The 57,671-nt window shown below is 62.7% G+C and carries 48 protein-coding genes and 1 tRNA gene (1 of these 49 running past the window's edge); 11 read left to right on the top strand and 38 right to left on the bottom strand.

Annotation, left to right across the window (positions count from 1 at the left end; translation table 11 throughout):
* Both F7O44_RS28340 and F7O44_RS28335 read right to left on the bottom strand, forming a co-directional pair.
* Positions 1-176, bottom strand: partial view of a GatB/YqeY domain-containing protein gene (locus F7O44_RS28340; RefSeq protein ID WP_162453699.1) — the 5' portion only. 280 nt of this gene lie to the left of the window's left edge; the window shows 176 of its 456 coding nt (coding positions 1-176); it begins with the start codon at positions 174-176; its stop codon lies beyond the left edge, outside the window.
* Positions 177-268: 92 nt separating this feature from the next.
* Complete coding sequence (locus F7O44_RS28335; RefSeq protein WP_162453698.1) at positions 269-1,756, bottom strand: MFS transporter; 1,488 nt, start codon at positions 1,754-1,756, stop codon at positions 269-271.
* A gap of 70 nt (positions 1,757-1,826) precedes the next feature.
* On the opposite strand from F7O44_RS28335, the gene F7O44_RS28330 reads away from it, so the two are divergent.
* Together F7O44_RS28330 and F7O44_RS28325 are read left to right on the top strand one after the other, a co-directional pair.
* The gene (locus tag F7O44_RS28330; RefSeq protein WP_174256007.1) at positions 1,827-2,717 is read left to right on the top strand and encodes a metallophosphoesterase; all 891 of its coding nucleotides are present in this window, start codon (positions 1,827-1,829) and stop codon (positions 2,715-2,717) included.
* A 327-nt stretch (positions 2,718-3,044) separates the two neighbouring features.
* Positions 3,045-3,118 (top strand) — tRNA-Pro (locus F7O44_RS28325).
* A 76-nt stretch (positions 3,119-3,194) separates the two neighbouring features.
* On the opposite strand, the gene F7O44_RS28320 is transcribed toward F7O44_RS28325, so the two are convergent.
* The 7 genes from F7O44_RS28320 to F7O44_RS28290 all read right to left on the bottom strand — a co-directional run bounded on the left by F7O44_RS28320 (position 3,195) and on the right by F7O44_RS28290 (position 8,827).
* Positions 3,195-4,427: a site-specific integrase gene (locus F7O44_RS28320; protein ID WP_162453696.1), complete on the bottom strand. Its 1,233-nt coding sequence runs from the start codon at positions 4,425-4,427 to the stop codon at positions 3,195-3,197.
* The gene (locus tag F7O44_RS28315) at positions 4,424-4,621 is read right to left on the bottom strand and encodes an excisionase family DNA-binding protein (protein WP_162453695.1); all 198 of its coding nucleotides are present in this window, start codon (positions 4,619-4,621) and stop codon (positions 4,424-4,426) included. The genes F7O44_RS28320 and F7O44_RS28315 overlap by 4 nt, the downstream gene beginning before the upstream one ends.
* 15 nt (positions 4,622-4,636) lie before the next feature.
* Positions 4,637-6,184 (bottom strand): replication initiator, encoded by a 1,548-nt coding sequence (locus F7O44_RS28310; RefSeq protein WP_162453694.1) that lies wholly within the window; start codon positions 6,182-6,184, stop codon positions 4,637-4,639.
* 4 nt (positions 6,185-6,188) lie between these two features.
* Positions 6,189-6,473: a hypothetical protein gene (locus tag F7O44_RS28305; protein WP_162453693.1), complete on the bottom strand. Its 285-nt coding sequence runs from the start codon at positions 6,471-6,473 to the stop codon at positions 6,189-6,191.
* On the bottom strand, positions 6,470-7,903 hold the full coding sequence (locus F7O44_RS32180; RefSeq protein ID WP_222851789.1) for an FtsK/SpoIIIE domain-containing protein: 1,434 nt from the start codon (positions 7,901-7,903) through the stop codon (positions 6,470-6,472). The genes F7O44_RS28305 and F7O44_RS32180 overlap by 4 nt, the downstream gene beginning before the upstream one ends.
* A gap of 139 nt (positions 7,904-8,042) precedes the next feature.
* The gene (locus F7O44_RS28295; RefSeq protein WP_162453692.1) at positions 8,043-8,387 is read right to left on the bottom strand and encodes a hypothetical protein; all 345 of its coding nucleotides are present in this window, start codon (positions 8,385-8,387) and stop codon (positions 8,043-8,045) included.
* Positions 8,387-8,827 (bottom strand): plasmid replication, integration and excision activator, encoded by a 441-nt coding sequence (locus F7O44_RS28290; RefSeq protein WP_162453691.1) that lies wholly within the window; start codon positions 8,825-8,827, stop codon positions 8,387-8,389. The genes F7O44_RS28295 and F7O44_RS28290 overlap by 1 nt, the downstream gene beginning before the upstream one ends.
* Before the next feature lie 352 nt (positions 8,828-9,179).
* Here F7O44_RS28290 and F7O44_RS28285 point away from each other — a divergent pair, with 352 nt between their 5' ends.
* Positions 9,180-10,211, top strand: coding sequence for an NsdA family TPR-like regulatory protein (locus F7O44_RS28285; RefSeq protein WP_162453690.1), 1,032 nt, complete (start codon positions 9,180-9,182; stop codon positions 10,209-10,211).
* On the opposite strand, the gene F7O44_RS28280 is transcribed toward F7O44_RS28285, so the two are convergent.
* From F7O44_RS28280 to F7O44_RS28215, 14 genes are all read right to left on the bottom strand, one after another.
* Complete coding sequence (locus F7O44_RS28280; RefSeq protein ID WP_162453689.1) at positions 10,183-10,758, bottom strand: NUDIX domain-containing protein; 576 nt, start codon at positions 10,756-10,758, stop codon at positions 10,183-10,185. The two genes, F7O44_RS28285 and F7O44_RS28280, sit on opposite strands and share 29 nt — an antisense overlap.
* A 323-nt stretch (positions 10,759-11,081) precedes the next feature.
* Positions 11,082-11,507 carry a PIN domain-containing protein gene (locus F7O44_RS32390; protein ID WP_162453688.1) on the bottom strand — a complete coding sequence of 142 codons (426 nt, stop codon included), beginning with the start codon at positions 11,505-11,507 and terminating at the stop codon, positions 11,082-11,084.
* Positions 11,507-11,686 (bottom strand): hypothetical protein, encoded by a 180-nt coding sequence (locus tag F7O44_RS28270; protein WP_162453687.1) that lies wholly within the window; start codon positions 11,684-11,686, stop codon positions 11,507-11,509. The genes F7O44_RS32390 and F7O44_RS28270 overlap by 1 nt, the downstream gene beginning before the upstream one ends.
* A 324-nt stretch (positions 11,687-12,010) precedes the next feature.
* Complete coding sequence (locus tag F7O44_RS28265; protein WP_162453686.1) at positions 12,011-13,150, bottom strand: class I SAM-dependent methyltransferase; 1,140 nt, start codon at positions 13,148-13,150, stop codon at positions 12,011-12,013.
* 31 nt (positions 13,151-13,181) lie between these two features.
* Entirely contained in the window at positions 13,182-15,698 is a 2,517-nt protein-coding gene (locus F7O44_RS28260; protein ID WP_162453685.1) for an ATP-binding protein, read from the bottom strand.
* Between the two features lie 772 nt (positions 15,699-16,470).
* Complete coding sequence (locus tag F7O44_RS31425; protein WP_162453684.1) at positions 16,471-18,006, bottom strand: M23 family metallopeptidase; 1,536 nt, start codon at positions 18,004-18,006, stop codon at positions 16,471-16,473.
* Between the two features lie 4 nt (positions 18,007-18,010).
* A complete protein-coding gene (locus tag F7O44_RS28250; RefSeq protein WP_162453683.1) occupies positions 18,011-18,622 on the bottom strand; it encodes a hypothetical protein in 612 nt (203 codons plus the stop codon).
* 42 nt (positions 18,623-18,664) lie between these two features.
* Complete coding sequence (locus tag F7O44_RS28245; protein ID WP_162453682.1) at positions 18,665-20,902, bottom strand: MFS transporter; 2,238 nt, start codon at positions 20,900-20,902, stop codon at positions 18,665-18,667.
* Between the two features lie 9 nt (positions 20,903-20,911).
* Positions 20,912-23,539 carry an ATP-binding protein gene (locus F7O44_RS28240; RefSeq protein ID WP_162453681.1) on the bottom strand — a complete coding sequence of 876 codons (2,628 nt, stop codon included), beginning with the start codon at positions 23,537-23,539 and terminating at the stop codon, positions 20,912-20,914.
* Between the two features lie 451 nt (positions 23,540-23,990).
* On the bottom strand, positions 23,991-24,317 hold the full coding sequence (locus F7O44_RS28235; RefSeq protein WP_162453680.1) for a hypothetical protein: 327 nt from the start codon (positions 24,315-24,317) through the stop codon (positions 23,991-23,993).
* A 105-nt stretch (positions 24,318-24,422) separates the two neighbouring features.
* Positions 24,423-24,752, bottom strand: a complete 330-nt coding sequence (locus F7O44_RS28230) for a winged helix-turn-helix domain-containing protein (RefSeq protein ID WP_162453679.1) — start codon at positions 24,750-24,752, stop codon at positions 24,423-24,425.
* Positions 24,749-24,892 carry a hypothetical protein gene (locus F7O44_RS28225; protein ID WP_162453678.1) on the bottom strand — a complete coding sequence of 48 codons (144 nt, stop codon included), beginning with the start codon at positions 24,890-24,892 and terminating at the stop codon, positions 24,749-24,751. The genes F7O44_RS28230 and F7O44_RS28225 overlap by 4 nt, the downstream gene beginning before the upstream one ends.
* 859 nt (positions 24,893-25,751) lie before the next feature.
* Positions 25,752-26,300, bottom strand: coding sequence for a carboxymuconolactone decarboxylase family protein (locus F7O44_RS28220; protein ID WP_162453677.1), 549 nt, complete (start codon positions 26,298-26,300; stop codon positions 25,752-25,754).
* 111 nt (positions 26,301-26,411) lie between these two features.
* The gene (locus tag F7O44_RS28215; RefSeq protein ID WP_222851788.1) at positions 26,412-26,954 is read right to left on the bottom strand and encodes a carboxymuconolactone decarboxylase family protein; all 543 of its coding nucleotides are present in this window, start codon (positions 26,952-26,954) and stop codon (positions 26,412-26,414) included.
* A gap of 256 nt (positions 26,955-27,210) precedes the next feature.
* On the opposite strand from F7O44_RS28215, the gene F7O44_RS28210 reads away from it, so the two are divergent.
* A complete protein-coding gene (locus F7O44_RS28210; protein ID WP_162453676.1) occupies positions 27,211-28,323 on the top strand; it encodes a helix-turn-helix domain-containing protein in 1,113 nt (370 codons plus the stop codon).
* A 161-nt stretch (positions 28,324-28,484) separates the two neighbouring features.
* Here the strand turns inward: F7O44_RS28210 and F7O44_RS28205 are convergent, their stop codons facing one another.
* Together F7O44_RS28205 and F7O44_RS28200 are read right to left on the bottom strand one after the other, a co-directional pair.
* On the bottom strand, positions 28,485-29,600 hold the full coding sequence (locus F7O44_RS28205) for a Gfo/Idh/MocA family protein (protein WP_222851787.1): 1,116 nt from the start codon (positions 29,598-29,600) through the stop codon (positions 28,485-28,487).
* Entirely contained in the window at positions 29,585-30,271 is a 687-nt protein-coding gene (locus F7O44_RS28200) for a ThuA domain-containing protein (protein ID WP_162453675.1), read from the bottom strand. Before F7O44_RS28200 ends, F7O44_RS28205 begins: the two co-directional genes overlap by 16 nt.
* A gap of 333 nt (positions 30,272-30,604) precedes the next feature.
* On the opposite strand from F7O44_RS28200, the gene F7O44_RS28195 reads away from it, so the two are divergent.
* The 4 genes from F7O44_RS28195 to F7O44_RS28180 are packed head-to-tail and all read left to right on the top strand — an operon-like array spanning position 30,605 to position 35,093.
* The gene (locus tag F7O44_RS28195; protein WP_162453674.1) at positions 30,605-32,125 is read left to right on the top strand and encodes an ABC transporter substrate-binding protein; all 1,521 of its coding nucleotides are present in this window, start codon (positions 30,605-30,607) and stop codon (positions 32,123-32,125) included.
* Positions 32,126-32,142: 17 nt separating this feature from the next.
* Positions 32,143-33,129 (top strand): ABC transporter permease, encoded by a 987-nt coding sequence (locus tag F7O44_RS28190; RefSeq protein WP_162453673.1) that lies wholly within the window; start codon positions 32,143-32,145, stop codon positions 33,127-33,129.
* Positions 33,123-34,055: a carbohydrate ABC transporter permease gene (locus F7O44_RS28185; RefSeq protein WP_162453672.1), complete on the top strand. Its 933-nt coding sequence runs from the start codon at positions 33,123-33,125 to the stop codon at positions 34,053-34,055. The genes F7O44_RS28190 and F7O44_RS28185 overlap by 7 nt, the downstream gene beginning before the upstream one ends.
* 21 nt (positions 34,056-34,076) lie before the next feature.
* Complete coding sequence (locus F7O44_RS28180) at positions 34,077-35,093, top strand: LacI family DNA-binding transcriptional regulator (protein ID WP_222851785.1); 1,017 nt, start codon at positions 34,077-34,079, stop codon at positions 35,091-35,093.
* Between the two features lie 17 nt (positions 35,094-35,110).
* Here F7O44_RS28180 and F7O44_RS28175 read toward each other — a convergent pair whose 3' ends face one another.
* Both F7O44_RS28175 and F7O44_RS28170 read right to left on the bottom strand, forming a co-directional pair.
* Entirely contained in the window at positions 35,111-35,785 is a 675-nt protein-coding gene (locus F7O44_RS28175) for a DUF624 domain-containing protein (RefSeq protein ID WP_162453670.1), read from the bottom strand.
* A gap of 25 nt (positions 35,786-35,810) precedes the next feature.
* A complete protein-coding gene (locus F7O44_RS28170; protein ID WP_162453669.1) occupies positions 35,811-36,851 on the bottom strand; it encodes a LacI family DNA-binding transcriptional regulator in 1,041 nt (346 codons plus the stop codon).
* A gap of 227 nt (positions 36,852-37,078) precedes the next feature.
* Between F7O44_RS28170 and F7O44_RS28165 the strand changes: the two genes are divergently transcribed.
* Entirely contained in the window at positions 37,079-38,710 is a 1,632-nt protein-coding gene (locus F7O44_RS28165) for a GH39 family glycosyl hydrolase (RefSeq protein ID WP_162453668.1), read from the top strand.
* Here the strand turns inward: F7O44_RS28165 and F7O44_RS28160 are convergent.
* The 11 genes from F7O44_RS28160 to F7O44_RS28110 form a co-directional block, all read right to left on the bottom strand.
* A complete protein-coding gene (locus F7O44_RS28160) occupies positions 38,685-41,075 on the bottom strand; it encodes a glycoside hydrolase family 3 N-terminal domain-containing protein (protein ID WP_162453667.1) in 2,391 nt (796 codons plus the stop codon). The genes F7O44_RS28165 and F7O44_RS28160 overlap by 26 nt on opposite strands.
* Before the next feature lie 37 nt (positions 41,076-41,112).
* A complete protein-coding gene (locus tag F7O44_RS32175; protein ID WP_162453666.1) occupies positions 41,113-42,045 on the bottom strand; it encodes an ABC transporter permease subunit in 933 nt (310 codons plus the stop codon).
* A gap of 7 nt (positions 42,046-42,052) precedes the next feature.
* Positions 42,053-42,976, bottom strand: coding sequence for a carbohydrate ABC transporter permease (locus tag F7O44_RS28150; protein WP_162453665.1), 924 nt, complete (start codon positions 42,974-42,976; stop codon positions 42,053-42,055).
* A 20-nt stretch (positions 42,977-42,996) separates the two neighbouring features.
* Entirely contained in the window at positions 42,997-44,397 is a 1,401-nt protein-coding gene (locus tag F7O44_RS28145) for an ABC transporter substrate-binding protein (protein ID WP_162453664.1), read from the bottom strand.
* Between the two features lie 273 nt (positions 44,398-44,670).
* The gene (locus F7O44_RS28140; RefSeq protein WP_222851784.1) at positions 44,671-45,681 is read right to left on the bottom strand and encodes a LacI family DNA-binding transcriptional regulator; all 1,011 of its coding nucleotides are present in this window, start codon (positions 45,679-45,681) and stop codon (positions 44,671-44,673) included.
* A gap of 161 nt (positions 45,682-45,842) precedes the next feature.
* Positions 45,843-48,230 carry a glycoside hydrolase family 95 protein gene (locus F7O44_RS28135; RefSeq protein ID WP_162453663.1) on the bottom strand — a complete coding sequence of 796 codons (2,388 nt, stop codon included), beginning with the start codon at positions 48,228-48,230 and terminating at the stop codon, positions 45,843-45,845.
* 96 nt (positions 48,231-48,326) lie between these two features.
* On the bottom strand, positions 48,327-49,967 hold the full coding sequence (locus tag F7O44_RS28130; protein ID WP_162453662.1) for a type 2 periplasmic-binding domain-containing protein: 1,641 nt from the start codon (positions 49,965-49,967) through the stop codon (positions 48,327-48,329).
* An 82-nt stretch (positions 49,968-50,049) separates the two neighbouring features.
* Positions 50,050-51,018, bottom strand: a complete 969-nt coding sequence (locus tag F7O44_RS28125) for a carbohydrate ABC transporter permease (RefSeq protein WP_162453661.1) — start codon at positions 51,016-51,018, stop codon at positions 50,050-50,052.
* 29 nt (positions 51,019-51,047) lie between these two features.
* A complete protein-coding gene (locus F7O44_RS28120) occupies positions 51,048-52,037 on the bottom strand; it encodes an ABC transporter permease (protein ID WP_162453660.1) in 990 nt (329 codons plus the stop codon).
* Positions 52,038-52,088: 51 nt separating this feature from the next.
* Positions 52,089-54,521: a glycoside hydrolase family 2 protein gene (locus F7O44_RS28115; RefSeq protein ID WP_162453659.1), complete on the bottom strand. Its 2,433-nt coding sequence runs from the start codon at positions 54,519-54,521 to the stop codon at positions 52,089-52,091.
* Positions 54,518-55,804: an enolase C-terminal domain-like protein gene (locus F7O44_RS28110; protein ID WP_222851783.1), complete on the bottom strand. Its 1,287-nt coding sequence runs from the start codon at positions 55,802-55,804 to the stop codon at positions 54,518-54,520. Before F7O44_RS28110 ends, F7O44_RS28115 begins: the two co-directional genes overlap by 4 nt.
* A gap of 337 nt (positions 55,805-56,141) precedes the next feature.
* Between F7O44_RS28110 and F7O44_RS28105 the strand changes: the two genes are divergently transcribed.
* A complete protein-coding gene (locus F7O44_RS28105) occupies positions 56,142-56,483 on the top strand; it encodes a DUF2200 domain-containing protein (protein WP_222851782.1) in 342 nt (113 codons plus the stop codon).
* Positions 56,484-56,826: 343 nt separating this feature from the next.
* A complete protein-coding gene (locus tag F7O44_RS28100; protein ID WP_162453657.1) occupies positions 56,827-57,501 on the top strand; it encodes a FadR/GntR family transcriptional regulator in 675 nt (224 codons plus the stop codon).
* The last annotated feature ends 170 nt before the right edge of the window (positions 57,502-57,671 follow it).

Raw genomic sequence — 57,671 nt, 5'->3', positions numbered from 1 at the left:
TCACGCGTGAGCACGGTGATGACCTCGTCGTCGCTGAGTTCCTTCGCGGCGCTACCAGCTACCTCAGCGGTGCCGATGGCGGACAGAGTCATCCGGAGTGTGCCCTTGCGCACGTCGTCACGCGCCCGCATCGCGTCGGTGAGATCGCTCTTGATCCGGTCTTTGAGAGAGGCCATGGGCATAGTGTGCCGGAAAGGCGCGGCTGGACATAACGAGTTGCTCCAGACCGATTCACCACGGCCGACGGAGGTTTCCAGACCGGAGCGGCTCAATGCCCGTGCGCCGGCGGCAGCCCCGGGGCCGGACACGGCGCCGAGGTCTCACCTGCTTCTTCGGTGGCTTCGTGGTCGAGCTTCGCACCGGGCATCGGCAGCAGGAACGCCGCGAGCGCTCCACCGGCGACCAGCAAACCCGCACAGATGAGCATTGCGCCCCGGAAGGCGGCGGTCATGAGGTCAGCATCGGCATAGCTGGTGCCGGCCAGCCCGACCATCGCCGGAATGGCGGCAACGGCCATCAGTCCGGCCGCTCGTGACACCCCGTTGTTGACGCCGCTGGCCACACCGGCCAGCTCGGCCGGGGCCGACGACATCACCGTGGCGGTCAAGGTGGGAACCAAGATGACCAAGCCGATACCGAGCAGGGTCATGCCCGGCAAGACGGCAGTGACGTAGCTGGAGCCGGGAGCGGCCGTGGTCAGCAGCGCCGTGCCTACTCCGCCGATCACCGAACCGGCTACCAGGGGCAGGCGCACGCCCACCTTGGTGGCGAGCTCGGCGCTGCGCCCGGAGAGGAGCAGCATCAACAGCGTGATCGGCAGACTGGACAGTCCGGCGGCTAGAGGACTCCACCCCAGTGACACCTGCAGATGGATGACCAGGAAGAACATCACGCCGGACAGGCCGGCATATACAGCGAACGTCATCGCGTTGATCACGCTGAACGTACGGTCGGCGAACAGCGACAACGGCACCATGGGCGCCGAGGCCGTCGCCTGCCGCCGGAGAAACGCTGCCGCGGCGGTGATCGTGAGGACCATGGCACCCACCAGCGGCCCTGGCTCAGGCGCGTCAGCGGCGGCGATCAGGGCGTATGTGCCGGCCCCCAGGGCGACGGCCCCGAACGCCGCACCCGCCCAGTCGAAGCTCTGTTCAGGGCGCAACTGGCGAGACTCGGGTGCGCAGCGCCTGGTCAACCACACCGTGACGGCGGCGATGGGCACATTGATCCAGAACACCCATCGCCAGTCGAACTCCAGCAGCCAGCCACCGAGCAGCGGGCCCACGACGCCGGACATGCCGGTGAGCCCGGCCCATGCGCCGATCGCCTTCGCCCGGTCATCCGGGTGGATCGAGGTTTGCAGGATGGACAAGGCTCCGGGCGTCAGCAATGCCCCACCGATGCCCTGCAGTGCCCGAGCCACGACGAGGACCTCCACGCTGGGCGCGACCGCACAGAGCACCGACGCCACGGTGAACCACGCGACGCCGATCAGGAAGATCCGCCGCCGGCCGAACCGGTCTCCAAGCGCGCCACCGAGCAAGATCAGCGACGCGAGCATCAGCGTGTAGGCGTTGACGGTCCATTGCAGTGCCGCCATACCGGCGTCGAAGTCGCGGCCGATGGTGGGCAGGGCGACATTGACCACGGTGCTGTCCAGAAAGGCCATGCCCGACCCGAGCGCCATCGCCGCGAGCAAAGCCCGGCCGCGGCCGCTGCGCAACCGGATGATGTCGTCGACAGCCTCGCCGCTCATGCCCATAACCTATGACGATGCGCCGACACCGGCGCTGGTGTGGGAACCTTGGCTGGTGGTTGCCAAACGGATGATGATCGGCCTGACCGGACTCGCACTCGGCGGTCTCGCATACGCTGCCGGGTACGAAGTGCGTTCATATCGCCTCCGAAGGTTCGAAGTACCGGTGCTTCCTCCTGGAAGCCGGCCGATCCGCGTCCTGCATGTCTCTGATCTGCATATGACACCCAACCAGCAGAGCAAGATCGAGTGGGTGCGCGGGTTGGCCGCGCTCGAGCCGGACCTGGTGGTCAACACCGGAGACAACCTCGCGCATTCCGAGGCCGTGTCGGCCGTGCTTTACGCCTTCGAGCCGTTGCTGTCCAGGCCAGGTGTCTTCGTCTTCGGCTCGAACGACTACTACAGTCCACGCCCCAAGAACCCGGCCGCCTACCTCCTGCCTACCCGAGGCGCTGCCCGTGTCCACCAACCCGATCTGCCCTGGCGAGATCTTCGAGACGGGCTGACCGACGCGGGATGGCTCGATCTCACGAATGCCCGCGGCGACTTGACCGTCGCCGATCACCGCCTGTCGTTCGCCGGCGTCGACGACCCCCATCTCGGACGAGACAGGTACAACGCCGTCGCAGGCCCCCCGGTGGCCGGTACCGACCTGGCCATCGGCGTGACCCATGCCCCGTATCTCCGGGTGCTCGACGCCATGGCTGCCGATGGATACCGATTGCTGCTCGCCGGACACACCCATGGCGGCCAGTTGTGTGTGCCCGGCTACGGCGCCCTGGTGACCAACTGTGACCTCGATACCGACCGGGTCAAAGGCGTCTCCAGGCATCCGGCCGACGGCGGCCCCGACACCGCCTGGATGCACGTCTCGGCCGGCCTTGGCACGTCGCCGTACACGCCGGTGCGGTTTGCCTGCCCACCTGAGGCGAGCCTACTCAAGCTCGTGGCCAGGCCCTAGCCACTTGGCTTGGGTGGTCGGCGTTCGCACTCCTCCGGGTGATCGTCAGTACGTTGTGGTTGCTAGCCCGCGACCACAACGTACTGACGATCACCCCACAACGACCACAGCGCCCTGACGATCACCTGAGGGGCGGGGTGGGAGGCGGACGAGGGTCCGATCTGGGTTCTTCGAGCCACGACAACAGTTCGAGCCACGACGACAACACAGCGCGCCGCTGGCGGCAGACTCAGGAGCAAGGATTTCCGGTGCGGGATACCAATCACGTCGATCACCAGCCGATTTCGGGTACGCGACTGATCTCGGATATGCTGGGCCGGCAGCTTTCGGGGTGTGGCGCAGCTTGGTAGCGCGCTTCGTTCGGGACGAAGAGGTCGCAGGTTCAAATCCTGTCACCCCGACGCAGCTCAGAGGCCGGTTTCCACAATGGGGACCGGCCCCTCGCGTTCAGTACAGCAGCAAAGTACAGCAACAGCTTCACCTTTCCAAGCTCTCTCCGAGCCGTTTGAGGCCCGCCTGTGTGGCTTCCGAGGACACCTCTGTGTAGATCTCCATGGTGACGGCGAATTGTGCGTGACGCAGGATGCGCATGGCGACGCGCGGGTGGACATCGAGGTCAGCGAGCAGTGAGCCACAGGTTCGGCGGCCGTCGTGCACCGAGATCTTCGGCACTTCCGCCTTACGGCACCGCGCATCCCAAGCACGGTTGAAGTTGCGCGGCTCGATTGGTGTGCCATAGCGAGTGCAGAACATCAGGCCGAACTCCTGCCAGGCCTCGCCTGCCTGCTCGCGGTCGCGGTCTCGCCGAGCCAAGCGCTGGCTGAGTGCCGTCGATGCGATGCCCGGGAGCGGGAGTGTGTCGTCTGATGCCTCCGTTTTCGTCTCGCGGTGTAGAAGCTGGCGGCGGACACGTTGTAACTGGTGCTCGATGCCAAGCTCGCCAGCGTCGAGATCGACCGCATCGACCAGGAGACCAAGGACTTCGCCCTTGCGCATCGCCATCACCAGCACCAAGACGTATGCCGCGTAGAAGGGGTCGCAGTCCGAGCGAGCCGACTCCAGGAACTGCCGTGCCTGTTCGCTAGTCCACCGCTTCCGTTTTGGCTTGCGTACGGTCGGGAGTTTGATCGACTTGGCTACGTTCTTGGTGATCAACTCGTCGTCGATCGCATTAGATAAGGCCGATCGAAAGCACGTGCGGATGTCGCTCAAGCTTCGGGGACTCAGGAGGTTTTCACAGCACTCAGGGCGTTCAAGAGCGCAACAGCGGCGACGCTCGGGATGGCGCGCCGCGTCCTTGCCCTGTGCGCAGCACTGGCACGTAGCGGCAACGGCGTTGAGCCATTTCTGAACCTTGCGCGGTTGAACCTGTAGGCGAGACAGCTTCTCGGCTCCGAGGCCGGGCACGATGTAGAGCCGTATGAACGTCTCATACGTCGCGTACGTCAGCGGTGCCTTGTTCGGTTTGATCACCTCCTCCAGCCAGTAAGTCATGTAGTCCGCGACCGTCATGTCCGTGGACGTCATCGGACCTTGTTTAGCGTCTTGCTGGAGTTTGATCCATTTCTCGTGGACGATCTCACGCGTCTTGCCGTAGACGTACTTGCGCATCCGGCGACCGTCCGGCCGGACGACCCACGCATACGCGGCGAAACCGTTGCGGTACGGAAAGATCGATCCTTCGCCGTTCGCCCTGGCTCGCCCGCTCATGCCGCGCACTCTTCAGTTACGCGGGCCACGTACTCATCCACCCATTCCGGCAGGATGCGCCGATGCGCGCCGACCTTGACCGAGCGAATCTCACCGGTGATGACCAGCATTTTCGTCTTAGACAAACCGAAGCCGAGCATCCCCGCTACTTCGGCTGTCGTGTGCCACCTGGGTTTGATCGTTGTCTCCGTCATGCCTCTTCCTTTCGATCATGCCGCTGTGGCGGCTCCGGGGATGGTTGCCGAAAGATTCGGGCCGGGTGGTCCGGCGCGTTGTTTGGCCTGCTCGTATTGCTCGCGCCATGCCTGTCTTCGGGTGATGGCGTGGGCGATGAGCCGCAAGTAGGAGGGCGCGTCGGTGTCGCCGGGTTTGACGGTTGACCACACGTAGCGAGGCTGTCCGTCCGAGCGGGTGGCGGTTGCCGAGAACTCGCCGTGGTCGTCCATCTCGACACCCGCCTCAGCGAGGACGGTGCGGACGACGGCGGCGCGGTCGGCCTTGTGTTCGGTGAGTGTCTTGCCGGTCCAGCGGCGCGACACGAGCACACGACGGCCACCGAGGCCGAGATGGTCCCGGTCATGTGCTTTGGATCGGCACAGCCCCGGTACCAATCCAGGACGGGTGTTCTTGGGCTGGACACCGAAGCGGAGCCAGTTCGCGCATGTCGGCGCGCAGGGCAGCCAGCGGACCTCGTGAGCGATGCGGTCGATGTGGGCTTGGCGGGCCGCCGAGGGCTCGTCGGTGTCGATGTCGTCGGAGATGTTCTTGGTGAGGTATTTGGTGAGGTAGCCGACGCGGCGGTCAGCGGCGGGGGTTCCGGCGAGGATGCCTTGCATGTCGATCTGGGTCCCGAACCGGACGACATGTGCGGGTTCCGCGTCGGGGTCGGCGTCGAGCGCATCGAGGGCCGCGTCCCAGGTCGGCAGCAACGCCCCGGTGTCCGGGTCGCAGTAGCCGCCCGCGTGCTCATCCCACACCGGCAACCGGTCACCGTCGTAGACGACCTCGTCATGGGGTGGCCACCAGAGCTGGTGGTAGGTGGCCGCGACCACTTGGCGGATCAGGGCACGTGGGAAGGTGCCCCGTACGGCGGCGTGCAGGTGCGGGGCGAGTCGGCGTTGTGGTTCGACGGTGGCGAAGTACTGCACTGGCATACCGGTGGCGCGGCGCAGGTTCTGCCAGAACCGGTCCACCACCTTCGGGAAATGCAACGCGTCCAACGCGGCGCGCCGGTAGTCATAGCTGTCCGGATCAACCGGGACGCCTTCACGGGTCACGCGCCCGTAGCTGGGCATGGTGAGGGTGACAAACATCGACGGCCGGTAGGTCTTCCCGTCCGGGGTGTCGAAGCTGCGTCCGAGGGTGGTGTGCTGTTTCGGCGGTCGGGGTAGGTCGTCGGCGTCGTCGCGGCGACGAGTGGAGCGGACCCGACGCGCCCCACCATCCCCGTCGTCCTGGCCGTTGCCGTCGCTGTCGTTCTCCTCGTTCTCGTCGTCGTTCTGGCCGTTGTCGTCGTGGTCGGTGGTGGGTTCTTCTGTGAGATGCCACCCTTCGCGGCATTGCTGCATCCGCAACCGACGCGCCCGGTCGGCGCACGACGGGCACACGGTCTCTCTCGTGGAGCCGCACGGGATCAGGACCGTCCTGGTGTCGCCGGTTTCGGTATCGGTCAGCCGGGACATGATCGGGCGCACACACACCCGCTCCGCGACGGCGAGCCCGCGTACCGTGTCGTTATCCAGTCGAGGCAATGTCATCCGGTCATGCTCCTAGGGACGCGACGGCTACGGCCCCGGTGAGCCCGAGTTCGCTGGCCCAGGCGTCGATGAACGCCCACACCGGATCGTCGTGGCAGAGCCCACCACCACCTGCGGTCGTGATGGCGACGGTTTCCGCGAGCACCATCGCCGTAACCGCGGCGTTGCGGTCCAGCCGCCTTGTGGGTAACCAGGACACCTCCCACAGACCACCGTCCGGGTCAGTTCGCCAGGCATGGTGCTTAGTCGTGTCGCTGCTCATGCGCTCGTTAGTGATCTCGATGCTCATCCCACGACCTCCCCAGCGACGACAGGAACAGACAGCGCATGGTCGGTCCGTGCGGCTTGATAGGTGGCCGTCATGGCGGAGATGTCGTAGTCGGACACGTAGGCGGCGCGCACGCGTGTGGGTTCGCGTTGCCCCTCCAGAAGTACGTAGCCGATGCCGGGCGTGGATTCGGGGATCTGGTCACACCGCGCGCCACGTTTACGTGCACCGTCGCCGAGGACCATGTCCACCTGGTCTGATTCGGTCAGCCGCAACCCGATGCGAGTGGGGAACAGATCACGCATATTGATGATCTCCTTGCGTGGATCCTGCACGGCTGCCATCACTGAAACCCCGACCGCACGGCCCTGCGACAGCACCACGGACAGCGCGGCATTTAGCCGCTTGCTCAGAGCACGGTCGGGCATGTACGCCGTCAGGAACGCCAACTCGTCGACCACGAGCAGCACGAACGGTTCACTCGTGGTGGGGGTATGGAGCCGAGTGTGACCACGCATCGTGGCCGCCCGGTTCCGAATGAGCGCAGCGGCGTCCTCGACGAGTGCCACCATGTCTTCGGGCTCGTAGGCGAACCGAGCGAACATCGGTGCGCCAGACGCGAGTTCGACCCCGCCCTTCGGATCGACGGCCCACACGTCCACCAAACCGGCGCGCACCCCTGGAGCCAGGGCGCGAAGCGTGGACCAGATCACTGATCCCTTCCCTGAATTGGTGGCCCCAGCGACTAGGACGTGAGTGCCGAGCAGTTGCAGCCGCCACGGCTGCCCATCCTCACATCGCCCGACCGACAGCGCTCCGAGGTTCACCACGCTGCCCACCTTTGGTGCAGGCAGCGGAACCATCAGCGCGTCGCGGTGTTTGAAGTGCAGCCAGATCACGCCGGGTTTGCCCGTCTCCACCCGGCAGCCGGTGGCACCGAAAGTAGAGGCGAGCGCTTCGGTCTTGGCCTCGAAGTCATCGGCCGACTGGCCCATCAGAAGCTTGATCCGAACCCGGTCGCCGAACTCATCCGAGCGAACCCGCACAACATGCGGAACATAGCGTTTCGCTCCGAAGCCCTTGCTCAAGCCACACATGTGCATAGCCGACGTCCAGCGCCGCCGATACACCCACGCCCCACGCCACTTCGACCGCACCGGGCGAGATACGAAACGGACAAATGAGGGCTTGTGCACTAGCCGCCAGATGACGAGAACTGAGGCCACGGCGACATATGCGACAGCCAGCCCGAACGGCCCGTGAAGCAGGGCGATCCACGCCGACCCGCCCACAAGCACCGAGATGATCGGATGCCGAATCGCGTACCACGGCACTACCAACAGCAGCAAGATCAATCCGACGAACAGCGAATTGGCTAGCGGCTCTTCCGGGTCAGTGCGCTCCGGTAGCTCGTATGCATCACCATTCGACTGATCAGATGCGAAGTTCACGCCCACCACGACCACCGCCGATGACGTGGTGTGAGTGCGCTCGTACGCTTGGACATGCCAAGTCCCTTCCCTTAGCTGGTGGGGTTTGGAAGGCGCGGGAACAGAAGGTTTGCAGGCCGGTCCTGTTCCCGCGCCGGTCTTATAGGGAGGCAGCGTCCGTGACGCTCATGACAGGCTCGGACTCGGAAACGACGGCGGCCAAGGAGGCCGCGATGTCCGCCGCCACGAGACGTTCAGCCAGCGTCACCGGGTCAACGCGGACGGGGCCGATCAGAGCAACCAGCGTCGCCACGGCCGATGCCCAGCAGGCTACCGCCGGAACATAGCCACGCTCCCGCCACCGCGCGAACGATGCCCAATCTCCGTGGCGCACCTTCCTGAGCTCAGCGCGCACACGTGCGAGTTCGTCGTGCGTGGCCAACACACTCCACGCAGCCGTGACCACGTCCGGGCGGGGTTCACCGGCTCGCTCTGGTGTCGCCATCAGGCGGCATCCTTCGCAGCCTGATCCTTACCGGCAGGTCCCGTTGCCATCTTCCCGCCGGACGGCTTGCGCAGACCCGACGCCCGCAACGAGAACGCCTGACGAGGACGCGCGCCGTTTGTGTCTACGTAAGGTGTCACGGTCATGTCGGTGAACTCCACCGGCCTGAACGGCAAACTCGCAACTGTTTCCGGCGGAACCGGCTGCACGTCCGCGATCACCTTGACCGTGACCTCACGCTGCCCTTTACGAGCGTCTGGATCGGCGTCCATCACCGGCACCTGCCATACGGGAAGACCCGACGTCTTATCCCGCTTCTGCACCCGGTTCTCCTTGGTCGATGAGTCGAAATCCACTTCCGGCACCACCTCACCGATCACGTACGCCCCATGGGGAAACACTGCCCCGAAATCCACTGGGATCGGACCGTTGATCGCCATTGCTGACCTCCTGTTTCGATGGTGGAACTTGAATACAAAGTACTGACTCAGTCAGTACTTGTCAAGGGTCGTTTGCTCTCATTGACCAATGACTCTTCAATTCGTCGTCTGCTTCATGTGACGAGTGTCAAACAGGCAGAATGGTCGATGACAGAGGACTCGGGAGGACTCCAGGGGACTCAGGAACACGCGTTAGCTACATGGGACCGGTGAGCTGACTGTGATGGACGGAACGGCGATTAACCCGCTGGCTGCGCAACGTGGCTGGTCACGCGCCCGTCTGATTCACGAGCTTCGGAAGGCCGGACGGGACCGGAAGGCTTCGTTACCGAGCGACGAGAGTCTGACGCGCATGATCCGCGAATGGGCAAACGGCAGACGAGGGCTCTCCGAGATGTACGCGGAGTTGTTCACAGCAGTGTTCGGCGTACCGTTCACAGCCAGCTCGCCGGTCGGCTCTGATCAACTCGGCGACGACGATGCTCCCGCTACTCAGAACGGAGCCGCTGAACTGGCGGACCGCCTGAAGGCGTCGGTTGTCGTTGATGGACAGCTCATCGAGTTGTTCGAGAGCCAAACTCAATCTCTCCGATTGCTAGACCGCCAGCTCGGCGCCGCTCGCCTCCTTGCGCAGACGGAAGCTCATATCGTGCAGATGACCGAACTGCTGCGGTACTCCCTGCCGGGCGGACACCGCTCCGCTCTGGGGGCCGCGATCGCCGAGGCCGCAGCGCTTGCGGGTTGGCAGGCTCTCGATCTGGGAGACCCGGCCGGGGCATGGAGACATCATGAGACCGCCAAAGCTGCGGCATACGAGTCCGGCAATGTTGTCATCCTTGCCCACGTAACCGCCCAGCAGGCATACGCACTACTTGACGCCGAACAACACGAGCACGCCCTGCCGCTCGTTACCCAGGCGTTAACCGCCGCGCGAGGTAAGGTGCCCAACTTGCTGTGGTCGTGGCTTTCAGCCGTCCAGGCAGAGGCCGCTGCTGCTCGCGGCGAGGAACAGCAAACCCGGCAGGCGATCGACCGCGCGGCCGACGTGCTGCCATCTGATCCGGTCGATCCGGAACTGCCGTTCGTCGTGCTTGACGAGGTTCATTTGATGCGCTGGCGCGGTCATTGCCTCGCTCGGCTCGGCTCCGCCGAAGCCGTCCATGATCTGAGGAGCGCGCTGGCTGATCTCGATCCCTCGTTCACACGCGCTGCTGCAGCCTTGCATTGCGACCTCGCCCTGACTCACTCGGTACGTGGAGACCACCAGGAGGCCAGGGCTGAAGCTCAGACGGCCGAACAGTTGGCGGCACGCACCGGTTCAGCAAGGCAGCACCGCCGGATCACAACCTTGATAGCTAGCGGGAACACCCATCGGTGCCCTTGATCGCCAGCACGTGAAGCAACGCGACCAGGGTCCCGGAGTTCTTCACTTCGCCCACACGGATGAGTTCCGGGATCTGCTGCAGCCGAACCCATTCCATCCTTTGCATCTCTGTGGTCTCCGTGGGCGCACCAGTAGGCTCGCCGTGACGGGCAAGGAAGACATGGTGAGGGCACGTCACTGTGCCGATCATTGGTTCGAACGTCACAAGATGTTCTAATGTGCGCGCCTGGTATCCCGTCTCTTCCTCAAGCTCTCGCGCAGCAGTCTGCGAGGGAGACTCGCCTTCGTCCACCAGGCCGCCAGGCAGCTCCCAGTTCCAAACGTCGGAGATGAACCGGTGCCGCCACAGCATAAGAGCATGTTCTTGGGCGTCGTCCAGGAGCACGACCATGGCCGCAGATGGCAGCCACACCTTGTGATGCTCGAAGCGCTCACCATCCGGCAGCTCAACATCTACCAGACCGAGGCGCACCCACTTGCTCTCGTACAGGGTCCGCTCACCATGCGTGATCCACCGGGTACTTGTCTCACCTTGCTGTGCGTCCACGCCCCGACAGTACCCAACACCACCGACTATTCAGACTCGCCGGCCGAACTCCGATCATGCACCGGCCGACCCCCGACACCTGGACGCGGCCTCGATCCGTGCCATTCCACGATCCGCGAAGGACGCCACATGTGTGTCCGCCCGACAGTCAGATCTGGTTCGGGCATCTGGCCCCGTTGCCGGTACGAACTCACCGTGCCAACTCGGACGCCGAGATAGGCTGCCACGTCAGAAGTGGTCCACCACTCCGCGTCAAGATCCGGCGTCGTCACCCCGCCATTCTCCACCATCAGACCCGAGACGACCGCCGGTGAGGCATCGCGCTAGCCGTCACGCTCCAACTCCGTGCGAAGCTCAATGCTCGGACAGCCAAGAAACACGGCATCGTGAGCGACTAGCGGGATCTGCCAACGCATCGCGGTAGCAGCGATCCATAGATCACCCAAGTGCTCTTTCTGATGCAGAGGGTGGCCAAGACGGCGGCATTCTGCCCGCAACCTGGCATACGACCACACCGTCTCGTCATCAACAGGCAGCGGCCGACTACGGCGGATTAGGCGTTCAAGCTGTTCAAGGCGCTTGTCACCCCATCCAGCGACTACCGCTCCATACCGAGCTTCGGCGACAGTCTGCTGAGCAACTGCAAGCCGATTCCCATAGACATGCCTGCCATACAGCTTGACGAGGGGCGACCGTGGTCTTAGCCAGGCAGTGAAGACATTCGTATCGAGGAGTACGGTTGCGGCCATCACTCGTGGATCGCTCGAATAAACACATCCCACTCGTCATCAGTGAGGTCAGCGATCTCGAACGATTCATCTTCCCGGAGAGGCTCAGCACCAGCCATCACCTCGTCCAGATCAGGCTTACCCCAGAACGAGGCGCTAGCCTCGTCAAGCGCATCAGGCGCGACTGCTGGTTCAGACATCGCGATCACCTCCTCACCGTGCCTCAAGACTAACCGACATTCGCTCTTAGTTGCAGGTACCGCGAGCGCATCGGTCAGGCGGCAACCCTCTGTCCCCCACGACGACGCCCACGGCTCAACAACGCCGGAGCATCAACGGGCGTGGTTGCCGAGTTGACCTCTACTAGATCAAGATCAGCTAGCTGCCCTGGTCTGCGCGTGTGGGGACGCTGCCCTTCGGGCATGCGGCCTGGCGGCCGGTCCCTCCGGGGCAGCGTCCCCACACGCGCAGACCAGAACACATACCACGCCAGCAACCGCCCGCACACAGGCCCGTCGTCCCTCTCACGCGGCAGACTTGCTAAGTCTCAGTATCACTTCGGTCCTCATCCGCCGCGATAGCTGATCACTCGCGTTGATCCGAGGTGGCGGCAGATACCGGCGGTTGGCAGGCAGCTCGCGCTCCGACCGATCGACAAGCCGTAAGCCGTGCCGCTCAGCCGCGCGCGCGGTAAGCGTTGCGTTGTCAACGAACTGAGACCTAATGGTGGAATTTCCAACCACGAAGACAGCATCTGAGCCATGCTTCAGCACTCGACTTGCCTCAGCCATCATGCGATCCAAGTCGAAGAAATACCGTACTAGCATCCGACCAAGTTGGCGGTCATACTCATCAATCGACAACTCTCTTATTATATCGCGCAACTCAGCTTCAATCGACTCCTCACTTAAACCACGCTCGGCCCCAATGCTCGAAGACCGCACTGCGCGCAAATCGCCAACCCGATAGCCCAACCAAACCAATGCTAGCCGATGCCCTCGCAGGTAATCTATTGCATTCAGATAAGGCGGTGAAGTAACAATCATGCCGGCGGAATTGTCCGGCAGCCCTTTTAGATCTCTTGCATCACCAAGACTTACACTCGCAGCACCCGATGTCGACGAAACGGCGAGTATACGCCCTACATTTCGGGCAGCAAGCTTGAAGCCCGATATCACATCGTAGTCGTTGGTAGTTCGCGTACGATGAGGCCTGCTATGGGAGACGTCACTCGCGAGCGAGGCGCCCCGATCTTTAGTGATGATCGTACGACTCAGTGCCAGCCTCAGCGCATTATGTTCAGCCGAGTCATCAAGTTCCCACAAAACAGCAGCAATCTTTCGAAGATCATGCTGCTGAGTCTTCCCGAACCAGAAGTCTACAAATTCAGCCGTCTCGTGATCGAAGTCGATCCAGGGCAAGTCCGGAACCGATATTGTATTAGCCCTCGCTATGACCGACGCGGCGCATCCTTCAAGGTCATCTGGAGCTGCTGTCGTCCACACACGGCTCATAAGCACAGCAAGCGGGTCTAGATCGAAACCGATCGCTTGTTTCCCCGCCTGAAGCGCGGCCTTAAGCACCATGCCAGAACCGCACATTGGATCGAGTATCGGCTCACCATCGGCCCGGGATACGCTGGAAAGGGCGAGTTCCGGCGCCATTCGCGCGGGAAATGGGTGTGGCGCACGCACCCTAGGGCCCCTCGCCAGTTCGGGCCGTCAGACCAAGTTCCTTCTGAGACCGCCTGTCGAGCTCCGCCAGAATCTGATCAGCTGTATGACCCATACGAACATCGTTGTTGGCTTCGTTCACTTCTATCCAACGCGATCCTACGATTGTCTGGACGGCACGAAGAGCAGCAGCTAAACGTTCCACCTCGTATGCCTTCAATGTCTGATCTTGAGCTCGAACAGCGATAATATTCGGCCTGCTCAAGGGGTCATCCTTTTCCCTCTCAAGTCCATGTAGCAGCCGCCGAAGTGGGACAGGGGGCTGCTCAGTGCTCAGCTCAGCTTCCAAGCTATCCAAAAACTCGGTTACTTCAGCAAACGTTAACGCTTCCACAAAGAACTTGCGTATCTGTATGAGCGTTACGCCGAATTGATAATGCAGTTCCACAAGTCTCTTTAGTTGCGCTGTTGTCATCACCGTCATAGGTCGATCCCCTCGACCTTGAGAAGTGCGGCGATTAACCGCCGATTCAGGATCATCTTGACCTTGAAAAGCTTTACCGATGATAAACCCGTGATCAGCATCCTCACTGAGCTTAAAGTCCCAAAGGGCCCCGAAGTCTAAGTGCCCTACAGAGATGCTTGAGCTCGCAGTCGTTTTAGCATCGTAAACAACTCGGAAATCCTCAACCTGACGATCACCGAATCCAAGGCGAGCATCCAGAACGCCATCCGGCCCACCTCGGTTTCCACCACGACGATCATATCGGAATCCCAATGTAATGAATGCTTCACCCACAGCGCGTTCAAGGGCATCCTTGTCCTGATCGGCAATTGACAAGTGCCGCAGTACTGTAGCCGGGTCTGGCCCTTGGTCACCAGCAATTTGTCGCAGCGCACGGTCCCGGAGCGAGAAAAGCTCTAGAGAAATGATCGGGTCGATGCCCGCCTCTCGAATCAAGGCATCAGTGATTATCTCCGAAGTGGCGAAGAGAGTTGCCGGTGTCATATTCTTCGAATGACTAATAACCTTCGCAACAAAGGGATGCTCCTCGTTCACGATAAGCTTTCGGTCAGCCGCGTTATATTCCGCCAGACGATCATAAGGCCCAACATTCTGAAATTCAAGTTCGTCAAAAGGCCCTTTAGCTAGCTCTTTCTCGAACTCTGTCAGCCAGGATTCGCGCTGATGCTCTGGGATATCGGTGGGCGATGTAATGTAATGAGACGGCTGTTTGCTCGCAGTGAGTGACTGACGTACAGCTTCGATTAGCGGCTCCGCTAACACGCTCGCCGAGGCGTCCTGAAGCAAGAGCTTTATATCTAGCCCGACTAGCTCCTGCCTCTTTTGCTTTTCGTAGTACGCCCGACAAGCATTGAATTTCGCGCGCAGATACTCCTTCAAAAGGTAGATAGGCTCAGATTCACGTACACCTTCGCGGGACGACAACAAGAATTCCCTCAGGCCATCTACATTGACCTCGAATACAAATCTCGACCAGGCTGCGTGGTTCAACGCCTCGATGCCGAATAATTCATCTTCTAAGTTGATGACCCGTCCACGGACACGGACAAAGAACCCATGACTTCGGCCATACTGCAACGATTTCCCTCTAGAGAGAGGAGTCTCATAAAGTTTTGCTGTCCCCTGCACCTCCCCCTCGATGCCCGGGATCTGCACGCCAGTTTCCGTAATCGTAAATTCGAGCTTTTCGGCTTGCTCGTCTTCTTTGCCGCCTACTGGAAGTGCTAGAAGCAGATTCCCTTCCTCCTTGGCAGACTCTAGGGCGGCGCCATCAAGAAAGATCGTGAAATCACTCACCAAAGGCAATCCGGTCCGAAGCACCCAACTCAGGACGCCAGGACGAAATTTTGAAAACAGATCCTTAAAATCAGTGAGTGCCGCGGCGGTCCAGCTCTCAGACGACTCGTCTCCGAACAACAACTGCCACGCAGCGCCGTCACGGTTTTCAATTTCCGCGAGTAGCGATTGTGCACGCTCTTCGTTCACTTCCTGTAGCGGAACTGTCACCGGCGGTGCGGCAGGGTCGTTCTGCCGACGCCCTCGCACTTGCCTGAAGTCCATCGTGGCGAGGTAGTAACGGCCATCCTTCTTGCTAATATGCGTAAGCCTCCATGCCAGGACGTACGCTGCAAGCTTACCGATGCCGAATTGGCCGATAGGGCTTCTGCCTGAGAGTGCCGGCTGATCATTCTTCGACGACTCAGCTACTAACCAAAGTTGTTTGAATCCGCTGGCATCCATACCGGTGCCATCATCAATCACCCAAAGCGAATCCTGAAGTTCCGGCGAATCGCTACCAGATCGAGGAATGAGAACATGAACATTCCTTGCGCCTGCATCATAACTGTTGGATACGAGCTCTTCTATCGCCTTATGTGGACTTTGGTATAGACCTTCGGAAAAGAGTCTAATTATCTCAAAGCTTATCTGAACTGGTAACTCTTCGGACGAACCGGAGTCGTCCAATAGTTCACGTTCAAGCGCGCTGCCGGGTGACTCCTTACTCTCACTCATAACCTCGCCTAACCTCGCTGTGGCCATAGCTGATCATAGCCGGACGTCAAGTGGGCGGCGGCCCGCACGGCCAAGTCTCGTTATCTAGCCAGTGTGGTGCTGCGCAGCCGGCGTATGGCTGCTGGCCTCAACCGCCAGAGTCCGGACGCTGACGGGATACGACCTGGCGGGGGCACTTGGAAGTTTGTGTCTCTAGGTTACGACCCGACTGTCACAGAACTTTGGTCTGCTGTGCTGAACCGGGCGCGCAGCCACGTTCCCCTCATCACGGCCATTCTGCGGCCTCCACTACGTACGTCAAGGGCGCTCGCAGGCTCGCGTCACTTCGTGATGATCTCCGATCACCCTTGACCTACTCCGCTTCGGCCTACGGATGGCGGCTATGAGGGGAACGCCTCAGAATGGGCACGAGGACCACAACCGAAGTTCCGATGTCACTCCACCCACACGTTGGTAGTTGACCACGCACGTGCTCGCGGACACGAGGAGGGGCGAGACTCGGCGTCCATCTCGTGCCATGCATACCACCGCCATTCAGGCACGACGCGAATCCACGAGCCACTTTCGTCAATGGTCACCTCAGACGCCGCCCGGTAGTCGTACACGGGACCGTCTGGCGTCATAAGAATAATCCGGCAGCCCTCCACTGACGGCACGTCCAACACATGCCGTGGCGGACGAGGATTCGGCGGAGGGCCATACGACCGCCGCCGCATCTCTACCGATTCACCGTCCTCAACCACGGGACTAGTATCTCCTGTTGACTCTCGCATCACGGATCAACGCCCCGAGCTGACAGCCATCCCTCTGGATCAACCGGTGCCCCGCCGCCCGGCCTGACCTCGAAATGGAGATGTGGACCTGTGGTGTTACCAGTCATTCCAACCTCCCCGATCACTTGCCCAGCACCTACCATCTGACCAGGGCTGACGCTGATCAACCCACCACCGCCAAGAGACTGATCAACCAGGTGGGCGTACCAGGTCTCGGTACCGTCGTCGTGGCGCAGTTTGACGAGGAAGCCGTAGGCGCCCGCGTCGGCGGCGGAAACAACCTCCGCAGCAGCAACAGCCCTGACAAAGGTGTGCATCTCTGCGGCAAAATCTAGGCCGGTGTGGCATGTCTGCCAAAGCTCGCCACAGTCACCGAATCGAGCCGTAAGCCGATATCGTCCTCGCTCAATCGGTAACACGACCTCGCCCAGCTCATCACTTCCTGCACTATCTCCATAAACACTGACGTGAATGTGATCGAGGTGCAGACTCGTCGGATCTGTTGCACCACTGGGATGCTCGTAGTCACGCCATTGATTGCCAGAGTCTTCGATGCTCCATACGTGGGAGTCCCAGATGATATACCTAACGCCTAACGCCCGAGAATTCGATTGCAGCCATTCGGCGACTTCCCACCCAAATTCGCGACCGTCGTCTTTGTCCCAATCAGGAATCATGGCATCGACAGCGCGACCTGTCGGGTGATCACTGTCAGGATTCTCTGGGCGATTCCCCACACCGTGATATTCCTGAATCGTTGGGTATCGATCGACGAGGCAGCGCAACACCCTCAATGCGTCGGGTGTAAGCCCACGTTCAACCTCACGCTCGGTCGCCGGGCACGTCATTGCCTCCCCGGTACCGCACTGATCTCCACCAAGCCCCGTCAGCTCGACGACAATTGCCCTTGCCAACGGTTCCCACCGCGCATACGCATCCGGGAAGGCGCTGCGCTGAACCGCTTGTGCTGCCTGCGTGACTGTCATCGCCTCCCACCCGGCAATGTCCTGCAGTCCAGGGGGTTCGGCCCGGTCCGCGGGAGCGCGCCAATGTGGACTGGTTGCGCCACCGTAGAACGCCTCCGACGCGAAGACGGGATCTAGAATCTCCGACGGCGCACCCCAGCCCGAGGAAGGCCGCTGTTGGAAGAGGCCGAGTGAGTCCCTGTCGCCGTGTTCCAGATTCTTTAGGGAGGACTCTTGCAGCGCTGTGGCAACAGCAATAACCCAACCATATTCAGGAACATCCACCTTCATTCCGACATCAACGATTGTTTTGGCATTGACGAGTTGCTCAGAACTGAGATCGCCGATCTCGACTGACATAACTTCAGGAAAGTCGCACTCGGATCCAGGTGGAGGTGCAGTGTTTCCTGGACCCGACGACGCCGCGACAATCGCAATGAGCACGAATATTGGCACGCCAATGACCAGCAACGGCAGCACTGAAGCTATTGCCACCACAAAAAACACCGAGCGCCAATTCCGGCGACTCATCATCAGCCGCAATGCGGCCTTTGCAACGATCGGATGCATGCAATCAGTTCACCGTGTGAATATTCGTGGCACGCCATCCGCCGTTGCCGTCGTCAACCATCACGACCTCCACAACGCTGTCATCGGTCAATTCGATGTGAAAGGCAACTTGATAAGTACCCGACGCCACCGACTCAGGCTCCCCAGCTCTGGACGCGTCAGGCAAACGCCCGAGGTCAATATCAGCGAGGGCACGTAACAACGGCGGAGCCGTGACGGGTTCGAGCGCGCGAGTACGCTCGACCGAATCCCCTACCAGTAACCACGCATCCACGAATGTCGAGGCTGCCACCGCCGCATCAAGCACGGTCGACGAGTCAGCCTCGTGCTCATGTTGTCCATGACCAGCGTCGCCCCGCCCCTGAGACGACGCGGTTGGCATCGACGTTTCCAAATCGGATTCATCTACTTCGCCCGGCTCCGACACGCCATCTACTTCGACCTCTTCGACTTGCGATGACTCCGGCACAGCGGTCGTCTCGTTCCGGCCATTGCCACCTCCCACTAACGCGGCGACCACAAGAGTCATCATGAACATGATCGCAACTACCGCCACGCCGACCAGCCAAAGTTGGCGTCCGCTCCGCTCTCTTTCCTTCTCCGTACCGATCTCCACCGCACCGTCAGTGAATCGAGACCGTTGGCCACGCATCTGTTCCTACACCTGCTCCCGCTTGTAGATCACATAGACTTGCTGGCCGTTCTCGTCGATAACTGGATCCGCCACGTCCAATTCGGCCGGCTCGGCAACGGTGTCATTGCCCCGCCTGTACACCGGTTCGACTACCTCGCCCTTAATCACATGTGAGGAGCGTCGACCAGTTGAATCTGTTGCGGCATCCTCCGCCCGGTCGGCGGCACCTGCATTGGCCGATGATGGCTGAGCGTCAGCCAACGATCGTGAACCGCCCGACGAGACGGCAATCTGTCGCGCCAGTGGCTGATCAGGTCTTGTTTCTCCTACTGCCCATTGATCCGGCCGACCGACTTCGCCAGAACCGACGTTGGGCACCGGCCTGACTGGCATCGGCTCGTTCCGCTCCAACGTCACCCGAACCGGAACCTCTTGTGGTGTTGGCTCTTGGTTGCCGCCCTTGAAATCTTGGCCGCCTTCCCCCGGACGTATCGCGGCCTGGTGGACGCCGGGGGCGCCTTCAGGTCGCTGTGGGGGCGTGTGGGCACCTCCCTGAGGCTCATGCGGGCCGGGACCAATGGGCGGCATAGGTTGCTCTGGGTGGCTCCGATCATCGGCTCTTGCTGGTTCCAGCTCCAAGCGCACGTTCGATGCGCCCGCATTGTCGGGAATTGGATCAAGCACGTCGCTCTCTGCCCGTTGCCTGCGCCGAGGTCGTTCCTCGCTGGGCTGGTCATCATCAGCGGAGTCGGCGACCTCGTTATCGTTCCGCGCTTCCTCCACACCTTGACGAGTCGCACGGCGAACGCTTCGGTAGCTCCCCATTCGACGCGCTAAGGCCATCATGTAACTGCGGTTCGGATCTAGACCGGGCGTCATAGTCTTCAAAGATCTAAGTGGCCGCAAAATCATCATCAACGCGATGGTCAGAACAATCAGTATGAATATTTGCCACACCACATTCATATCTGAACGAAGTAGAGCGCCGCCAACGACCAGATACAATCCCGCACCGAATGCGAACTTCACCACATTCCAAATTGCGGCTGTCACAATATCCCAGAGCCTTGATAGTACGGCCCGAGCCGGCGGGTACGCTCCTAAGATTCCGGCGATAGGGAATCCGATGATAAATCCCCGCACTACCATCATGGCTAGCAGCAGAAAAGCCATGGCGACCAAGTAGAAGAACGCGGCAGCGAATGAGTATACCGTTTGGATGGCCGCCGTTCCTATGCGGTCCGTCGATTCCTTGCCCCTGAGATAGTCATATGCACCTGGGTAATCTTCCTGAATCTCAGCGGCCAACTCCGCATACCGTTCCATCTTGGCCGATGCGATCGCACCAACAGCTAGTTCCCGAACGAGGTCATCCTCGTCTCCGACCTTATCTTCGATGAGCCGAATCAATGCCACTTCGGTCCACGTATAGTGCTGCGTCCAGAACAACTCAGGCCCGTAGCGCTGTGCCGCAACCGACGTGTCCGATCCGAGCTGGCCGCGAAGCCAAGCGGGATAATAGATGTTCCGGGCGACGTCTTCCTCAAGGCGCTCTTCGGAGAAGGTGGTAGTAACCGCTTGAACGCCCTCGGAGATCGCCGCATCCGCCGCCCCAAGCGCGCGCAAAGGCCACGACAGAAAGTATACAGATGCAACGAGGACCACGACCAGAACCAAGGCCGCCGTACTCGTATCAGAGAACTCGGCACGGCGAGATCGTGTGACCAGGTAGATTCCCACCATTATTATCGTTATGGGAAACCACACGGTCCATATTTGATCCAGTACAGACGCTTGCGTGACGGATATCGTCGAGTTCAAAAACGACAGCGGCGAATCGAATATCACGTCACTGACTGCCTGCGACGCCGCGCCTGCCAGCAGGCCCATATCAAATATGAAATTGGCGATACCCGTGAACGCGATAGCTGCCGGGTCTCTCAAGGCATTAGGGCCACAACCGAGATCGTACGTACCCCAGTGGTAACCATACCCGTACGTATCAACAAGGCTAACGTCATCCTCGGTGAACGGATCAGGCTGATTCTCGACCGCAGTCCAAGCATCGTCCAAGTCGCCAATTGACGACACATCTACGTCCACCGGATCAACGAACCAGCCCGGCATGCCGCTATCGGGAGATTTCGGCGCGGGTGGATCTCCCTCGCATATCGACCATGCCGAAGGGAGAAAGCCAAAGAACGATATGCCAACCATGATCGCGACGAGAACGGCGCGGTGGAACGCGACACGTAAACTCACAATAGCCGCCTACGCCGCTTCATCATCGAAATACCCCGGATCTAGGAATGGCGCAGAACTACCGACCGATTGGTGTAAAGGTTGAACGCGCGCTTGTCCGGACTCCCTGCCAGGCGTCGAAATTAACGCCTCATGCAGCTCTGGATGCCATCGCGCATCCACACGAAACGTCTCAATCCGGCCCGAAGCATCACGATAAAGAAACTCGCCCGACCGATCAGACGCGATCTCTCCTGTCATCTTCGGCGAGAGCGACATTGCAGCATTCGCATATTCCTCTGGCGCTCGCAGCAAGCGCATTGCAGCAGTCGCGGCTTCCTCATCTTCGAGCCTTCCAACAAATGCACTACCGATCAACGCTTCAATTTTCCCGATATCTAGGTGATCCATTGGGTGCTGGCTTGATGCGTAGGTAGCAGTATCATGCTTTCTGCTGTCGCGTGCAAGGCGAACAAACAACGCTCGACCCGAACCCCAACGCGCCATTATATGGTTCTCATCCATTAATAGGTTCTTCCGAATTCCGCGACGGCGGCCGTAGATAAACCGCGCCGTATAGAACGCAGCGAGATGCATCAACGGCGCCGCGTACAGTTCTTCTGTAGACCATCTCTCGCGCGGCATATCTGGATCGGGCACCTGCAAGCCGGGCATCGTTATTACAACGAGGGTTTTATCGTCAGCAGCCGAGGGCTCGATAGGCTCACTGTGCTCGGGAAATATCAGCTCACCCAATGGGAATTTCGCGGCGTCACGGAGGTGCTGCGCCAGCTCCTTCGAAATGTTCGATGCGTGGGCATCTAGAACCTCGATGGCTCTGCTCGGGTTCACTGACGGCGCGCCCCCGAGTACACGGATAGCATCATGCAACGCTGTATCTGCCTCGTGATTCGTCAACAACGAGTTGGGCAACATCATCCGCATCACGTCATATCCCAGTTGCTGCCGCTCTGCGTGTGCGCGGCGGACGGCACGCTGATACTCCTTGTCGGACTGAAACTCGTTCCGCCTCGGCTCCGGGATCAGCTGCCAAGGGGCCAAGGTCCCAGGGTCTGCCTCGGTCAGATCAAGTTGACGCGCAAAGGGTGACAGCTCAGACAACTCGCATAAGCGCGCAAGTGGCCCAGATGGATCAAGAATGCACGTGGGCTGGCCACGGCGCACCGCGTGGTAGGCGAGGGTTCCTAGCAGGTAAGACTTTCCGGCGCCAGGCTCGGCGGTAACGGGCACGAGGCCAGGTGCGTTCAGATGTTCCATCGGATAGTGACCGTCATGCCTGACCGCGCGCCTGGCCGATCCGATGGTGTAACCGAGATACGGACCGGTCGGCGTGCCGAGACTGGACGAGACATGTGGCATGGCAGCCGCCAGGTACCCCACAGGAAACCGGCGCTGGTAACCAGTCGTAGACCACGGTTCACCTGGGATGAACTCTCGCAGCAACTCGTGCTGACCCTGTGGATGTGCAATCTCGATCCGGAGACGGTCCCCGTACTGGTCGATCACTCTGCGAACGCGACTCAGTGCCTCATCACGCGATGGTGCGTGAACCGCCAGACGAATCGGACCAGCGAAGCGAACGGCAACGCGGCTGTCGCCCTCTGTTACCTCGTCGTACGTCTGCGTCGCCTGTTCGATGGCGCGCGCGACGGCAGGCGGTGGTTCCTCCGCATGCTCGGCGTAGTGCGATTCAATACCCTGGGCACGGTTGCGTTCGTACTCCACGGTGCGGGTGAGTTCACGGGGTGGAACGAGCAGCCCCGAGAGCGACCACTCAACTGGGAAATCGAGCCGGTCTGTCTCCAGCATCCAGGGCGGACCGCCGTCCTCTGGAAATCGTCTATCTGCCATGCGGCCCACGGTGAGGACAGCAACGTGACGGACGATCTCCCGACCGGCGATAGTCCCGGCCACACGAATCGTGGGCGACCAAGGCCGATAGAACCAGTTGACAGGATCGGTGAATGCCAGAAGATCATCTGATTCCCAAACCTTGCCTGCCATGCCCGCTTGTGTTGGCACGGGCATTCCCATGCCCACGGACCGATACATCAGCCAGGCCATCTGGCCGGCATCGAGCGGACGACCGTTCAACCCGCTACCGGCCACAATGTCGTCCAAGGTACGGAGCCGATCGACCAGCTTTCCTACCTCAGACCTAGATACCGGATGTGTCTGAAGATTCCGGAGCGCATTGACAACGTCGCGCTTCGGCGCCGGGCCAACACGTACGCCAAGCGTGACGACCTTCTCATCAAGCAAACGTGTATGCAGCCGTCGCTGTTGACGCTCGAGGTAGTCGTCCCAAGTCGGCGCACTCGGAACATCCGGCAGGGGATGCGGAGTGTCGTGATCTAGATCGCGCGCGAACTCAAAGGAGGGGTAAGGCTTGGTCGTCGTGCGCAGCTTGATCACGTGCCCTGCCAGCCGCGCCAAACGAGCAGTGAGCTGGTCCCACAATTGCTCTCGCTGAGTAGTGGTCGTGAACTGCCACTTCTGTGAGCCGAGCTGGTACCAGGCCCACAACGATGTCCCGGTAATCTGAAGATGACCAATAATCAAACGACTTGATAGATCCAGCTCCGAGACCCGTTCCCCACCGACGAAACGTGCCGCGATATTCCTGAACTTGCTCATTTCGAATCCTCCACTACGAGTCCAAGATGTGGACGAGGACGTGACCGTCGGCCCGTTCTCAGGGCGTCACGCACACCCGGAGACATGTCAACGACCGGTGGAGCAACTACGCGCACCGCTTGTTCCCTGGGAGTCCTGCGTGACCGTTTGAACTCAGACCGAAGCGCCCAGCGCCAGTACCGAAGTGGCCGGTCGTGATCCGCGTGTTCCATGATCAATTTGGTGAGAACATAGGAGCCCATAGTCCCCCACGGAACGCACGCCATCGCCGCGAGCTGCGCGTTGAATGGCCAGATCAAGGCCAGCACCATCGCGCTCAAAAGCAGAGCGAGACCCGCGAAAACGGCCCACTGGACATAAGTCCATTCGACCCAGAAACGCGCCCCACGAGGACCCAGCCACACCGCTCGCAGACGACGCGGCCCATCATCTGTGCGACATAGCGGCACGCTTACGCCCAGGGCAGCAGAGACATTACATCCAGCGGCAAGGACGTCAACAGCTCAGCACCACGCTCAACAAGACTGCTCGGATTCGTGTCACGTACCGTGTCGCCCGGAAAGATCGTCTCCAGTACAGACTCGCCAAAGGCCACCAAGAGCAGCGCACCTGCACCCGCTGCCAGGATGATCACCCCAACCAGCGCGTTGACGCCCGTGCGAGCGACCTCGGAGAACTGCGCCCGGCGACTACTGGCAAGCACGGCGATTCCGACCCCCATCAGAACCAGCCCCGCCACCACGATCAAGAAGTTACGAATCGACGCGTCATTCAACATGTCAGGTTCCGCTCCTATCCATCGAAGTCAACTAGGGACTTCCTCCATGAGTCATTACGCCCGATATGTCTCACCGTCGTGACTCTGAGTTGTTAGAAAGTCTCGCTAAGTTACGTCTGCGCCGCAAGAGGTGTACTCGCGCAGCGCACTTGAGAAGTGCGAAGTTTGGCCTAAAGGAGTCACAAAAGTGCCTTTGGCTGGCAACGTTGAGACCACACCACGCTCCCGCAGTGCTCGGCTGGCACGGCGCACGGTGCCGAGGGAGACCCCGTACTCTTCCGCCAAGTCACGCTCGCCGGGGAGTCTCGCACCGGGGGGAAGCTCGCCGGACGAGATACGGGCTTCGATGTGTTGGGCCACTTGGTGATACAGGTATCCAGGGACTTCATCATCCCGTCTAAACGACCCGCCCAATCCGCCACCGGCGCTGTTCATGGTTGCTCGCCACCGGTCCGGTCGGACATGATCACGTCGAGCCGGATGAACTCCCGATCAAGCGTGCCCAGGGCGTTCCGCACTTCGGTGATAGCCTCGCCGAGCCGATCGACAGCGGCGCGAATCTCAGCGTCGTTCATGCTGGTCCCGCCCCTGTATTTGCCCTCAACAGCTGGTGAACCCGTTGATGCGAGACGCCCAGGATGGTGCCGATGTCCCGCAATGAAAGCTGATGATCCGCTAGGACCCGAGCAGCAGCACGGTACTCCTCGGCTGATCGCCGCTTAGCCCCCGCTGCCGTACTGCGAAGCCAGTGCGCCCGAGCCAGATGCTCAGACGCAAGGCGAGGGATGACCGGGTGCACATGGACAGTGATCCGCGTGTGCTCAATGCCGATCGCCGACGCCAGGGCGTGCCGGACCAGTCTCGCACCGTGGGCCAACTGTCGGGCATGAATGCTGACACTTGCGCCGGGGCAATCGACGAGCCAGCGATTCCCGTCTCGTGTCGCGATACACCCATACGTATTCTCCTTCCCACCGTTACCAATGATCTTGACTGTGTATAAGGTCTGTTCCACGGCTGAACCTCCTACGCAGGTTCGGTCCAGGCCCCGCCACGGAGTGCCAGCTCCCGGCGGGGCCGCCATATTTGATAGAAGGGCGACGCTCAGATGGGACTCAGACCCCGGCCAGCGTCACCGAGTGTCGCGAGGCAACGAAAGGTCAATCACCGCCCCTCGCGCGCCCGGAACGGGTACAGCAGGGAAGTACAGCAACGCCAGCAGCTGAAGCCGACCGAACAAGACCGTCAAAGGCCACCCACCAGCGCAAATGCCCCTCGCTGGCCACAGTGCCGGTAGTTCGGGACGAAGAGGTCGCAGGTTCAAATCCTGTCACCCCGACGCAGGTCAGAGGCCGGTTTCTCATTGGGAAACCGGCCTCTTGCCATGTTCCGGGCGTCACACGGGCGTCACGGCGCTAAGACTCGGTGTGCTGCTCAGAGATCGTGCCGGACGGATGGCCACGCAGCGTCGATCTCCACGTCGGCGGCCTTGTTGAAATAGTTGCTGAACACGTTCAGTGCCACGTGGCCCACCACCTCGGCGATCTCCTGCTCGGTCAGACCGGACGCCCGAGCCTGCCGCAACTGCTCCTCGGTGATGTCGCCCCGGCACCGCACGACAGCAGCAGCGAAACCCACAATCGCCTCGGATCGGGGGTCGGACGAGGTACCGTTCCGCACTCGCCGCAGTTCGTCGTTGTCGAGCTTGGCCTGACGGCTGGCCGCGAAGCTGTGCGCTGACAGGCAGTAGTCGCACTCGTTCTCCTGGGCCACCAGGATGGCGATTCGTTCGCGAATGCCGACAGGTAGAACGCCGTCGGCCAGCGCGGCGTTGAATTCGAGATAGGCGTCCAGCACCGTTGCACTGTTCGCCATCGCCTTGACCATGTTGGGGGTGACACCCAGGACATTCCGTACGCCGGCCAGCAGCTCAGCTGCCGGCCCCGTAGCATCTTCCGGCTGGATCAGGGGAAGTCGGGACAACGCTCAGCGCTCCTTTCGTCGAGACTCCATAGCCACACAGCGGCGACAACATGACGACGAGCCATCGGGTGGCTCCGCGCTCCGTCGCGGCGGAGCCACCCTGTGACGCGATCACTGGTCGTGGCGCACAACCGGCCAGTCGATGTCAACGTCGGCGGCCTTGTTGAAATAGTTCGTGAACACATTCAGCGCCACGTGCGCGATTACCTCGGTCACGTCGCCGTCGGACAGGCCACCCTCGCGGGCCGTCTTGAGGTCGGCGTCGTCGATGCCGCCGCGGGATCGCAGGACCGCCGCCGCCAGCGTGAGCGTGGCCTCGGCAACGGGGTCGGTGGCTTCACCCTTCCGCGCCTGGTCCACTTCGGCCTGGTCCAGACCAGCCAGGTTGAGACCGATGTAGCTGTGGGCCGAGAGGCAGTAGTCACACCCGTTCTCCTGCGCGACCAGGATCGCGATGCGCTCCCGGACCGGGGCAGGCAGTTGTCCGCCGCTCAGCGCACCGGAGAACTCAAGGTAGGCCTTGAGCACAGCCGGGCTGTTGGCCATCGCCTTGGTCATGTTCGGGGTGACGCCCAGCGCCTTCTGGACCCCGGCCAACAACTCTGCAGCCTTACCGGTGGCGTTTTCATGCTGAATCAAGGGAAGACGAGACACAGCTCGCACCTTTCGTTTCGAGTCAATGGATTGAGGAGGCCCCAGCGGCCGCCCACCTGTACCAGGTGTGATCCGTGGCCTCACGTCATCCATGGTGCGGCGCGACCACTGCCCGGCGTCGGGACGCAACGCGTCACCTCCGGGACGAAACCGGCCATGGGGGACACCTTCTGCCACCGAGAAGACCGCAGGTGCTAACGGGGGACAGTGAGCGACATCACGAGGACTCTTCGCGCCACCCGAGTAAGGTGTGCAGGTGCTTGACGGTACTTTTCCGCCTCACGTGGTGCGTCTGCTCATCGACACGCTGCGTCGGCTCGGAGTATCTCCCATCGAATTCGCCCAACTGCCGGGGCTCGATCCGGATGTGCTTCAGGACGACCTCGTCCGCATCCCGACCGAAACCGCCATGCGGCTATGGCAGCTCGTTACTCATGCCACCGATCACCGTCAGGCAGGCCTGCTGGTCGCCGACTCCTTCCCCAAGGGTCACTTCGACTCGTGGGGTTATCTGTTCTCGACCGGCGAGAATGTGGTCCAGTCCCTGCATGCGGCTGGTGAACTGTTCCCCGTCGTCACCGACCCCGGCGACATACTGCGCATTGACGAAGACGGCAGCCAGTTCGTCATCCACTACCGTGGCGGGCCGTACCAGGACGAGTTGCCCGACGACATCACCGCATTGATCGACCAGTTCGTCATGCGCTCCCTGCTTCGATTGGTGAACGCCGGCCAGTCGGCGCCACTGGTTCCGGTCCGTCTGACCTTCGCGCATCCGACGTCAGTGCCCCGGCGCGAGTTGGCCGACGTCTTCGGCACCAGCCGTATTGAGGTCGATGCCGGTGCGAACACGATGACGCTGCTGGCGGCCGACGCCTTGGCACCCCTGCCGAATGCCGATGCACGGCTCCATCAGATCTTGCGACGGCACACCGCAATGCACCTCGAAGCCACGAGAGGCCTGCCATCGTGGGAAGACAAACTTCACCTGGCCATCGAGACTGCACTGAGCCAGGGCACGCCTAGCCTCGATGCCGTAGCCCATCGCCTGACGGTGAGCCCACGTACCCTCCAGCGGCAGCTACAACAGCGCGAAACCAGTTGGCGTAGGGAACTCGACCGCGCCAGGCACACCCTCGCGGTCCGCCTGCTACATGACGGCCGGTTAAGCGTTCAATCGATCGCCGCCCGACTGGAATACGCCGACGCCCGGGCGTTTCGGCGGGCATTCCAGCGCTGGACCGGACAAACCCCGGACGAGTTCCGCCGCGCCAAGGCCGCGGCTGACCGGTTCACCGGGCCCCGGTTCGCGTTGTCGAAGGCGGCAGCGGCGCCGAGCAGGCGGCCCAGAATAACGATGCCGCCGTAGTGGGGGCTGGTCGCCGCAGTAGAGGACGAGGTCGTTGCCCGTAGCGAGTAGCCCGGTGGAGACGAGACAGCCCCGTCCGGGGTCTGCGCGCGAGTCCTTCGGTATCCCTGCCAGCAACTGCGCCTCGGCGTAACCGGAGTGGCCATCGTGAGCAGCCGTGATCATGCCCGTTGACCGGCGCCGCCAGTACGCGCATACGACAGCTCTGTCAGCGGGACGGGGTCAGGCACGGTGCATGTGCTGGAAACCATGCGACGCTGCCCGTCATCGGCGGAGCGAAGGATGCTGGACATCACGTCCAACACGTGAAACCCGAGCTCGGCGCTGGCCCGGCCGGTGCGCCGGTCGGCGCTGCGGGCGATGTCGATCAGACCGAGGCCCCGGCCCGCGCCGGTGTACCCGGCCGAGGGAGTGACCATCTCCCACGTGCCGCCGACTGAGTGGACTTGAACTGCTCCGTGGAACTCGTTCGGATCCGGAACTGCCATCGATCCTTCCTCGCCGTGCACCTCGATACGCGCTGCCTGACTGGCGGCGGCATCGAAACTCATGATCAATGTGGTCAGAGCCCCCGACGCGTGCTCACAGATGGCTGTGATGTGAGAATCCACCGCGACACCGATCCGCTCCCCCTTACGGGGGCCGGAGCTGATTATCCGCTCGTCCCGAGTTCGGCTCGCGGCTCCGTACACGGCGGCAACCGGCCCGAGGAGAGTGACGAGGGCCGTCAGGTAGTACGGCCCCATGTCCAGCAAGGGCCCCCCGCCGGGGGCGTAATAGAAGTCCGGTGCGGGGTGCCACAGCTCGTGCCCTGGAACAGCCATGGTCGCGGTCGCGAATACCGGCCGGCCGATAGCGCCGGAGGCGAGGGTCGCGCGGGCGGTCTGCAACCCGGTCCCGAGCACGGTATCCGGCGCGGAACCGACCGCGACGCCGGCCGCGTGTGCGGCTTCCAGCACCCGTTGCGCCGCGGCGACGGTCGCACACAACGGCTTCTCGTTATACACAGACAATCCCTGGCCGATGGCCGCGAGTGAGACGTCCTCATGGGCCGCAGGTGTGGTGAGATTGAGGATCCATTCGATCTCGTCCACGCCGAAGATCTCGTCCACACTGAAGGCCCGTGCCCCGTACGTCGCGGCGGCGTGCGCGGCCTTGTCGGCGTCGAGATCGGCGACGGCGACGACGGACGTCTCGTCGGCCGAGGTCAGAGTCCTGAGGTACTGCGCGCTGATGTTGCCGCATCCAACGATGCCCATCCTCAACGGCTCACCCACAGCATGCTCCTCTCGACCAACGTGCGTACCGTCGGGTGCTGAAGCACATCCACACTGTGGCCAGGCGTGACAACAGCTATTCGCCCAGCACCCCAATGCCGGGTCCAGACGGCAGGGCAGGTCACGGCACGGTGCCATGGGTGCCAGTCCGGCGCCGGATGTGTGGTGGTCGCGAGCACGTCACATAGGGAGTCCGTGAGCACCCAGTACTGCTCGGTGGTCAGCTCGAATGACTCGAGCCCGGCGACGATCGGATGATCGGCGGCCTCCGGCAGGACGTCGATCGTGTGGGGCAGGTAGTAGTCGCTCTGATCGCCATGGACCTCGTCGGGATGCTTTCCCGGGTGGGTCGCGAACTGTCCGCCGACGAGGTGCAGGTAGTCCGAGCTCTCGCGGAACGAATCGGCAATCCCGCCGTGCCAGCCGGTCAGACCGATACCAGCGGCGACGGCCGCCCGCAGGCCCATGACTGCCTCGTGCGAGGCCTTGCCCATCGTGTAGCACTGGACGATCAGGTCGACGTCGAGGTCCTCACCCTTGGCATACACCTCCGGTGAGTCTTCGATGCGCACGGCGTAGCCGCTGGCCTCGAGAAAAGGGATGAAAAGCTCCGTCGCCTGAGTTGGGGAATGCCCTTCCCAGCCGCCTCTGACCACGAGGGCCTGCCGCATGGCGCATCCTTTCGCGTTGATCGAAGAGATCGTTCTCTCAGCTTGTCCCGAAGCAATTTTAGCGGAAAAAATGCATGTCACCTCGGACAACTTAGGGTAGACAACCATATAGACCCGGTAGTAACCTCCTGCCTTCAAGAGATCGATCTCTTCCAGCTTGGTGACCCCCACCGTGCTGGAATCCCGCGAAGAAGGGGGATTGACATGAGACTTCGGTACGTACTGCCCACTTTCGTCGCCACGGCCTCGCTCACATTGGCCGCCTGTTCCGGGGATGGCGGAGGAGGGTCGTCAAGCGAGGAGACGGACCCATCGGCCCTCATGCAAGGCGCCATGGAGAGCTATGAAGCTGGTGACCAGTTCACGGCGACCGAACCGCTGAACTTCTCCATCCTGTGGACAGAGTGGCCGGAGCTCCCCATCAAGGACTCCTGGGAGTTCTTCGACGTCCTGGAGGAGCGTACCAACGTCACACTCGAGACGACGGTGATCCCACTCAGCGATCACGTGGAGAAGCGCAGCCTGCTGATCAGCGCCGGCGACGCTCCGCAGATCATCCCGCTCGTCTACAGCGGTGAGGACCGGCAGTTCGCGGCGTCGCGCGCCGTGCTGCCGGTCAGCGACTACCTCGACTACATGCCGCACTTCAACAAGCTCATCGACGACTGGGATCTGGAGGAGCTGCTCGACACCCTGCGACAGGACGACGGCAAGCTGTACATGCTGCCGGGACTGCTGGAGGTGTCGGTGCCCATGTTCACCCTCCTGGTCCGCAAGGACACATTCGACGAACTCGGACTTGACATTCCGGACACCTGGGAGGGCTTCCGCGAGGCGTTCCTCGAAATCAAGCAGGCGCACCCGGACTCCTACCCGCTGCAGGACGGCTTCGAAGGCGGCTCACTGCTCAACTACGCCGCCCGGGCGTTCGGCACACAGGCAGGGTGGGGCTTCGGCAACGGCGTGCAGTGGGACGACGATGCCGGACAGTACGAGTTCGCCGCCACGTCCGACGAGTACCGGGAGATGCTCGAGTTCTTCCACGGTCTCGTCGACGATGGCCTGCTCGACCCCGAGTCGTTCACCACGACCACCGATGGCGTTGAACGTGTCGAACGCAAGATCGCCAACGGTGAGGCATTCGCCGGCTCCGGGGCAAGCGGCACCCTTCTCGAATGGTCAGTGGCGCTCGATGAGACAGTCGGCGAAGACAATTACGAGCTCGTCCAGGTGCCGCCTCCGGCCGGGCCCGCCGGTGCCGTCGTCGAGCCACGCGGGTTCTGGCACGGGTTCATGATCACCGCGGATGCCAAAGACAGCCCCGATTTCATCGCGCTGATTCAGTTCCTCGACTGGCTCTATTACTCCCCCGAGTCCCGGGAGTTCCTCCGGTGGGGCGTCGAAGGTGAGCAGTACACCAAGGATGCCGACGGCAATATCACGCTGGAGCCCGACTACACGTGGGCGACGCGGAAGATCAACCCGTCTGGCTCGATCGACATCGCCACGGACCTCGGCTACAGCGGCTTCCTCGCCGAGTCGACAGAGTCACTCGAGTTGCGCAGCTCATACGACAGCCAGCAGACGGTCGACTACATCGAACAAGTGCTGGAGACCCGGACGCCGCTTCCCCCGCCGCCCCCCGCGCCGCTCACCGAGGAAGAGCTCGAGCAGTCGTCGCTGTTGTTCACCGCGCTGAACGACACGGTGAACACGAGCAATCTCCAGTTCATCCTCGGAGAGCGACCGCTGAGTGAATGGGATTCTTACGTTGCCGAGCTCGAGGCGCAGGGCCTGCAGTCCTACGTCGATCTCGTCAACGGTGCTCAGCAACGGTTCGCGGAGAGCAACTAGGTCAGCGGACCAGACCTATGACAACGATCGAACAACAGAGTCGGCTCGGCTCCGGGAGCGCCGCGCGCTCCCGGAAGCCGGGACGAGCTCGCCGGCCGGCGAAGCGGAACTGGCGGCGTACGCTAAAACGTGACTGGCAGTTGTACGCGCTGGCTATCCTGCCGCTCGCCTTCCTCGCGATCTTCCGATACGCACCGATGGTCGGCAACGTGATCGCGTTCCGGACATTCAGGCCGGGTGGGTCGATATTCGGCGAGCAGTGGGTGGGTTTGCGCTACGTGCGGATGTTCATCAACGATCCCGCCTTCTGGAATGTGTTCACCAACACGGCGATCCTCGGTGGATTGACGCTTGCGGTCTGCTTCCCATTGCCGATCATCCTCGCGCTCATGCTGAACGAGGTGCGGGTCCGCCGGTTCAAGAAGATCGTGCAATCCATCTCATACCTGCCACACTTTCTCTCGATAGTCATCGTCGTCGGCATGCTCATGCAGTTGCTGTCGGTCGAGGGCACGGTCAACCAGATTCTCCGGGCGTTCGATTTCGACCCGATCCCGTTCCTGCAACGCCCCGAGTGGTTCCGGGCCATCTACGTCGGCTCCGAGGTGTGGCAGACCGTCGGGTGGGGCACCATCCTTTACCTCGCGGCACTGACCACCGTCGATCAGCAGCTGTACGAGGCGGCGCGCATCGACGGCGCGAACCGGTGGCGCCAGACCTGGCACGTCACGCTCCCCGGCATCCGGCCGATGATGGTCACGCTGCTGATCCTCAACACGGGCATGTTCCTCAACGTCGGGTTCGAGAAGGTCCTCCTGCTGTACAACCCCATGACCTACGCCACGGCCGACGTCGTGTCCACCTATCTCTATCGCGTAGGTCTCGTTGCCAACAACCTCAGCTATGCCGCGGCGATCGGCTTGTTCCAGGCGCTCATCGGCCTGGCCATGATCCTCTCGGCGAACATGATCTCGCGTCGATTGGTGGGGTCGAGCCTATGGTGATCCAAGGCGCACAAGAAGGCCGGACGGTGCCGAAGACCGCATCGGCCGGGATCAAAGACAGTACCGGATACCGGGTGTTCACTTGGGTCAACACCATCCTGTTGCTCCTGTTCGTCGCAATCATCTTGTATCCGTTACTGACGATCGTCGCGCAGTCGTTCAGCAGCGAAGGAGCGATCCGCACCGGCCAGGTGAACCTGTTCCCCGTCGGATTCAACCTGGACACGTACCGTGCAGTGGCCGAGAATCCGCTGTTCTGGAGGAACTACCGCAACACGGTGACCTACACGGTTGTCGGAACGACTGTCGCGATGATTCTGACGACATCGCTGGCGTTCGTGATCTCCAAGAAACATCTGCGGGGCCGCGGCCTTCTCATCGGCATTGCGGTGTTCACCATGTTCTTCAACGGTGGACTGATCCCGAACTACGTGCTCATCATGAATCTCGGGTTGAAGAACACGATGTGGGCCGTGGTACTTCCAGGGGCGCTCTCCGTGTTCAACCTGCTGGTGATGAAGTCGTTCTTCGAGAATCTCCCGACCGAACTCGAGGAATCGGCACAGATCGACGGCCTCAATTGGTTCGGAATCCTGTTCCGGATCGTGCTGCCGCTTTCGAAGGCGGTTATCGCCACGATGGTGCTGTTCTACGCGGTCATGTATTGGAACGATTGGTTCACGGCCTTCCTGTATATCGATCGCCAGGATCTGATGCCGGTAACGATGTTCCTGCGGAACCTCATCGCCGGGGCGTCGTCCGCAGCGTCCGAGGGGGCGGCCGGGCAGGGCATGCTGACCTCGGCAGTCTCCGCCAACATCCAGGCTGTGACCATGGTCCTCACGGTGATTCCGATCTTGTGCGTGTACCCGTTCATCCAGCGCTATTTCGTCACCGGCATCATGCTCGGTTCGGTGAAGGGCTGAGCCGGTGGCACGATGTGTGGCGTGACCAACCCGGTGAGTCGTCCGACACTTGTCGACGTAGCACGCGCGGCTGGAGTCTCGCGAGCAACCGCGTCGCGGGTGATGGCCGGCAACGAGAGCGTACGCGCCGATCTCGCGCAGCGCGTCGCCGCGGCCGCCGAACGGCTGAACTACCGGACGAACACCGCGGCACGGGCCCTGAGGCGCGGCGCTTCGGGGTCTATCGCCCTTATCGCCCCCAGCAGCCACCTCGATGGCTTTCTCGGGCCATTTGTCGGCGCGCCGTTGCAGGGCGCCTCCGCGGTCCTCTTCGACCGGGCGTTGCAACCTGTCCTGCTACTGGACGACGGCCGGAATTCGGCGCCGCTCATCCGGCACCTTTCCTCCGGCCATGTCGACGCGGCGGTGGTCATCCTGCACAGCGAGTCAGAACCGCTGTACCGCGAACTCGACGAGGCGAGTATTCCGGTCATCTATGTCGGTCACCCGACGGTCGAACTTGACCCCGGCCGGTCGTTTGTCGATTGCGACCACTACGGCGGCGCGCGGATGGCTGTCCGTGCTCTACTCGAGGCCGGGCGCCGCCACATCGCGATGATCGGCGGTCCCCCGTCGTATTTCCCGGCGGCCGAGCGTGTGCGCGGTTTCCAGAACGAACTCGACGAGTGGGGTGTCTCGCCCGGACCGGCCGCCCACGGCGACTTCGAGATGCCTTCCGGTTCGCGGGCGGCCGCCCAACTGATGCGCAGGATGCCCGACATCGACGGGTTGTTCGTCGCCAACGATCTGATGGCCGTTGGCGCCCTGCGCGTCATCGAGGCGAGTGGCCGGCGAGTGCCGGACGACGTGTCAATAGTGAGCTACGACGACACAGTGGTGGCCGAAACAGCCGACCCACCCCTGACGTCGGTCCGGCAGCCGTTCCGGGACATGGGCGCGAGGGCCGCTGAGATGGCACTGGACTCGCTCGTCAATCCACAGGACTATCCCCGGCATGTGCTGCTGCCGACCACTTTGACTGTCCGCGAGTCGGTCTAGCCGAGCCCGCCGCCGGTCTATTCGGTGAAGCGTTCCCGCACGTCTCGGACGAGCGGCCGGTGGTTGTGCAGCAGGAAGCCCGCCCATACTCCACCCAGCATTGCCATGACCACGTCGAAGGTGACGACGACGATCGCGGAAGCCACGATGAGCATAGACACCGTGCCCAGCGTCACGCGCGGCTGCTTGAACAGGTAATGCGCGGCCAGCCGGGCGACGTCCCGAGCCCGGAACGTGAAGAAGGACGCGATCACGAGCGCGTTGACGGCCCACACCAGCACTAACGCCGTGATCGCGAGCAGAGCACCGCCGTAGCCACGGGGAACTGCCGCGCCATCAAGATTGGCGAGACTTATCGTGATAAGGGTCAGTACCACCAGCGTCGGCACCCACAGCCGCAGCACGTCAACCGCGTTGAGCCGATAGCCACGCCAGAACGAGGACGCCGGAGTCAGCCATTCGGCACCTGTCCTGTCCTGCAATGCGAACAACGCGGCAGACAACGCCGGACCGAGCGGAACCAGGCACAAGGCGGCTAGCGGTGCGTTGCCCGTCGAACGGTCGAGCAGCGCAAGGCCGACCAACCCGGGCAGCGTCGCCAAGATCAGCAGCAGTGACACCACCAGATACCAGTACAAGGCTCCGGTCAGCTGTCCCAGGGGGCCGCTTCCTAACTCGCGGTTCTGGCTCATCAGGGCCCCACACTATTTGGACGGGTCACGACGGCACCGGGCCTGTTGAGTCGCGAACATTGAGAGTTGTGGCCAGCTCGACATGCCGGGAGGCGGGTTGCGTGCCCTCCGCCATACCGAGGACGGTCTCGACCGCCATCCGCCCCATGCCGGCAAGAGGCTGCCGGACGGACGTGAGCCGGGGGGTGGTCCATTGGGTCTGCGGTGTGTCGTCGAATCCGGTGACCGACAGCTCACCCGGAACGCTGATGCGGAGTTCCTCGGCGGCGGCGAGCACGCCGACGGCGATCTCGTCGTTACCGGCGACAATTGCGGTCGGCGGTTCATGTAGCCCGAGGAAGTCCCGGCCGTGGCGGCGTCCGGCTTCGACCGAGAACGCGTCGTGGCGAATCAGGGTGGGATCCGGCAGGACGCCGGCGGAGTCGAGCGCGGCCTGGTACCCGTGAAAGCGATCGGCCGACGGAGCCGAGCCCAGGGGGCCGCCTATCCAAGCGACCCTGCGGTGTCCGAGCTCTATGACGTGTTCGGTTGCCGAGCGGCCACCTGCCCAGTTGGTGGATCCAATGCTGACCACCCGGGGGTCTGTCGTGTCGATCGGATCGATCGTCACGACCGGGAGTTCGAGATCACGTGCGGCAAGCAGCACCGAGTCAGGCACGGTGACCGCAAGTTCGATGATCCCGATGGCGCCGGATGATCTCTGCTCGGCGATCCACGACCGGGCGGCCGCACGGCTCATGCCAATCGACTCTTCCGGCGGCAGCCGCACGAGCAGCTCGGCCCGCGCGGCGGTCGCGGCCACCAGGATCCCCTGGAGGACAGTGGCCGCGTACTGAGACTCGACGATGTCGAGGACGGTGACGAGGGTCCGATCCCTTCCCCGGGTGGGAGGTGCCGTGGTGGGCTTGTAGCCGATCTCGGTGACGATGCCAAGGACGCGTTCACGAGTGCTGGCTGCCACATCGGTGCGCCCGTTGAGGACCTTCGAGGCAGTCGCCAGCGAGACACCGGCGCGATGGGCTACATCCGTAAGCGTGGGACGTTCAGAACGGGGTCGACCGTTCATCATCCCTCCTCAGCGACCGAAAGTATTTCGAGCCGCCATCTTAGCCGACCTAGAACCCTGTCGCCAGCATTATCTCCGCTCTTCCGGCTCATTGACGGACGAATACCAGGTCAGTAGCCTCTGATTGCCAGCGATAATTTTCGAAAACATTTCGAAACCAGCAAAGGGATGGCGCGATGCGACCAATCACCTTTGCCCAACCAGTGGCGCAGAGAAGTGAGGCCGGGATGAGTAACACGATCGAACGCCAACTGCAGGTCGACGGCGCACCATGCGCCGAGATCCCACTCCCCCACGTGTGGAGAGAATGCGTTGGCGCCGGACGGGCGAACGAGGCACTGCGCGCCGATTGGCAACAGCAGTTCAAGGAAGCCGTCGACGCACTGGGGTTCCGATTCGTCCGGTTCCATGGGCTGTTTCACGACGACATGTTCGTGTACCGGGAGAGCTACGGCGGCGGGTTCGGGCCGAACACCCGCCTGGCGTCCCCGATACACACTTTCAGCTACGTGGACAAAGTGTTCGACTTCATCTTGGACTGCGGTGCCCGCCCCTTCGTCGAGCTGGGCTTCATGCCGAGCGAGCTCGCGACGGTGCGGGAGACGGTGTTCTGGTGGGGCGCGCACTGTAGCCCACCCAAAGACATGGCCCGGTGGGTTGAGCTGGTCAGCAGCACAGTCCAGCATTGGATCGATCGGTACGGCCTGGCCGAGGTTCGTGAGTGGCGCTTCGAGGTGTGGAACGAGCCGAACCTGGTTCCGCACTTCTGGACCGGGACGAAGACAGAGTATTTCGACCTCTACGCGCACACCGTCACCGCGATCAAGGACATCGACCCCGAGCTGAGGGTGGGCGGACCCTCCACCAGCGTCTTCGTGCCTGACGACCGCTACCGGGGCGAGACCGAGGACCGCTCGGCGATGCATGAGACAGCCACGGCGACCGATGTCGACGGTCTCGACTGGCGCCCGGTCTGGATCGAGGAGTTCATCGACTGGTGCGCCGAGCGCGCTCTTCCGGTCGACTTCATCTCGACTCACCTGTATCCGACCGACTTCGCGTTCGACTCCGATGGTGCGGGCATCCAGATCGCGCGCTACGCCGACGCGACATCCGACGACCTCGTCCTGCTTCGCAAGCTGGTCGCGAACAGCGCGTATCCCGAAGCGGAGATTCACATCACGGAGTGGTCCTCGTCGCCGTCGTCGCGCGACCACGTCCACGATTCACTGTTCGCCGCCACATACATCACCCGGTCGTACCTGAAATGCGCCACCCTCGCCGATTCGATCGCCTATTGGACCTTCACCGACGTATTCGAGGAGGGGGGCGCCGGGATCGGGCCGTTTCACGGCGGGTTCGGCCTGGTCAATGAGACCGGTATCCGCAAGCCGACCTTCCACGCGTTCGCGATGCTCGAACGCCTCGGGGACCGGCTTCTTCTGTCGACTTCCGACGGGGTCCTCACACGAGACAGCCAGACGTCAGCTGTGTCCGCGGTGTTTTTCAACTATCCCGAGGAGATGGGCATGAAGGCGGTCGGCTCGCACAGCTCGTACTCGGCGGCACGCGGACTGGCCGAGGTGGGTTCGAGCCGCAGGATCCAGCACTCCATCGCTGGACTCCAACCGGGCACGACGTTCTTTGTGGAGATCATCGACTGGGACCACGGGAACGTCGCCGAGGCCTGGTACCAGATGGGTTCCCCCGTGAACCCGTCCCGGGAAGAGACCGCCTACTTGAGCCGAGTCGCGGACTCACTCCAGCGTTACACCCTGACCGTGCCCGACACCGGCGTGCTCGATCTCGATGTCGACCTGCCGCCGTGGGCGGTTATGGCCCTGTGGCAGTCGGCTTGATGGTGACTAGCCCCCCGTAGGCCCGGGAGATCGGACGGCCGTCCGGGGCGGCCAGGATCGTAGCCGTCCCGGCGTGCATGAGTGCGTCGGAGGCGAAGCCAACATGCACCTCGATGTCTCCTGCTTCAACCGTGTAGTCCATCTGATGGCCGTAGAAGCCCAGCTGGCCGGTTGGAAGCTGGAACCGCACGGTCTTCCGTTCGCCGGGCGCGGCGGACACGCGGGCAAAACTCTTCAGTTCCAAGACCGGCCGGGTGACACTGGCCTGAGGGTCGCGGACATAAAGCTGGAGCACATCCTCACCGCCTCGGTGACCGGTATTGGTGATGACGGCCTCCACGTCCAGAGTTTCGCCTGCGACGACGTCGGCGGGGGAGACGCTGGCCTGTTCGATGGCGAACGCCGTGTACGTCAGGCCGTGCCCGAAGGCATATCTGGGGCTGGTCGGCATGTCGACATAATCCCCATGCCAGTGAGACCGGCCCCCGGAGGTCTTATGGCCGTAGTAGACGGGGAGTTGTCCGACACCACGTGGGTAGGAGATGGGGAGCTTTCCACTGGGGTTGTTCTCGCCCAACAGTGTCTCGGCGATGGCATCGGCGCCGAACTCTCCTGGTAGCCAGGCCATGATGACGGCGCGGCTGTGGGCATGCAGGAAATCGCTGCCTACCGGCCGGCCGGCGACGAGCACCGCGACAATCGGAGTACCCGTGGCGGCGACCGCGCGAACCAGGTCCTCCTGCACGCCGGGCAGATCCAGCGATGCGCGATCACGCGACTCCCCAGAGGTCGCCTCGAGCGTTAGACCAGAGCGGTCGCCCAGGACCATGATCGCGACGTCGGCGTCCTTCGCCGCCGCCACGGCGTCGGCGAACCCGTCGGTCGACGCCGAGTCGATCTCGCATCCGGCCGCGAACCGCAGGCGGTCGCCGAGCCGCTCCGCGAGTGCGTCCCGGATCGTCGGCACACCGTCGACGTGTTCGTTGATCTCGAGGTCGTCCGGGATTGACATGTCGCCACCGAGCAGACCGCCCTGGCGGCGTGCCGCGGCGAGGGTCTCGGCGTGGGCGGGGAATGTGTAATCCCCGAGCAGATTTCGAGCATCATCGGCGGTGGGGCCGATGAGCGCTACCGATCGCACTGAGTCACCGACCGGCAGGATCGCCGCGTCGTTCTTCAACAGCACTATGCTGTGACGAGCGATGTTGAGGGCCAAAGCCCGCTGACCACTCGTCATGACGGCCCCGTCCACCGCCGCCTCGTCCACAAACGGGTCTTCGAACAGGCCCAGATCGAACTTGTGCCGCAGGACCCGAGCCACGGCGTGGTCGAGTCTGTCGATCTTGACCCGTCCCGCATCGAGCGCGTTGGCCAGCGGCTCGCCGTAAGCGTCGGTGGCCGGTAGTTCCACGTCGATGCCCGCGTCGAGCGCCAGGCCCGCGGCGTCCTCATTGCTGACCGCCAGCTGGTGGTACGAGTACAGCTGCTCCACCGCGAAGTAGTCGGACACGACCGTCCCGCCGAATCCCCATTCTTCACGCAGCACCGACGTCACGAGAGCGTGGTTGGCGTGACACGGAATGCCGTCGACCTCGTGATATCCGGCCATGACTGACTCAAGACCGCCCTCGCGTACGGCGACCTCAAAGGGATATAGGTAAACCTCCCTCAGCAGGCGTGGTGGCAGGTGTGCGGGCGCCCAGTTCATGCCGCCTTCCGAAGCTCCGTAGCCGACGAGGTGCTTGGCGGTGGCGATCACCCCGTCGGCGAGGGAGTCTCCTTGGAGACCACGAACGAAGGCCAGCCCCATCTGAGCCACCAGGTGTGGGTCTTCGCCATACGTTTCTTCCGTGCGTCCCCAGCGGGAATCGCGGACGACGTCGAGCACCGGTGACAGACCCTGGTGACTTCCCATGGCTCGCATCTGGGTCTTGACCGATTCGGCGAGCATCCGGTTGAGTTCCGGATCCCATGTGCTGGCGACCCCGATGGCTTGGGGGTATATCACCGCCTCGCGCGCCATCACACCTGAGCACACCTCTTCATGTGCGATGGCGGGAATACCGAGGCGGGTCTCATTCACCAGAAACCGTTGAACGTCGTTGGTCAGCCGGGCGGCATCACGGGCCTTCATGCTGGTCGAACCAGCGGGACGGGTCAGGTGTCCGACGCCCAGAGCCAGTGTGGGGCGTGCCCGGTGCGCAGCGAATCGATTCCCTTCGAGCAGCGAGAACGCCCACACGCTGCCGAGCTGTGCGAGCTTCTCAGCGGTGGTCATCCTCCCCAACAGGTCGTCGACCCGGTCCTCGGTGGACGCGGCCGGGTCGCGGTAGACCGCTGCGGTCAGGGGGTTCGTACTCGGCACATTGGCTCCTTTGTTGCTCTGGCTTTCGCGGCAATGGCTATTTGCTGCCGGTCCCGAGTTGCCCGAGACCGTTGATGAACTGCCGCCGGAGGAGGAAGAAGAGGATCATGATCGGAATGACGGCGAGCACGGCCGCGGTCATGACGAGGTCCCAGCGCGGCCGGTACAGGCCGACGAGTGTGGTGATCCCCACCGAGAGCGGATAGTTCTCCTCCGAGCGCATGACGATCAGCGGCCACAGCAGGTCGTTCCACTGCTCGAGGGAGAAGATGATGGCCAGCGTCGCCATCGCCGGCTTCACCATCGGCACCACGATGCCGAAGAAGATGCGGTACTCCGACGCGCCGTCCACTCGCGCCGCGTCGAACACCTCCTGCGGCAGGCCGAGCATGTATTGACGCATGTAGAACAGCCCGAACGGATGCGCGAGCATCGGCACGATGACGCCCAGGTGGGTGTCGATCAGGCTCAGGTCGATCATGAGCAGGAAGAGCGGGATCAACAGCAGGTGGAACGGCAGCATCTGCGAGGCGAGGATGCCGACGAAGATCGTGTTGCGGAACGGGAACTGGATCTTCGCCAGCGCATATGCCGCCATCGTCACCACGACCATTGAGCCGACCGTGGATCCCACCGTGAGGATGACCGAATTGAAGAACCAGGTCACGATGGGCGTCTGGGCGAACAGGTTCTGGAAGTTCTCCAGCGTGATCGCCGACGGTAAGAAGTTGCCCGCGTCGGCGAAGATCCGCTCCGACGGGCGCAGCGCGCTGACGAGCAGCCAATAGAACGGGACAATGAACAGCAGGGCGACGACGGTGACCAGAGCCGTCGCGATTGCCTTCTTAGGCCCTCCCAGGAACCGGCGGCGCCGGCCATCCGGGTGTAGACCGGATGGCCAGGCCGGCTCGCCGCCGTCCGTTGGGCTGGGCTGGGTTGGTGGCGACGTGATGACGTTGTGCTGAGTCACGACCGTCTCACTCCTTCTTGAAGAATCCGAAGAGCTTCAGCGTGATCAGCGACACCGCCATGATGATCAGGGCCAGCACCACACCGATCGCTGAGGCGTAGCCGAGCTGGAACGACGTGAAGGCGGTCCGGTAGAGGTGCATGACTACGCTCAAGCCGCCTTGGCCCGGTCCGCCGCCACCGCCCCACAGGATCAGCGGTTCCACGAAGAGCTGGAACCCGCCGAAGATGGTCAGGACGGTGACAAAGAGGATGATCGGCTTCGACAGGGGCACCGAAAGGTGCCAGAACCGGCGCAGTGGGCCCGCTCCGTCCACCGATGCCGACTCGTAGAGCTCTTTCGGTATGTTGGACAGGCCGGTCGTGAAATAGATGATGTTGATGCCGGTCCATCGCCACGTCGCCATGATGATCATCGCCGGGATCGCCAGATGGCGTGTCTCCAGCCACCCCTGCGCCGGAACGCCGAACAGCCCCAGGAAGCTGTTGACCAGCCCGTTGGTGGTGAGAAGCAGGGAGAACACGACACCAACGACCACCAGCGACGTCAGCACCGGCAGGAAGAACGCCGATCGCAGCGCAACCGGCCGTGCTATCAGCTTTGACTGCAGCACCGCCGCCAGCACGAACGGGACAGGAATCAGCACCAGCAGTGTGCCGGCTGTGTACAGCGCTGTATTCCGCAACGCTAGGAAGAACGTGCTGTCCGACAGCAGCCGGCGGTAATTGCTGAATCCGGTCCAGTCGGTGACGCCGATGCCTTGGATGTCCTGGAAACTCAGCACGACGGCGTACCCGACCGCATAAACGCGGAAGACCCCGTACAGCACGAGGAACGGCAGGATGAAGACCGCCGCCACCACCCAGGGACGCTGGAAGAAGGGTGGCTTGCGCCGGCGCTCTTTGCGTCGCGGTGCGTGCTGTTCTGTCATGACCGACATGGCAAACCTCGCTACTCGTCGAGGGAGCGAACCTGCTCGGCGGCGCGTTCCAGCGACTCCTGCGGGTCAGCCGCCTCTTCGATCACTTCGTAGGCCACGTTCTCACCCAGCTGGAGGCTGGCTTCCGGGTACCGCGGGCCGGTGTACTCGGGGGCGAGGCGGTCGAACGTCTGCTGGAGGTTGACCATCACCGGCTCGTCGTTGAACCACGGGTCCGGCTCGGCCAGCGCCTCGTGGTCGTAAACGTCGTCGCGGAACGGATCGAACCCGAGGTCGGTCCAGAGCGCTACTTGGGCGTCATGGGTGAGTTTGGCGAACTCGAGGAACTGTTTGGCCGCGTCCAGCTTGTCGTCGTCGATCTGCGTGGTGATCGCCGTTCCCGTGCCGCCACCCATCGTGCTGACGAATCCACCTGGCTCGAACTCGGGCAAAGGCCGGACCAGAATGTCGCCTTCGGTCTCCGGCATGAAGTCGGTGAACCGGATCATGTACCACTGCGGCATCCACACCGATGCGTACTCGCCATTGTTGAACGCCTCGTAATAGACCGCTTCGTGGTTCTCACCGCCCGGTGTGGCCTCGGCGATCCCGTGCTCGTGGACCAGGTCGGAGACCAGCTGAACCGCTTCGACATTCGCCGGGCTGTCCAGGATGAACTCGTTGTTCTCGTCGTAGATGCCGCCGCCGTTCTGTTTCATCAAGCCGAGCAGTGTGCTGGCGGAGGCGGGCTCTACCGACGTCATCATCGCGTCGGTGTTCGCCACCACCTGCTTGCCGGCTTCGATGTAGTCGTCCCAGGTGACGATGTCATCGGCGTCGACTCCGGCCTCGTCCAGGATGGCCTTGTTGTAATACATGGCGTAGGTGCCGAGGTGGTAGTCGATCCCGTACTCGACGCCGTCGAGCTGGTACGGCGCCAATCGTTCTTCGACCAGTTCGCTCCGGTGTTCATCCACGACGTCGTTGAGTGGGTGCAGCGGGACCTCCCCGCGCAGGAAGGTGCCGAACCTGCCGATCTCGATGTCGACGAGGTCCGGGGCGCCGGTGGCGGACTGAAGGGAGACCAGCAGGCGGTCATGCATCTCTCCGAAGTCAGCCACCGACGAGTTGATGACGATGTTGTACTCGGAGCTCTGGGCGTTGAACTCTTCGGCGCGTTCTTTCAGGAAATCGGCGTGGGCGTCGACGAAGGTCCAGAACGTCAGCTCGATCTCTTCACCCTCGTGATCCGGATTGGCCTCCATGGCTTCCCCGTCGTCGCCGCCATTGTCTAGATCAGCGACACTTCCTCCGCTGTCACACGCGGCGACCACTATCGCCGCCGAGGCGAGAACGGACAGCAGCAGCGGCCTGAAGCCAGCTCGCTGCCCGTGAAGTTGCATTGATCGGGGGAATGCTCGCGTTGTAGTCATCGGTTCATTTCCCTTCGCTTGTGGGGTATTTCGTCGAAGTTCTTCTGCCACAAGTCCGTGCCGGCACCTGCTATGTGAGCGTTAACATCATGCGCGCCATCGGACCCGGTCTCAGAGCGCCCAGCCGCGGGTATCCGCCGAAGCGGGCTCGCGGCGGTGGCGAGCAACACCACCAGACGACGACCCATGGCCGGAGTATGTGCATGTCCTGCTCGGAGATTTCAGCACTGTTGACTTCTCTCCTTCCTTGCCTACCGGACTGCGATGTTGTGCCTACGTGCTCGGAGGCGCGGTCGACTCGCGAACAACGAGCTCGGTTGGGACGAATCGCTGCAGCGGCTGGTCGGTTGAACCGGCGACCAGCTCCTGCAGCAAACGGGCCGCCTCGTATCCCAGCTGGTGCATGGACTGGTCGATCGTGGTCAAAGCCGGTTGCGCCAGTCCTGACTCGGGAATGTTGTCGAAGCCGACGACTGACAGGTCCCCCGGGACGTCGAGGCCCAGTTCTCTGGCGACCTCCAGCACCTTCAACGCCATCCCATCGCTTGCGGTGAAGATGGCCGTGGGGCGGTCAGCCGGCTCGAGGAGTGCGCGGGCTGGTGCGATCGCGGTCTCGGGGTGAAAATCGCCTCTGCCGATCAGTGCCGGATCGACGGGCAAATCCGCATCGGTAAGCGCTGCGCGGTAGCCCTCCTCGCGGGCCCAGGCCGCCGCGAGGCTAGATCGGCCGCCGATGAAGCCGATGCGACGGTGCCCGAGGCCGAGCAGGTGATTCACCGCGGTGACCGCACCAGTGAGGTTGTCAGCGGTCACCGACGGCATGGTCGAATCGCGCACCGGGTCGATCGCCACCACAGGCGTTCTACTTTTCACCTCGCTCCACGGTGTGACCACGATGCACCCGTCCGTCAGGGTCCCCGACAGGCGGGCGAGGTTGCGTTGCTCCCAGCCGGGGGAGGGAGATGCGAATGTGTCGCTGTTCGCATAGATGATCAAGTCGAGGCCGGTGCCGTTGAGCGCCTCCATGACGCCCTTGAGCACCTCGGCGGTGTACGACTCGAAGCTATGGGTTACCAGGCCGAAGACGTTGGTGCGGTTTCGGCGAAGGCTGGTGGCGACCAAGCTCGACTCGTAGCCGAGCTCCTCGATCGCGGCACGGACTTGTGACATGGTGTCGGCGCTGACGCCATAGTGCCCATTGACGACGCGCGACACCGTCGCGATAGAGACGCCTGCGCTTCGCGCGACGTCGTGCATCGTCACGGGGCCTCTGACCTCTGTCACCCTTGCCACCTTGATGTAAACGATGTCGATTACGTTTTCGTGAAGTGCCGTAAACGTAATCGGTAACGTTTACATCGGTCAAGACCCGGCGGTGGCCAGATTCGATTCGATGTTGTTTTCCGGGCTTCGGTCCGGCGGCCCAGCAGCGACAGCGGCGAAGGTCAGGTGCGCTCCACCCAGACCTCATAGGTGGCGTTCGCAACGCCGGACCAGCTGAGTCTTCGTCTCGCCGCGACGGCGCTGGCTTCGGCGACGGCGGCAACCGGGTGTCCGGCAGGATCGATAACCGTAAGCTGTGGTGTGGATGCGGGGATATCGAGAACGACGTCCCCGCGGTCGCCGGAGGTCACAGTCGCGCCGGTGAGCGCTCCCCCGGACCATGTGACGTCGACCCGATGACCGCCGCGGCAGCGGATTCCCCGTACCTGCCCGCTGTGCCAGCTCGGCGGCAGGGCCTTGAGCAGGCTGATCGCGCCTTCATGGCTTTGTACCAGCAACTCCGTCATTCCGGCGACCGCGCCGAAGTTGCCCTCGATCTGGAAGATGTAACCGGTAGGCCAGCCTTCCAACGGATGTAGGTCGAGCATCGACGCCGAACTCAGATCATCGAGGAGGATCCTGATCGACTGTTCGGCCAGTTCGGGATCGCGCAACCGAGCTGCCAGACAGAGAATCCAGGCCTGGCTCCAGCCGGTGTGCCCACTGCCGTTGTCCAGCCTGTTCTGCAGCGCTTGCCGCGCGGCCGCGAAGTCGTCGGGTGTGCCGGCTTCGGTGATCCGGGTGCCGGGGTAGAGCCCATAAAGGTGAGAGAGGTGCCGATGGCCCGGTTCCCGGGGCGGGCGCTCGTCGCCCCACTCCAGCAGCGTGCCGTCGACGCCGATCGCGACCGGCGCGAGTTTCGCCAGGGCGGCGCGGGCACGGCCCCTGAGGTCGAGATCGTCGGACGCATCCGCAGTCAGCCGGTCGGTCAGGGAGACGTAGCGGGTCAGGACTTCGCGTATCAGCTCGCGGTCCATCGCTGCGCCGGCGGACGTTGCGGCGTGGCCGGCTCCGGCCAGGAAATGATGCTCCGGAGACGTCGACGGGCTCATCACCAGCGCGCCGTCGTCGTCAGGAACCAGCATGTCCAGCGCGAAGGCGACAACGTTGCGCAGCACAGGCAGAACTGTCTCGCGTGCGAAGGCCTCTCCTGCTCCGAAGTCCAGGTGGTCCCACACGTGGGCGGCCAGCCAGAACAGGGCCGACGGCCAGTTCGCGTGCTGCGGATCGCCGGGCACCGGGGTAGAGAAGCGCCAGATGTCGGTGTTGTGGTGTGCCGCGGACCCCGCGGCGCCGTAATAGCGGGAAGCTGTCTGGGCACCCGTGACCGTGAGATCGCGGATGAGCTCGAAGAGTGGCTGGTGCAATTCTGGCAGCGCCGTGGTTTCCGCGGGCCAGTAATTCATCTCAACATTGATGTTGGTCGTGTAGTTGCAGCTCCATCCTGGCCGGACATCGGCATTCCAGATGCCCTGCAGGTTTGCCGCCTGAGTTCCCGGCCGGGAACTGGAGATGAGCAGGTAGCGGCCGAAGTGGAAGAGCAGTTCGGCACGCGCCACGTCGGCGTCGCCGTCCGGCTCCCTGTCCTGGACCGACGGGGACAGGTCGAGATCCACGCGGTCGAAGAAGTGCTGGTAATCCCCCGTGTGCTCGGCCATGAGCTCCGAGGTCGGCCTGCTCGTGGCCGCGACCACTGGGCGCCTCGCTTCCGCGGCGATGGCCCGCAGGTCGGCGCTGGGCCGTTGGTCGAATCCGCGGAAGCCGGAGGCTGCCGATACGACGAGACGTACCTCGTCGGGACCGGTGCGCTGTACCGCGACGACCACAGCGAACCCCATTCCGGCAGCCACCGTGCCGTCGGGACCTGGGGTGTCGTCCGCATAGATGACCGCGGGATCGCGCTGGATGTAGTTGGGGAATACCTGGGACGGCACCCGTCCGGTGGCGACCAGCCATCGTTCGTCGTCGTCGCCCTCCTCGATCACCTCGGTCGACGGATGCGGAGAAGAGAACCGTATGAGGGAATCAAGGCGTAGCGTCGTTCCACGAGCGGATGCCACCAGCACGCTGGCCGGAGCCGAGACGAAGCTCTCGACCTGGAACTGCCCGTGCGCGCTTCGAGCACTGGTGGTCGCGACCGCCCGAGTGAGATCAAGCTCGCGGTGGTAGAGATCCGGCTCGTGGTCCGGGGCGTAGTGCCAGTCCAGCCAGCCGAGCGGCTGGTAGGACTGCGTCCAGCCTGGTCCCTGCATCTGGCGCGCTACGGCGTCGGCCTGGATGAAGTCGCGGGCGCTGATGGCCCTGCGCACATCGGGCAGGAACCTGCGGGGCGGCGCTCCCTGCTCGGCCGGCACGGGACCGCCGGACCAGAGGGTATCGATGTTGAGATCGATGCGTTCCGTGGCGGGACGGCCATGCATCATGGCGCCGAGCGCACCGTTGCCGATCGGGAATCCGTTGTGAAACGTGGTGGCTGGGCTGGTGAGGCGGATGCGGTGACGCGACGGCATGTGCCCTCTCTCGGAGTCTTGGCGGCAGTGGGTCCTGAGGAAGCCGGCAGGCCGCGTCGATCACCTCGGACTGCCGGCTGTCCCGCCGAACTGCTGTCACATTGAAGCTTCGTAGGCTTCCTGATGGAGTTCCAAGTAACGCTGCAAGCCCAGGCCTTCCAAGCCATCGAGGTACGACTCCCAGGCGGCGTCGCTGTCGATGTCTAGCTCGCCGGTCACGAACTGCAAACTGTTCTGGTTGACGAAGTCGTCGATGTTCGTCTGCAGGGTGGCGAGTTCACTGGAGTGCTCGGGGTCGAACCACACGTTCCAGTACGGATAGATCTGGTCTTCTGCTTCCTTGCCCTCGTACAGCTGGGTGGCCTCGAAGAGGCGACGTTCGAAGCCGTCAGCCGAATAGATATCGGTATCCGCGACCTGCGAGTTGCGGAACTCCTCGGTGTCGTTGTACTGAGCCATGGGGCCCCAGCCACCTGCCTCGGCTTGCTCATCCGGATCAACCGGGATGACCCTGAAGGTCGGCTCCAGGCTTTCATCGAGCGCCACATCGCCCTCTCGCGCCGGCTCCCAGCCAATACCCTCCTGGCCGAACTGCGCGAAAATATGGCCCTCCTCGCTGAACATGTAGTCGAGGATCTTGATGGCGGTGATCTGGGCTTCCTCACTGGCCTCGGCCGTGAGAACGAAGGTCGCGCCGGCAATGCTCGGGAGGTTGTACGTCGCGTACTGCGCACCGTCGGGCCCGGTGAGCGGCGGAACCGGATCGTAGTCCTTGTCCCGGCCGTCGGCCTGGTTCAGAGTGACGACGAGGCCGGGATGCTGCACGGTAGCGGCGCCGACGATGGGCGCATCGGCGTTGTCACCCTTGGCTATGAGCGCGTCCCGGTTGTCGGTGAACGCACCCGGATCGATGAGGCCGTCCTCGAAGAGAGACGCCATGTAGCGTAGCCCTTCCCGCCAGCCGTCCTGGCTCGCCTGCAGCTGCACCTGGCCGTCGTTGAGCGCCAGCGTCGACGGATAGGCGTCGGACGCCTGCGGGTTATACAGGAATGCATTCATGAAGTACGGCAGCACGAGGTCTGACGTGCTACCGGAGAGCGGGATCTCATCGGCCTTGCCGTTGCCGTTGGGGTCCTCTGTCTTGAAAGCCAGCAGCACTTCGTGCATCTCATCTGTTGTCGTCGGAACATCCAGACCGAGCTCGTCGAGCCAGTCGGATCTCATCCACAGCTTCGCGGAGTAGGAGCAGTGGTAGCAGTCGTTCCACTGGGGCAGCCCGTAGATGTTGCCATCAGGGGCCGTGGCGAACTCTTGGTACTCCGGTGTCCGCTCGAACTCCGCGGTGATGTTGGGAGCGTGTTCTTCGATCAGGTCGTTGAGCGGCTCGATGACGCCCTGGTTGGCTAGCCGCTGCAGCTCGATCTTGTTGAACTGATCGACCCATGGGACCAGCATGTACACGTCGGGGAGGTCGCCGCTGGCGAGGGAGATCTGCCGTGTCTCCCTGGCCGCGTTGGCGTCATACGTGGTCGTTTCGAACGAGAGCTCGACATCGAACATCTCCTCGACGTGCTCGGTAAACCAGGCGTTGTTCAGGTTCCCGGTCGCCCCCTGCGGCGCGAAGATGGTGAGCGTGCCGTCGTCGGACCCTGCGCCGCCGCCCGAACAGGCGGCCGGCAGCACACAGACGAGCAGCGCTGCGAACGCAGCGACCGGTCTCTTGATGGTGGAGATCATGGTTGCACCTCGTGTACTGGATGGGACGGGGTGGGTTGTACCACTACGTGTCAGATGAAAGGTCGAGAGTTCGGCATCGCCGTCAGCCCTTGACCGCGCCCAGCGTCGCTCCCTTGCTGAAGTGACGGGCGACGAAGGGATAGATGAGCAGGACGGGCACGGTCGAGATCACGATGAGGGAGTATTTGAGCAGGTCGGCCATCTGGCGCCGTTCCATCATCGTGGTGGTGTCCGTGCCGCCTTCGGTGTTGAGGATGAGGATGTTGCGCAACACCAACTGCAGCGGGTAGAGGTCATCGCTCCTCAGGTAGAGCAAGGCGTCGAAGTACGAGTTCCACTGATAAATGGCGTACATGAGCGCGATGACCGCGAGCATCGGTTTGGCCAGCGGAAGAACCACGGACCACAGCACCCGCAGGTCACTGGCACCGTCGATCTCGGCGGCTTCGTACAGCTCACTCGGTATCGAATGCCGGAGATAGGTTCGAGCGATGATCACCTGCCAGACGCCCACCGCCTGTGGGAGGATCATCGCCCACCTGGTGTCGAGCATCCCCAGGGATTGGACCACCAGGTAAGTCGGGATGACGCCGCCCGCGAACAGCATGGTGAACACCACGAAGCGGGTGATGATGCCCGCGCCGACGAAGTCCACGCGGGAGAGCGGGTACGCGATGGCGATGGTGAGGGTCAAGCTGATGAACGTGCCCGCGCTCGTGTAGATCAACGAGTTGACAAAACCGGTCACCACCTGCGGGTTGGACATGGCAACCTCGTAGCCGCGGACGGAGAACTCGACCGGCCATAGGGTGACCCGTCCGGACGACACCGCGTTCGGGCTGCTGAACGAGCTGGCCAGAATATGCAGCAGGGGGATCAGTACGACCGCGAGGAATGTCAGCAAGAGCGCGTAGACGCCGATCATGAAGACGCGGTCGACATTGCTATCCCGGATTCGCCGGGACCGCCGGCGTTTCTCCGCCGGGGCCGGCTTCCGTGCCTTCGCTACGGTCCCGTCGTCGTGATTGTGCACTGCGGTGGAATCGGTCATCGCTAGGTCCCTCCCTTCATCGGTCTCGCTCACCACAGGCCATGGCCGAATACGCGCTTGGCGATGAAGTTCACCCCTACGAGCAACCCGAGATTGATCACCGAGTTGAACAGTCCGACCGCTGCTGCAAGGCTGAAGTCCGCATTGAGCAAGCCGGTCTTGTAGACGTAGGTCGGGATGATCTCCGAATGGCTCAGATTCAAGGGATTCTGCAGCAGAAATGCCTTCTCGAATCCGATGGCCATGATGTTGCCGACGCCGAGGATCATCAAGATGGCGGCTGTGGGCATGATGCCCGGAAGGTCGACATGGATGATCTTCTGAATTCGGGAGGCGCCGTCCACTTTCGCGGATTCGTAGAGCGTTGGGTCGATGCCGGCGAGGGCAGCCATGTAGATCACCGCGGAATAGCCCGCGGTTTGCCAGACATCGCTCCAGACGTAGATGTGGCGGAAATAGTCGGGGTTCCCCAGGAAGTCGATCGATCCGATCCCGAACAGACCGAGCGCGTCATTCGCCAGCCCAATGCGCGGCGAGAGGAACAAGATCGTCATCGACACGACGATGACGGTCGAGATGAAGTACGGCGCGAATGTCACCATCTGGACCGTGCGCTTGAAGAACCTGTGTCGCACCTCGTTGAGCGCGAGCGCCAAGATGATCGGAATGGGGAATGCCGCGAGGAGTGTGTACGCCGAAAGAATGAAGGTGTTGCGGACTATCCGCCAGAACGCAGGGTTATCGAAGAACGCTTGGAAGTGCTGCAAGCCGACCCAAGGGCTGCCCCATATCCCGACCACGGGGCTGTAATCCTTGAACGCGATGACAGCATTGACCATCGGCACGTATTTGAAGACGAGGAAGTAGATCAGAGGCACGGCGGCCAGCAGGTACAACTGCCAGCGGCGGCGCATCCTGCGCTTGGCCAGCTGCCAGCCGGTCCGTGACCTGGTCGTCTGCAGTGGGCGGGCGGTCGTACCCACGGCGGGGTGTGGGGTGATGGGTGCGCCGGACGCCATCAAAACACCTCCTCTGTTTCGGAGTGCTGCTGCGGCACTGCGAGCTCATACTCAGCGGCCATGGACGCGCACCTCGATCAGTTCAGCGGGCGAGCCGGGGAATACCACCCGGACGGCGCGAACGGTGCGGCCCCCCAGAACCACCACCGCAGAACCGCGCCCGGTGGTGCCATTGGCCACCTGGGTGAATCCACCGCCAGTGCCGCTGCTGGTCTCGATCACGAACGGGACATCGATGCCTGCGCCGAACATGGCAGTGACGACGTCCGCGTGCCAAGCAGCCTCGAGATCAACGTGGGCCCACGTGCCAGGCTGGTCGACATCACTGACCCATCCTCGATCGACGCGGTAGTCCGTGACGAGGCTGGCCGGCGATCCGCTGCGGTATCCGCTGCTGAAGACCGGGCGGTCGGCGGAGAGCAACTTCGGTACGTTGCCGGCCGGCGGGTGGGTGAGCGATGGCGGCCCGGTGGAAAGGCGCCGATCCTGACCCGTCCACGACTCACCGCCGGTCGCCTCGACGTGCAGTGTCGCCGGCTGCAGCCCGTCGGCGTGGGCACGCAGCACATTAGTGCCGGAGTAGTACGAGCGGAACTCGATAGCGCCGTGGCCGTCGAGCAGTCCCCGGTTTCGCGCCGAGAGTTCGATCGAGGTGCCCGTCGGGAAAATGCCGCCCCCGTCAACAACGTCGATGGTCACCGGCCTGTCGTCGGCGACCACTCGTCCGGTCTCGTCGAGCAGTTCCACCCTCAACTGGGCGTCATCAGTGCCGTCGGTCCTGATCGTGGTGCGGTCCGCGGTAAGCCGTATCGCGGTCGCGGTACCGGAAACGGGCCATGGCGGCGGGTCGACGCCTCGCAATGCGTGCCGGTACCAGTACCAGGACCGCAGCGGGACCCGAAAATAGTCGATGAAACCCATGGACCCCATGCCGGGCAAGATGCTGCCGTGGTGGAAGCCGCACCAGAGCGCGATTCCCGACCGCCAGCGGTGTTCGATTTCGACTCCGTGGCTGTACCGCGGGCCGTACACGCCCGGCCGGTCCTCCATGACGCAGCCGTACTCGGACACTATGTTCGGCCACGGCGGTGCGTGGAAGAGAGAAGCGCCGTCGCCGTTGTAGCCGGCGATGTCGCCGAGTTCGTCGAAACCTCGTCGTTGCGCGCCTCCGACAGCGGCCGGTCGGGTGGGGTCGAGTTCATGCGCGAGGTCGACGAGGCGGCGGGTGAGCTTCTTGGCTTCGGGGATCACCTCGTCATCGGTGAAGAATGCCTCGTTGCCGACGCTCCAGGCGATGATGCTCGGATGGTTCCGGTTGACCCTGATCATCTCGGACAAAGCCTGTAGGCAGCTCTCCTCGAACTCGGCCCGGTCCGCAGGCTCCGGCGGATACGCGCTGGCAGTCCAGTAGCCGTCGACGTTGTCTCCGCCGGTTCCCCAGAAGCACAGCTCGGACCAGAAGAGAAGACCTTGCCGGTCGCACTCGGTGGCAAACTGCTCGTGGTGGGGATAGTGCGAGCCGCGGATGAAGTTCATTCCGCACTCACGGATCAGGGCCACGTCACGCCGGATGCCAGCGTGTGTCACGGCGTCACTCCAGCCGGCATGGTCCTGGTGGACATTGGCACCATGGATGGCCAGCCGGCGTCCGTTGAGGAAGAAGCCGTCGTCGGTGGTGAACTCGACGGTCCGTACGCCGAACTCGGTCCGCGTATTGTCAATCGGGCCGGACCCGCCGGCGAGCGCCTGATCGAGCCGGTACAGCGTCGGCGTGTCCGGGTGCCACAGGCGCACGTCCGGAATAGTGATCTCCTGACGGAACGTGCGAGTCTCGCCGGCCGCCAGCGTGACGGGGATCTCGGCAGTGAGCACGGGGGTCTCGTCCAAGGACACCTCCGCGAGCAGGTCGCCGGTGAACGCCAGGTCGGAGTCGTTGACGAGTTCGGTCGCGACCGTCACTGTGGCGTCGCTGCCGTCTACCCGTGTGGTGCTGATCCCGGTGCCGTACCACGCGATGCGCGTCTGTTCGGCCACGATCAACGAGACGTCGCGATAGATGCCGCCGTTGAAGACATGTTCTCCCGCTCGCGGTGCGAGCCGTGGGTTCCACTCATTGCTCACTCGTACAGCGATCAGGTTCGAGCCCGGTCGCACAAGGCTGGAGATGTCCACGATGAACGCGGTGTAGCCGCCGAGGTGGCGGCCGGCTCGCTCGCCGTTCACGTACACCTCGGCGTCCTGGAACACCCCGTGGAACTCCAGCGCGACGTATCGGTCGACGTCGTCATCCCCAAGGTGAATCGTCCTGCGGTAGACACCCTTGCCGACGTAGAAGCCGCCTTCCATGAAGTACGGGATGCCGAACGAGTGGGGAAGACCGACGTCGAACCAGCGGCTGTCGTCGAAATCCGAGTGGACCGCGCCCGGAGGGTCGCCGTACGCGAACTTCCACGAGCGGTTGAGCAGCTCCGTCCGGCGCGTCATGGGCCGTCCTCCTGCCAGCGGTACGTGTCAACCGAGTGGCGGTGCATCTCGGCGCCGATTCCTGGCGCCGAGGGTGCGAGATACCGCCCGTCGCGGATCACAACTGGGTCGACGAAATGCTCGTGCAGGTGATCGATGTACTCGATGGCCCGCCCGTCCGTGCTGGCGCTGACCGCGACGTAATCGAACATGGCCAGGTGCTGGACCATCTCGCATAGGCCTACGCCGCCAGCGTGAGGGCAGATGGGCACGCCGTACTTCGCCGCGAGAAGGATGACCGCCACGTTCTCGGTGACCCCTGCCACGCGGGATGCATCCAGCTGAACGACGTCGAGGGCGCCTGCCTGCAGAAACTGCTTGAACATCACCTGGTTGTGGATGTGCTCACCGGCGGCCACCTTGATGGGCGCCACCGCGTCCCGGATAGCGGCGTGGCCCAATACGTCGTCGGGCGACGTGGGCTCCTCGATCCAGTACGGATCGAAACGCGCCAGGGGCTCCAGCCACTCGATGGCTTGCTGGACGCCCCAGGCCTGGTTGGCGTCGATGGCGATACGCGCCGCCGGGCCGAGCGTCTCGCGCGCCAGCCCGAGACGTCGTATGTCGGTGTCCAAATCCGCGCCGACTTTGAGCTTGATGTGATCGAACCCGTCCGCCACCGCTTCCTTAGCGAGCCGGACCAGTTTGTCGTCGGTGTAGCCCAGCCACCCCGGAGTAGTCGTGTAGGCCGGATAACCGTTGGCGATGAGATCCGCCTGGCGAGCTCCGCGGCCAGGCTGAGCCTGTTCCAGGATTTCCAGCGCCTCGGCCGGAGTCAGGGCATCTTCCAGGTAGCGGAAGTCGACGAGATCAACCAACTGTTGCGGCGACATCTCCGCCAGCAACCGCCAGACCGGTTTGTCTTCCACCCGGCCGTACAGATCCCAGGTCGCGTTGATGATTGCCGCGGCGGCCATATGAATGACGCCCTTGTACGGGCCAAGCCAGCGCAGCTGGCTGTCGCCGGTGAGCATCTCGGAGAACCCGCCCAAATCGGAGAGCACGTCCGGCAAGGGAAGACCGATCACCAGCGGCGCGAGGGCCTCGATGGCGGCAACCTGAGCATCGTTGCCGCGTCCCACGGTGAATGCCAGCCCGAACCCTTCCCGCCCGGCAGTGGTACGGATAACGACGTACGCTGCCGAGTAATCGGGTTCGGGATTCATCGCATCCGAACCATCAAGATCACGTGACGTGGGAAAGCGGACGTCGACTGCCTCGAGCGCGCTGATCACCTCGGCCACCGGTCACACGCTCTCGTCGAGGTACGGGCTTGGCCCGGTCTGATGATGCGCCACGGTTCACGTCTCCGATCTGTCACCGGATGGACATCCTGAAGTAATGGGATGTATTTATATCGCCTCATCTTCGGAGGTGTCCATGCCCAAGTGATGAAAAGTCTTTGACCTGGATTTATGCTGCTCGTCGGAAAGATCTCGGGCACCCTGACTGCTACCTTAACGTCAAGAGATGGGATGTCATCGTCGAACGTGTCGCTTTTTGCTGATGACTGATCAGGGAGATGGGCCGAGCCGGCCAGCGGAGTCGCCCCTCAGGGCGCGGCGGCCTACCCTGGAGAAGGTGAGCAGGATATTCGGCACCAGCTTCGCGTCGGTGTACCCCCACTACGTCACCAAAGCGGAGAAAAAGGGGCGCACGAGGGCCGAGTTGGATCAGGTCATCCAGTGGCTAACCGGCTTTGACGAGGCCGAGTTGAGGAGCCACCTCGACAACGGCACAACCTTCGAGGACTTCTTCGCAGATTCGCGACTCAACCCGAATGCCTCGTTGATCACCGGCGTGGTGTGCGGCGTGCGTGTCGAGGACATCGACGATCCATTGATGCAGAAGATCCGCTACCTAGATAAGTTGGTCGACGAGCTCGCCAGAGGTAAGCCGATGGAGAAGATCCTGAGAACGTGATCATGAACCTCCGGGGCCCGCTGGGGCGCCTTGTGACTGAGGCGATGGGGCCGAGAGACCTCCCCGCTGGTCATGAGGTCCGCAGCCACTCCGATCGGCCCATCGTGCCAATGTGGCGGTGCCCAAGGGCAAAGACAGTCCAACTGTCATGGGATGTCATCTCCCATCCTCCATGGCCACTGCCCTGTTAGCCAATATCGGTGCTGGAAAAATGCCAGCGAGGCGCGGATACGTTGAAGCGACAGCGACAACTGATATCCAGACATGGGATGACTCTAGAATGGGCGTCGGTACCGACCCATTCATCCCCGCCACAGCGCGGGCCGAATAGGCAGGGGCACGTATGTCGCTGACCAACCAGGCCATTGCCCGGATCCGGGAGCTCATCCAGTCCGGCGAGCTCCAGCCAGGGGCGAAGCTCCCGCCTGAGCAAGAGTTGGCAGCCGAGTTGGGTTTGGGACGTAACCTGCTACGTGAGGCCGTTCAGGCGTTGGTGGCGATGCACGTTCTGGAGGTGAGACGCGGCAGCGGCACGTTCGTTACCAGCCTGGAGCCCAAGGAGCTACTGCAAGGGGTCGGCGCGGCGGTCGAGCTTCTCCGTGGCGACACGCTCCTCGAGGTGATAGAAGTGCGCCGCCTGTTCGAGCCGGTCGCCACCGCGCTCGCCGCGAGCCGGATGTCGCCACATCAGTTGGCCTTAGTCAAGGAACATCTCGATGCCATGCGCGCGGCGGCGGACGATGTTGAGTTGCTCAACTACCACGACGCGGCCTTTCACCGGGAGGTGATCGCCGCCACCGGCAACGACACCCTTTCCGCCATGCTGGATGGTATCGCCGGACGAACCGTGCGCGCTCGGGTCTGGCATGGACTGGTCAACGATCGCGCCGCTGGGCGCACGCTGGCCGAGCATGAAGCCATCTACTCCGCACTTGCCGTCGGGGATGCCGTCTTGGCGCAATCAGCGGCGATGATGCATGTCAACACGACCGAGACCTGGTTGCGCGCTCATCTCTGACCCTCGCAAGCCAACCGCGTATGTCTGTCCCGCTCGCCCTCTAAGCCTGGATCCGTGGACCGGTTGGTTGATCGTTCGGCGTGGTGAATAGAGAAAGTGCCTTCTGTGCAGGGACAATGAGGATTGTCTAGGCCCTAATCGTCTCTGCGTCGGAAGGCACTTTCAGTGCA

The sequence above is a fragment of the Phytoactinopolyspora mesophila genome (genome assembly GCF_010122465.1).
In the GTDB taxonomy this organism is placed as follows: domain Bacteria; phylum Actinomycetota; class Actinomycetes; order Jiangellales; family Jiangellaceae; genus Phytoactinopolyspora; species Phytoactinopolyspora mesophila.
The sequence above is the reverse complement of the archived record's forward strand: the minus strand, read 5'-3'. Positions and strand labels throughout refer to the sequence as shown.

Excerpts from the sequence above, each read along its gene's own strand:
- F7O44_RS28130 (WP_162453662.1), bottom strand. The coding sequence starts at position 49,967 with ATGATCTCCACCATCAAGAGACCGGTCGCTGCGTTCGCAGCGCTGCTC.
- F7O44_RS28240 (WP_162453681.1), bottom strand. The coding sequence starts at position 23,539 with ATGAGCAAGTTCAGGAATATCGCGGCACGTTTCGTCGGTGGGGAACGG.
- F7O44_RS28135 (WP_162453663.1), bottom strand. The coding sequence starts at position 48,230 with ATGCCGTCGCGTCACCGCATCCGCCTCACCAGCCCAGCCACCACGTTT.
- F7O44_RS28315 (WP_162453695.1), bottom strand. The coding sequence starts at position 4,621 with ATGACGGAGACAACGATCAAACCCAGGTGGCACACGACAGCCGAAGTA.
- F7O44_RS28335 (WP_162453698.1), bottom strand. The coding sequence starts at position 1,756 with ATGAGCGGCGAGGCTGTCGACGACATCATCCGGTTGCGCAGCGGCCGC.
- F7O44_RS28230 (WP_162453679.1), bottom strand. The coding sequence starts at position 24,752 with ATGAACAGCGCCGGTGGCGGATTGGGCGGGTCGTTTAGACGGGATGAT.
- F7O44_RS28125 (WP_162453661.1), bottom strand. The coding sequence starts at position 51,018 with ATGACCGATTCCACCGCAGTGCACAATCACGACGACGGGACCGTAGCG.
- F7O44_RS28150 (WP_162453665.1), bottom strand. The coding sequence starts at position 42,976 with ATGACAGAACAGCACGCACCGCGACGCAAAGAGCGCCGGCGCAAGCCA.
- F7O44_RS28200 (WP_162453675.1), bottom strand. The coding sequence starts at position 30,271 with ATGCGGCAGGCCCTCGTGGTCAGAGGCGGCTGGGAAGGGCATTCCCCA.
- F7O44_RS28185 (WP_162453672.1), top strand. The coding sequence starts at position 33,123 with ATGGTGATCCAAGGCGCACAAGAAGGCCGGACGGTGCCGAAGACCGCA.
- F7O44_RS28115 (WP_162453659.1), bottom strand. The coding sequence starts at position 54,521 with ATGACGCGCCGGACGGAGCTGCTCAACCGCTCGTGGAAGTTCGCGTAC.
- F7O44_RS28120 (WP_162453660.1), bottom strand. The coding sequence starts at position 52,037 with ATGGCGTCCGGCGCACCCATCACCCCACACCCCGCCGTGGGTACGACC.
- F7O44_RS28330 (WP_174256007.1), top strand. The coding sequence starts at position 1,827 with ATGATGATCGGCCTGACCGGACTCGCACTCGGCGGTCTCGCATACGCT.
- F7O44_RS28320 (WP_162453696.1), bottom strand. The coding sequence starts at position 4,427 with ATGAGCGGGCGAGCCAGGGCGAACGGCGAAGGATCGATCTTTCCGTAC.
- F7O44_RS28295 (WP_162453692.1), bottom strand. The coding sequence starts at position 8,387 with ATGGCGACACCAGAGCGAGCCGGTGAACCCCGCCCGGACGTGGTCACG.
- F7O44_RS28175 (WP_162453670.1), bottom strand. The coding sequence starts at position 35,785 with ATGAGCCAGAACCGCGAGTTAGGAAGCGGCCCCCTGGGACAGCTGACC.
- F7O44_RS28270 (WP_162453687.1), bottom strand. The coding sequence starts at position 11,686 with ATGTCTGAACCAGCAGTCGCGCCTGATGCGCTTGACGAGGCTAGCGCC.
- F7O44_RS32390 (WP_162453688.1), bottom strand. The coding sequence starts at position 11,507 with ATGGCCGCAACCGTACTCCTCGATACGAATGTCTTCACTGCCTGGCTA.
- F7O44_RS28285 (WP_162453690.1), top strand. The coding sequence starts at position 9,180 with ATGATCCGCGAATGGGCAAACGGCAGACGAGGGCTCTCCGAGATGTAC.
- F7O44_RS28225 (WP_162453678.1), bottom strand. The coding sequence starts at position 24,892 with ATGAACGACGCTGAGATTCGCGCCGCTGTCGATCGGCTCGGCGAGGCT.
- F7O44_RS28190 (WP_162453673.1), top strand. The coding sequence starts at position 32,143 with ATGACAACGATCGAACAACAGAGTCGGCTCGGCTCCGGGAGCGCCGCG.
- F7O44_RS31425 (WP_162453684.1), bottom strand. The coding sequence starts at position 18,006 with ATGCATCCGATCGTTGCAAAGGCCGCATTGCGGCTGATGATGAGTCGC.
- F7O44_RS28260 (WP_162453685.1), bottom strand. The coding sequence starts at position 15,698 with ATGAGTGAGAGTAAGGAGTCACCCGGCAGCGCGCTTGAACGTGAACTA.
- F7O44_RS28310 (WP_162453694.1), bottom strand. The coding sequence starts at position 6,184 with ATGACATTGCCTCGACTGGATAACGACACGGTACGCGGGCTCGCCGTC.
- F7O44_RS28290 (WP_162453691.1), bottom strand. The coding sequence starts at position 8,827 with ATGGCGATCAACGGTCCGATCCCAGTGGATTTCGGGGCAGTGTTTCCC.
- F7O44_RS28265 (WP_162453686.1), bottom strand. The coding sequence starts at position 13,150 with ATGGCGCCGGAACTCGCCCTTTCCAGCGTATCCCGGGCCGATGGTGAG.
- F7O44_RS28100 (WP_162453657.1), top strand. The coding sequence starts at position 56,827 with ATGTCGCTGACCAACCAGGCCATTGCCCGGATCCGGGAGCTCATCCAG.
- F7O44_RS28145 (WP_162453664.1), bottom strand. The coding sequence starts at position 44,397 with ATGACTACAACGCGAGCATTCCCCCGATCAATGCAACTTCACGGGCAG.
- F7O44_RS28195 (WP_162453674.1), top strand. The coding sequence starts at position 30,605 with ATGGAGAGCTATGAAGCTGGTGACCAGTTCACGGCGACCGAACCGCTG.
- F7O44_RS28235 (WP_162453680.1), bottom strand. The coding sequence starts at position 24,317 with ATGTTGAATGACGCGTCGATTCGTAACTTCTTGATCGTGGTGGCGGGG.
- F7O44_RS28165 (WP_162453668.1), top strand. The coding sequence starts at position 37,079 with ATGAGTAACACGATCGAACGCCAACTGCAGGTCGACGGCGCACCATGC.
- F7O44_RS28305 (WP_162453693.1), bottom strand. The coding sequence starts at position 6,473 with ATGAGCATCGAGATCACTAACGAGCGCATGAGCAGCGACACGACTAAG.
- F7O44_RS28170 (WP_162453669.1), bottom strand. The coding sequence starts at position 36,851 with ATGAACGGTCGACCCCGTTCTGAACGTCCCACGCTTACGGATGTAGCC.